This is a genomic window from Brachyspira alvinipulli ATCC 51933 (assembly GCF_000518245.1).
Classification (GTDB): domain Bacteria; phylum Spirochaetota; class Brachyspiria; order Brachyspirales; family Brachyspiraceae; genus Brachyspira; species Brachyspira alvinipulli.
On record NZ_KI912403.1, the window covers coordinates 1 to 57671 of the forward strand.

At 27.2% G+C, this 57671-nt stretch carries 37 protein-coding genes (1 of these 37 running past the window's edge); 22 read left to right on the top strand and 15 right to left on the bottom strand.

Translation table 11 applies throughout. The features are described 5' to 3' along the window. Positions 1 to 13969, bottom strand: a 13969-nt coding sequence (locus T324_RS0107560) for a SpiroCoCo family coiled-coil protein (protein ID WP_038375134.1), incomplete at its 3' end; no start/stop codon positions are given. A gap of 382 nt (positions 13970 to 14351) precedes the next feature. Here T324_RS0107560 and T324_RS0107565 point away from each other — a divergent pair. The 7 genes from T324_RS0107565 (at position 14352) to T324_RS0107595 (ending at position 21230) form a co-directional block, all read left to right on the top strand. Then, positions 14352 to 15413, top strand: coding sequence for a radical SAM/SPASM domain-containing protein (locus T324_RS0107565; protein WP_245580681.1), 1062 nt, complete (start codon positions 14352 to 14354; stop codon positions 15411 to 15413). 75 nt (positions 15414 to 15488) lie between these two features. Continuing rightward, positions 15489 to 16910 (top strand): sulfatase family protein, encoded by a 1422-nt coding sequence (locus T324_RS0107570; protein WP_028329686.1) that lies wholly within the window; start codon positions 15489 to 15491, stop codon positions 16908 to 16910. 41 nt (positions 16911 to 16951) lie between these two features. Then, positions 16952 to 17992 (top strand): ABC transporter substrate-binding protein, encoded by a 1041-nt coding sequence (locus T324_RS0107575; protein ID WP_028329687.1) that lies wholly within the window; start codon positions 16952 to 16954, stop codon positions 17990 to 17992. Between the two features lie 41 nt (positions 17993 to 18033). Continuing rightward, positions 18034 to 18864, top strand: coding sequence for an ABC transporter permease (locus T324_RS0107580; protein WP_028329688.1), 831 nt, complete (start codon positions 18034 to 18036; stop codon positions 18862 to 18864). 14 nt (positions 18865 to 18878) lie between these two features. Further along, positions 18879 to 19679 (top strand): ABC transporter permease, encoded by an 801-nt coding sequence (locus T324_RS0107585; RefSeq protein ID WP_028329689.1) that lies wholly within the window; start codon positions 18879 to 18881, stop codon positions 19677 to 19679. Positions 19680 to 19700: 21 nt separating this feature from the next. Next, positions 19701 to 20459, top strand: coding sequence for an ABC transporter ATP-binding protein (locus T324_RS0107590; RefSeq protein WP_028329690.1), 759 nt, complete (start codon positions 19701 to 19703; stop codon positions 20457 to 20459). An 18-nt stretch (positions 20460 to 20477) separates the two neighbouring features. Next, positions 20478 to 21230: an ABC transporter ATP-binding protein gene (locus T324_RS0107595; protein ID WP_028329691.1), complete on the top strand. Its 753-nt coding sequence runs from the start codon at positions 20478 to 20480 to the stop codon at positions 21228 to 21230. A gap of 63 nt (positions 21231 to 21293) precedes the next feature. Here the strand turns inward: T324_RS0107595 and T324_RS0107600 are convergent, their stop codons facing one another. Continuing rightward, positions 21294 to 22328 carry a LacI family DNA-binding transcriptional regulator gene (locus tag T324_RS0107600; protein ID WP_028329692.1) on the bottom strand — a complete coding sequence of 345 codons (1035 nt, stop codon included), beginning with the start codon at positions 22326 to 22328 and terminating at the stop codon, positions 21294 to 21296. A gap of 142 nt (positions 22329 to 22470) precedes the next feature. Here T324_RS0107600 and T324_RS0107605 point away from each other — a divergent pair, with 142 nt between their 5' ends. After that, positions 22471 to 23976: a type I restriction-modification system subunit M gene (locus T324_RS0107605; RefSeq protein ID WP_028329693.1), complete on the top strand. Its 1506-nt coding sequence runs from the start codon at positions 22471 to 22473 to the stop codon at positions 23974 to 23976. A 172-nt stretch (positions 23977 to 24148) separates the two neighbouring features. On the opposite strand, the gene T324_RS0107610 is transcribed toward T324_RS0107605, so the two are convergent. The 6 genes from T324_RS0107610 to T324_RS0107630 all read right to left on the bottom strand — a co-directional run bounded on the left by T324_RS0107610 (position 24149) and on the right by T324_RS0107630 (position 30781). Further along, positions 24149 to 24679 carry a hypothetical protein gene (locus tag T324_RS0107610; RefSeq protein ID WP_028329694.1) on the bottom strand — a complete coding sequence of 177 codons (531 nt, stop codon included), beginning with the start codon at positions 24677 to 24679 and terminating at the stop codon, positions 24149 to 24151. Positions 24680 to 25412: 733 nt separating this feature from the next. Next, the gene (locus T324_RS0107615; protein ID WP_028329695.1) at positions 25413 to 28490 is read right to left on the bottom strand and encodes a type I restriction endonuclease subunit R; all 3078 of its coding nucleotides are present in this window, start codon (positions 28488 to 28490) and stop codon (positions 25413 to 25415) included. A gap of 89 nt (positions 28491 to 28579) precedes the next feature. Next, on the bottom strand, positions 28580 to 29836 hold the full coding sequence (locus T324_RS0107620; protein WP_028329696.1) for a restriction endonuclease subunit S: 1257 nt from the start codon (positions 29834 to 29836) through the stop codon (positions 28580 to 28582). Then, entirely contained in the window at positions 29836 to 29967 is a 132-nt protein-coding gene (locus T324_RS18765; protein ID WP_281171803.1) for a hypothetical protein, read from the bottom strand. The genes T324_RS0107620 and T324_RS18765 overlap by 1 nt, the downstream gene beginning before the upstream one ends. Beyond that, positions 29957 to 30085 (bottom strand): nucleotidyltransferase domain-containing protein, encoded by a 129-nt coding sequence (locus T324_RS18465; protein ID WP_245580661.1) that lies wholly within the window; start codon positions 30083 to 30085, stop codon positions 29957 to 29959. The genes T324_RS18765 and T324_RS18465 overlap by 11 nt, the downstream gene beginning before the upstream one ends. Beyond that, positions 30086 to 30781, bottom strand: a complete 696-nt coding sequence (locus T324_RS0107630) for a YggS family pyridoxal phosphate-dependent enzyme (protein ID WP_028329697.1) — start codon at positions 30779 to 30781, stop codon at positions 30086 to 30088. It abuts the gene before it with no gap. A 174-nt stretch (positions 30782 to 30955) separates the two neighbouring features. On the opposite strand from T324_RS0107630, the gene T324_RS0107635 reads away from it, so the two are divergent. The 3 genes from T324_RS0107635 (at position 30956) to T324_RS0107645 (ending at position 34408) form a co-directional block, all read left to right on the top strand. After that, positions 30956 to 31426 (top strand): YaaR family protein, encoded by a 471-nt coding sequence (locus T324_RS0107635; RefSeq protein ID WP_028329698.1) that lies wholly within the window; start codon positions 30956 to 30958, stop codon positions 31424 to 31426. After that, positions 31423 to 32112, top strand: a complete 690-nt coding sequence (tsaB, locus tag T324_RS0107640) for a tRNA (adenosine(37)-N6)-threonylcarbamoyltransferase complex dimerization subunit type 1 TsaB (protein ID WP_028329699.1) — start codon at positions 31423 to 31425, stop codon at positions 32110 to 32112. The genes T324_RS0107635 and tsaB overlap by 4 nt, the downstream gene beginning before the upstream one ends. A gap of 166 nt (positions 32113 to 32278) precedes the next feature. Continuing rightward, entirely contained in the window at positions 32279 to 34408 is a 2130-nt protein-coding gene (locus T324_RS0107645; protein WP_028329700.1) for a methyl-accepting chemotaxis protein, read from the top strand. A gap of 57 nt (positions 34409 to 34465) precedes the next feature. On the opposite strand, the gene mnmH is transcribed toward T324_RS0107645, so the two are convergent. Beyond that, on the bottom strand, positions 34466 to 35500 hold the full coding sequence (mnmH, locus tag T324_RS0107650) for a tRNA 2-selenouridine(34) synthase MnmH (protein ID WP_028329701.1): 1035 nt from the start codon (positions 35498 to 35500) through the stop codon (positions 34466 to 34468). Positions 35501 to 35583: 83 nt separating this feature from the next. After that, on the bottom strand, positions 35584 to 36201 hold the full coding sequence (locus T324_RS0107655; protein ID WP_028329702.1) for a hypothetical protein: 618 nt from the start codon (positions 36199 to 36201) through the stop codon (positions 35584 to 35586). Between the two features lie 199 nt (positions 36202 to 36400). On the opposite strand from T324_RS0107655, the gene T324_RS0107660 reads away from it, so the two are divergent. Continuing rightward, the gene (locus tag T324_RS0107660) at positions 36401 to 37381 is read left to right on the top strand and encodes a PSP1 domain-containing protein (RefSeq protein WP_028329703.1); all 981 of its coding nucleotides are present in this window, start codon (positions 36401 to 36403) and stop codon (positions 37379 to 37381) included. A 28-nt stretch (positions 37382 to 37409) separates the two neighbouring features. Further along, positions 37410 to 38408 carry a tryptophan--tRNA ligase gene (gene trpS, locus T324_RS0107665; protein WP_028329704.1) on the top strand — a complete coding sequence of 333 codons (999 nt, stop codon included), beginning with the start codon at positions 37410 to 37412 and terminating at the stop codon, positions 38406 to 38408. A 48-nt stretch (positions 38409 to 38456) separates the two neighbouring features. Here the strand turns inward: trpS and dnaE are convergent, their stop codons facing one another. Then, positions 38457 to 42149, bottom strand: coding sequence for a DNA polymerase III subunit alpha (gene dnaE / locus T324_RS0107670; RefSeq protein WP_028329705.1), 3693 nt, complete (start codon positions 42147 to 42149; stop codon positions 38457 to 38459). A gap of 328 nt (positions 42150 to 42477) precedes the next feature. On the opposite strand from dnaE, the gene T324_RS0107675 reads away from it, so the two are divergent. The 6 genes from T324_RS0107675 to T324_RS18470 all read left to right on the top strand — a co-directional run bounded on the left by T324_RS0107675 (position 42478) and on the right by T324_RS18470 (position 49345). Continuing rightward, positions 42478 to 42978, top strand: coding sequence for a chemotaxis protein CheX (locus tag T324_RS0107675; protein ID WP_028329706.1), 501 nt, complete (start codon positions 42478 to 42480; stop codon positions 42976 to 42978). 8 nt (positions 42979 to 42986) lie between these two features. Next, entirely contained in the window at positions 42987 to 43676 is a 690-nt protein-coding gene (locus T324_RS0107680) for a peptidoglycan recognition protein family protein (RefSeq protein WP_028329707.1), read from the top strand. A gap of 21 nt (positions 43677 to 43697) precedes the next feature. Next, a complete protein-coding gene (locus tag T324_RS0107685; protein WP_028329708.1) occupies positions 43698 to 45089 on the top strand; it encodes a hemolysin family protein in 1392 nt (463 codons plus the stop codon). 34 nt (positions 45090 to 45123) lie between these two features. Then, positions 45124 to 46293 carry a CapA family protein gene (locus T324_RS0107690; RefSeq protein ID WP_028329709.1) on the top strand — a complete coding sequence of 390 codons (1170 nt, stop codon included), beginning with the start codon at positions 45124 to 45126 and terminating at the stop codon, positions 46291 to 46293. A gap of 68 nt (positions 46294 to 46361) precedes the next feature. Further along, the gene (locus tag T324_RS0107695) at positions 46362 to 48902 is read left to right on the top strand and encodes a helicase C-terminal domain-containing protein (RefSeq protein WP_028329710.1); all 2541 of its coding nucleotides are present in this window, start codon (positions 46362 to 46364) and stop codon (positions 48900 to 48902) included. A 275-nt stretch (positions 48903 to 49177) separates the two neighbouring features. Beyond that, on the top strand, positions 49178 to 49345 hold the full coding sequence (locus tag T324_RS18470) for a hypothetical protein (protein ID WP_245580663.1): 168 nt from the start codon (positions 49178 to 49180) through the stop codon (positions 49343 to 49345). Positions 49346 to 49567: 222 nt separating this feature from the next. Here the strand turns inward: T324_RS18470 and T324_RS0107715 are convergent, their stop codons facing one another. Both T324_RS0107715 and T324_RS0107720 read right to left on the bottom strand, forming a co-directional pair. Beyond that, positions 49568 to 51619, bottom strand: coding sequence for a ligand-binding sensor domain-containing protein (locus T324_RS0107715; protein ID WP_028329711.1), 2052 nt, complete (start codon positions 51617 to 51619; stop codon positions 49568 to 49570). Further along, complete coding sequence (locus tag T324_RS0107720; protein WP_028329712.1) at positions 51606 to 53351, bottom strand: SpoIVB peptidase S55 domain-containing protein; 1746 nt, start codon at positions 53349 to 53351, stop codon at positions 51606 to 51608. Before T324_RS0107720 ends, T324_RS0107715 begins: the two co-directional genes overlap by 14 nt. 225 nt (positions 53352 to 53576) lie before the next feature. Between T324_RS0107720 and T324_RS0107725 the strand changes: the two genes are divergently transcribed. The 3 genes from T324_RS0107725 to T324_RS0107735 are packed head-to-tail and all read left to right on the top strand — an operon-like array spanning position 53577 to position 56044. Beyond that, a complete protein-coding gene (locus tag T324_RS0107725) occupies positions 53577 to 54257 on the top strand; it encodes a bifunctional nuclease family protein (protein WP_028329713.1) in 681 nt (226 codons plus the stop codon). Positions 54258 to 54289: 32 nt separating this feature from the next. Next, entirely contained in the window at positions 54290 to 55462 is a 1173-nt protein-coding gene (locus T324_RS0107730) for a tetratricopeptide repeat protein (protein WP_028329714.1), read from the top strand. Between the two features lie 27 nt (positions 55463 to 55489). Then, positions 55490 to 56044 carry a hypothetical protein gene (locus T324_RS0107735; RefSeq protein WP_028329715.1) on the top strand — a complete coding sequence of 185 codons (555 nt, stop codon included), beginning with the start codon at positions 55490 to 55492 and terminating at the stop codon, positions 56042 to 56044. A 4-nt stretch (positions 56045 to 56048) separates the two neighbouring features. Here T324_RS0107735 and T324_RS0107740 read toward each other — a convergent pair whose 3' ends face one another. After that, complete coding sequence (locus tag T324_RS0107740) at positions 56049 to 56951, bottom strand: carbohydrate kinase family protein (protein WP_028329716.1); 903 nt, start codon at positions 56949 to 56951, stop codon at positions 56049 to 56051. A gap of 22 nt (positions 56952 to 56973) precedes the next feature. Beyond that, positions 56974 to 57671: the 3' end of a penicillin-binding protein gene (locus tag T324_RS0107745; protein WP_028329717.1), read on the bottom strand. Its footprint extends 1201 nt past the window's final position; 698 of the gene's 1899 nt are visible here — the last part of the coding sequence; its start codon lies off the right edge, out of view — the gene reads right to left on this strand; the stop codon is at positions 56974 to 56976.

Consider the following 57671-nt stretch of genomic DNA (forward strand, 5'->3'; position numbering starts at 1 on the left):
CATCTATATAGTTTTTCTCATTAGATAAATGTTTCTGCTCTGATTCTTCTCTTGCTTTTTCTATCTCTTCCTGTACTAATTTTGAATAATCTGTCAAAGAATTCAATGAATTATTATAAACTTCACTAATCAATGAAGAGTAATGTTCATAACCTGACTTTATATCATTTATTAGTTTTTCTGAATCTTCAAACAATTTGCTGTTTTCACCCAATCTATAGCTTTCTATATTTTTTATCTCTTCATTGTATCTTGCTACTGCATCATTTAGCATATTGTGAAGATTATCTAAATTGGAAGTGATATCATTAGTAAGTCTAGAATCTACAGATGACAATTTATTTTCTATATCATAGATTTTACTGTCTATTTTCTCATAGATAGAGTTTTCTTTCTCTTCTATTTTAGAAAGTATATCTGACAATATCTCTTCTTTCTTGTCCTCTGATGTTTCTAAATAGCTATTGATACTATTTTTTGCTTCTTCCAACTGAGATAATAACTCATTGATATGACCATCTTTCCAGCTAGATATATCATCACTCATAGATTCTATCTTAGCATTTAAATCGTTAAGATAATTTTCAAATTTTATCTCTGTTTCTTTTTGAACTTCTTCTAATTCATTTCTCATCTCAGCAGCATATAGACTTCTGATTTTAGAACTATCTGACCAAGTATCTTCAAAATATTCCATACGTCTTTCTAATCTATCTTTGAACTCTGAATTATATGTTTTGAAGTTATTGAATAGTTCTTCCAATTTATTTACTTCTTCTGTAAATAAAGTTTCAATACTGTCATTTCTGCCTAATACATTAGATAAATTTTCTCTCATAGAAGATAATTTATTTTCAAGCTCTTCTTTATCTTTCAATATAATATCTTCTAACTCTGAAACCTTATCCATAGAATCACTTATATTGCTTCTAATATCATTTAGATCAAGGCTCAAAATACCTATATTGTACTCTAAATCTTTTCCTATAGAATCTTTTAATCTGTTTTCTATCTCCTCAAATTTATATGAATCATCCATAACATCTTTTAATTCATTCAACCTATTCTCTAAATCTTCTAATTTAGAAAAATCATTCTTCAATGAATTGAAAGAATCTTCTAATGCTTGTTTTTCCAATACTAATTGAGATACTGTATCATCTTCTTTTAAGCTATTTAATTCTGCTTTTAAATTATCTATTTTCTCTAATAATGATAATTTATCATCAGACATTAAATCTTTCAAATAATTAATATCACTTTCTGAAGTATTTACTCTATCAAATAAATCATTGAAAGCTTTTTCTATCTTTTCTTTCTCTTCTTCAAATAAGTCTGATATATCATAAGTATTTGATGTTAATACTTCTTCTTTGAAATTATCAAAGTCTGCTTTTAATTCATCTACTTTTGAAGCAAGTGCATCTTTATCTGACTCTGCTAATTCATCTCTATCCAATATAGAATTTTTTAGCATATCTAATGATTCTTCAAAATTTGCATTTAATTCTTTATACTTATCCTTGATATCTGAAACTTCTGAAGTAATATTATATATTTCATTATCTATCTTAGAATTGATAGAACTTAAATGCATTTCTAATTCTGATATATATTCTTTATAATCAAATAATCTTTTTGATGCTTCCTCTTCTAATTGAGAAACTACAGAATTTATTCTGTTATCTGCTTCTTCATTGAATTTAGATATAGCATTACTCAAGTTATCGTTCAATGTATTAAATGATTCTTTTATCATATCATCTAATTGAGATTTACTATCATTTAAAATATTAATTTTATCTGCTATTTTCTCATCCAATTTATTAGAATACTCTTTTAAATACTCATCTATATAGTTTTTCTCATTAGATAAATACTTCTGCTCTGATTCTTCTCTTGCTTTAAATATTTCTGATTTTATCTTATTGGCATAATCAGATAAGGAAGATAATGAATCTTTATATGCTGAATTAATTAATTTTGAATAATAATCGTAGCCTGATTGTATATCTTCTAATAATTTACTGCCTTCTTCTGTTCTATGATGCTCTATATTCTTTATCTCTTCATCGTATTTAGATACAGCTTTATTAATTAAATTGCGTACTTCTTCTAAGCCTTTAGCCATATCATCTGATACTTTAGAATCTACATCAGACAATCTATTTTCCATATCTTCTATTTTAGAATCCATTTTCTCATAGATAGAATTCTCTTTCTCTTCTATCTTAGAAAGTATATCTGATAATATCTCTTCTTTCTTGCCTTCTGAGGTTTCTAAATAGTCATTGATACTATTTTTAGCTTCTTCCAATTGTGACAATAACTCATTTATATGACCATCTTTCCAGCTGGATATATCATCATTCATTAACATTATCTTATTATTCAAGTCTTCAAGATAATTTTCAAATTTTATCTCTGTTTCTTTTTGAATCTCATCCAACTCATTTCTCATCTCAGCAGCATATAAACTTCTGATTTTAGAGCTGTCAGACCAAGTATCTTCAAAATAATCCATGCGTCTTTCTAATCTGTCTCTGAACTTAGAATTATCTGTTTTGAAGTTATTGAATAGCTCTTCTAATTTATTTACTTCTTCTGTAAATAAAGTTTCAATACTGTCATTCTTACCTAAGACATTAGATAAATTTTCTCTTATAGAAGATAATTTATTTTCTAACTCTTCTTTTTCTTTAAGTATGCTCTCCTCTAATTCTGAAGATCTATTAATAGCTTCTTTTATAGAATTAATATCGCTATTTAATAATTCAACATTATTCATACTATCCTTTAATTCATTTAAACTATTCTCTAAATCTTCTAATTTAGAAAAATCATTTCTTAATGAATTGAAAGAATCTTCTAATGCTTGTTTTTCCAATACTAACTGAGATACTGTATCATCTTCTCTTAAACTATCTAATTCTGATTTTAAATTATCTATCTTATCTAATAAGACAAATTTATCCTCAGATATTAAATCTTTCAAATAATTTACATCACTTTCTGAAGCATTTACTCTATCAAATAAATCATTGAATGTTTTTTCTATCTTTTCTTTTTCTTCTTCAAATAAGTCTGATATATCATAAGTATTTGATGTTAATACTTCTTCTTTGAAATTATCAAAATCTGTTTTTAATTCATCTATTTTTGAAGATAATAATTCTTTATCAGATGACTGAATAGTTAATAATTCATCTCTATCTAATATAGAATTTTTTAGCATGTCTAATGTATCTTCAAAGTCAGAACTTAATTCTTTATATTTATTCTTAATATCTGAAACTTCTGAAGTAACATTATATATCTCATTATCTATCTTAGAATTAATAGAGCTTAAATGAGTCTCTAACTCAGACATATATTCTTTATAATTAAATAATCTGTTTGATGCTTCAACCTCCAATCTAAAAACTGTCTCATTTATTCTCATATCAGCTTCTTTATTGAACTTAGCTATAGCATTATTCAAATTGATATTTAATGTATTAAATGATTCTTTAACCATATCATCAAGCTGTGCTTTGCTATCATTTAATATATTAACTTTATCTGCTATTTTCTCATCCAATTTATCAGAATATTCTTTCAAATACTCATCTATATAATTCTTCTCATTAGATAAATGTTTTTGTTCTGATTCTTCTCTAGCTTTTTCTATCTCTGCTTTTATTCTATTAGTATACTCAAATAAAGAAGACAATGAATCTTTATATGTAGAATTAATCAAATTAGAATAATAATCATAGCCTGATTTGATATCATCTAATAATTTGGAATGTTCTTCTGCTCTATGATGTTCCATATTTTTTATTTCTTCATCATATTTAGATACAGCCTTATTTATTATAGCATGTACAACTTCCAAATTTTTAGACATACTATCTGATATTTTAGAATCTGCAGCAGACAATCTGTTTTCCATATCTTTTATTTTATAATCTATTTTCTCATAGATAGAATTTTCTTTCTCTTCTATCTTAGAAAGTATATCTGATAATATCTCTTCTTTTTTGCCTTCTGATGTTTCTAAATAGCTATTGATACTATTTTTTGCTTCTTCAAACTGAGATAATAACTCATTAATATGTCCGTCTTTCCAGCTAGATATATCATCATTCATTGACATTATCTTGTTATTCAAATCTTCAAGATAATCTGCAAATTTTGTCTCTGTTTCTGATTTGATATTATCTAACTCTTCTCTTAAATCTGAAGCGTATAAACTTCTTAATTTCTCACTGTCTGACCAAGTATCTTCAAAATAATCCATGCGTTTTTCTAATCTATGTCTAAACTCAAAATGATCTTTTTTGAAGTTATTGAATAAGTCATTAATATTTTGTACTTCTTCCTTAAATAGACTTTCTAAACTATCATTTTTACCTAATACATGATATAGATTTTCTTTTATAGAAGATAATCTATTTTCTAACTCTTCTTTTTCTTTGAGTATGCTGTCTTCTAATTCTGAAGATCTATTAATAGCTTCTTTGATAGAATTAATATCACTATTTAATAATTCTACATTTTTATCTATATCATCTTTTACTTTACCTTCAAACTTATCAGATAATATATCAACATAGTTCATACTATTTTTTAATTCATTCAAACTATTCTCTAAATCTTCTAATTTAGAAAAATCATTCTTCAATGAATTAAAAGAATCTTCTAATGCTTGTCTCTCTAATACTAACTGAGAAACTGTATCATCTTCTTTTAAATTATCTACTTCTTCACTCAAGTTTTCTATTTTTTCTAATAATGATAATTTATCTTCTGACATTAAATCTTTCAAATAATTTACATCATTTTCTGAATTATTCACCATATCTAATATCTCTTCAAAATCAGAAGTCAATTCTTTATATTTATTTCTTATATCTGACATTTCTGAATCTAATTTTGAATTTATGTTATATATCTCATTATCTATCTTAGAATTGATAGAACTTAAATGCATTTCTAATTCTGCTATATATTCTTTATAATCAAACAATCTTTTTGATGCTTCTTGTTCAAATTGAGAAACTACAGAATTTATCTTATTATTTGATTCCTCATCAAATTTTAATATAGCATTATTCAAAGATTCATTTAATGTATTGAATGAATCTTTTATCATATCATCAAGCTGAGTTTTAGTATCATCTAGTATAGTTATTCTCTCAGCTATTTTCTCATCCAATTTATTAGAATATTCTTTCAAATATTCATCTATATAATTCTTCTCATTAGCTACATGTTTTTGTTCTGATTCTTCTCTAGCTTTTTCTATCTCTGCCTTTATCCTATTAGTATACTCAGATAAAGAAGACAATGAATCTTTATATGTAGAATTAATTAATTTAGAATAATAATCATAACCTGATTGTATATCTTCTAATAATTTATTGCCTTCTTCCGCTCTATGATGTTCTATATTCTTTATCTCTTCATCATATTTAGATACAGCTTTATTAATTAAATCACGTACTTCTTCTAAGCCTCTAGCCATATCATCTGAAACTTTAGAATCTACATCAGATAATCTATTTTCCATGTCCTCTATTTTAGAATCTATTTTTTCATAGATAGAATTCTCTTTCTCTTCTATCTTGGAAAGTATATCTGATAATATCTCTTCTTTCTTATCTTCTGATGATTCTAAATAGCTGTTTATACTATTTTTTGCTTCTTCTAACTGTGATAATAACTCATTAATATGACCATCTTTCCAGCTAGATATATCATCATTCATAAGTATGATTTTATTATTCAAATTTTCAAGATAATCTGCAAACTTTAATTCTGTTTCTTTTTGAATTTCTTCTAATTCATTTCTCATCTCAGCAGCATATATATCTCTAATTTTAGAACTGTCTGACCAAGTATCTTCAAAATAATCTATACGTTTTTCTAATCTATCTTTAAACTCTGCATTATCTGTTTTGAAATTATTGAATAGTTCTTCTAATTTATTCACTTCTTCTGTAAATAAATTTTCCATACTCTCATTTTGACCTAATACATTAGATAGATTTTCTTTTATAGAAGATAGTTTATTTTCAAGCTCTTCTTTTTCTTTTAATATGCTCTCTTCTAATTCTAATGATTTAGTTATAGTATTTCTAATAGAATTAATATCATTATTCAATGATTCAATATTATAATTGATATTTTTTTCTATATCTTCTTTTAAACTATTCTCCAAGCCTTCTAATTTAGCAAAGTCATTCTTTAATGAATTTAAAGAATCTTCCAATGCCTGTTTCTCTAATACCAATTTGGAAACTGTATCATCTTCTTTTAAATTATCAACTTCGGCTCTTAATCCATCAATTTTTTCCAATAATGATAATTTATCATCAGACATTAAATCTTTCAAATAATTAATATCGCTTTCAGAAGTATTTACTCTATCTAATAAATCATTGAAAGTTCTATCAATTTTTTCTTTCTCTTCTTCAAATAGGGCAGGTATGTCCTCTTTAGCAGCAACTAATATTTCTTCTTTGAAGTTTTCAAAGTCATTTTTTAACTCATCTATTTTTGAAGCTAGTAACTCTTTTTCTGAAGTTTGAAGTTCTATTAACTCATCTCTGTCTAATATAGAACTTTTTACCACATCTAAAGCATCTTCAAAATCTATAGTTAAGTTTTTATATTTATTCTTAATATCTGACATTTCTGAGTCTAATTTTGAATTTAGACTATATATTTCATTATCTATTTTAGAATTAATAGAATTAAGATGAGTTTCTAACTCAGACATATATTCTTTATAATCGAATAATTTATCTGATGCTTCCATTTCTAATCTTGAAACAGCTTCATTTATTCTAGTATCTGCACTTTCATTAAATTTAGCTATAGCATCATTTAAATTATCATTTAATGTATTGAATGAATCTTTTATCATGTCATCAAGCTGAGTTTTAGTATCATTTAAGATATTAATTCTCTCAGACATTTTTTCATCCAATTTATTAGAATATTCTTTCAAATACTCATCTATATAATTTTTCTCATTAGCTACATGTTTTTGCTCTGATTCTTCTCTAGCTTTTTCTATCTCTTCTTTGATTCTATTAGTATAATCTGATAAAGAAGACAATGAATCTTTATATGTAGAATTAATTAAATTAGAGTAATAATCATAACCTGATTGTATATCTTCTAATAATTTGCTGCCTTCTTCTGTTCTAATATGTTCTATATTTTTTATCTCTTCATCATATTTAGATACAGCTTTATTTATTATATCATGTACTTCTTCTAAGCCTCTAGCTATATCATCTGATACTTTAGAATCTACATCAGACAATCTATTTTCCATATCTTCTATCTTAGAATCTATATTCTCATAAATAGAGTTCTCTTTTTCTTCTATTTTAGAAAGTATATCTGATAATATTTCTTCTTTCTTATCTTCTGATGATTCTAAATAGTTATTGATACTATTTTTAGCTTCTTCCAACTGAGATAATAATTCATTAATATGACCATCTTTCCAGCTAGATATATCTGTATTAATATTTTCTAGTTCTGCTTTGAAATCAGATATCTGTTCTTCTTTCCAATTAGATAGATCACTGCTTATAGATTCCACTTTATTATTGAAATCATTGAAATAATTATCTAATTTTACTTCTGTTTCAGACTTGATGCTGTCTAATTCTTCTCTTAAATCTGAGGCGTATAATGCTCTAATTCTGTCGCTGTCAGACCATATATCCTCAAAATAATCCATACGTTTTTCTAATCTATTTCTAAACTCTATATTATCTGTTCTAAAATCACCAAAAAGTTCATTTATCTTTTTAACTTCTTCTTTGAAGAGTCCTTCCATATTTTCATTGCTGCCTAATACATTAGATAAATTTTCTCTTATAGAAGATAATTTATTTTCTAACTCTTCTTTTTCTCTAAGTATATTATTTTCCAATTCTGATGATTTATCTATAGAATCTCTTATATTGCTCTTAATACCGTCAATATCTTCTGTTATTACGGAATATTTGTTTTCAAATTTATCATATAATTTTTTAACATCTTCTTCAACATTATCTTTTAATTGATAAACAGTATCCTCTAACTCACCTAATTTAGAAAAATCAGCTTTTATATTATTGAAAGAATCTTCTAATGACTGCTTTTCAAATACTAATTGAGCTATAGTATTATCTTTTACAGAGCTTATTTCTGATTTTAAATCATCTATCTTTTCCAAGATGATAGATTTATTTTCAGATATTATATCTTTAACTTCATCTATATCATTTTCAGAACTGTTTACTCTCTCTAAAATATTGTTGCTAAATTCTTCAAATGATTTCTCTATTTTTTCTTTTTCTTTTTCAAATAGGGCAGGAATCTCCTCTTCATTTGATTTCAACAATTCATCTCTAAAAGAAGCAAACTCTGTTTTTAATGAATCCATCTGTTCTGATAATAATTCTTTCTCAGAATTCTGCAGCTCAATTAATTCATCTCTTTCAAGTAAAGAACCTTTTATCATATCTAATGCTTCATCAAAATCTGTACTTAAATTTTTATATTGAGTCTTAACACCAGATATTTCAGTATCTAATTTAGAAGAAATATTATAAAGCTCATTATCTATTTTAACACTTATAGCTCTTAATTGATCCTCTAATTCAGCCATATATTTCTGTTCATTGAATAATCTAGCAGCAGCTTCTCTCTCTAATCTTTCAATAGCAGAATTTACTCTATTATTAGCATCTTCATTAAATCTATTAACTGCCTCATTCAAATTAGAATTCAATACATTAAATGATTCTTTTATCATATCATCCAATTGAACTTTGCTTTCACTTAATATATTTAATTTATCATTAACCTGCTCTTCAAGTTTAGAAGAATAATCTTTTAAATACTCATCTATATAATTTTTCTCATTAGCCACATGTTTGCTTTCTGATTCTTCTCTAGCTCTCTCTATCTCACTTTTTATATTCTCAAGATGAGTTTCTAATTCAGCAACAGCATCTTCATAGATCTTATCTATCATCAATGAATATTCTTCATAATCTTCACGTATGCTGTTTCCTAAATCTTCAATATCAGAGATAAGCTCTTCAGCTTCATTTGCTCTATGATGTTCTATTCTCTTTATTTCTTCATTATACTTTTCTACAGATTCATTTATTCTGTTATGTATATCTTCTAAACTATTTCCTATAGCATTATTCAATTTTTCATCTATAGTAGAAAGTTTATTTTCTGCCTCTAATATCCTTTCATCTATACGTGAATAAATTTCATTTTCTTTATGCTCTATAGTGTTTAGCATATCAATAAGGAATTGATTCTTTTTACCTTCTGAACCATCTATAAAGCTTTCTATACCTTTTTTAGCTTCATCTAATTGGGCAAGCAAGTCATTTAAATTACATTTTTTCCAATCATATATTTCCTGTTCTATTTGATCCATTTGTTTTTTCAACTGTGCTATATGATTGTCAAATTTAACATCAGCTTCTTTTCTTATATTTTCAACTTCTTCTCTAATATCTGCCGCATATATACTTTTTATTCTAGTATTATCAGACCACATATCTTCAAAATAAGATATACGTTTTTCAAGTCTGTCTTTAAACTCCTCATTGTTGGAAGCTAAATTATTAAATATAGAATCCAATCTATCTTTTTCATTGTCTAACATATCTTTAATTTCATTCTTGCTTAATAAGTTAGACATATTATTTTTAAGATTATCTATAGCAGAATCTATAGTATTTCTTTCTCTTGTTATTCTATCTTCGATAATAGAAGTTTTATTTATTGAATCTAATAAATTTTCTCTTACAGTATCAAAATTTCTATTAAGAGTTTCTAAATCTCTGTATATACTGTCAGAATCTTTTTCTATTTTTTCCTCTAAATTTTCTTTTAATCCTTTTAATTTTTCAGACAAATCTTTAACATCATCTTTTAAACCAGAATCTATACCTTCCATTCTGTTTTTAAGATTAATAAAGTCATTCTCCAAATCTATAATTTTTCCGAAATCTTCTTTCAATATATTTAAAGAATTTTCTAATACTGCTTTCTCTTCAGATAAAACTTCAACTGTATTGTCATCTTTTATAGCATCAACATCGCTTCTTAAAAGTTCTACCTGAGATATTAAATGATTTCTCTCTTCAGACAAAATATCTTTGATATAGTGTATATCACTTTCACTATCTGCAAGTCTCATAAGAAGATTCTTACTAAACTCATCAAACATATTCTCTATTTTTTCTTTCTCTTCATCAAAAAGAGCAGGTATTTCAATTTCATTTGTTCTCAATACCTGATCTTTAAACAATTCAAATTCTTCTTTTAAATCATCTATTTGATTCTTTAGTAATTCCTTCTCACTGTTTTGAAGCTCTATCAATTCTTCTCTATCAATTATAGACGATTTGATATCATCTATTATATCATTAAATTCTTTCTTATCATCTAATATTCTTGATTTTAGATCTTCTATTTCATTAGATAATATTTCTTTAACAGTATCTATTACATCAGCAATATCTTTTACATGCTCTAATCTGTCATTATGTTCATCCAATATAGCAAGTACATTTTCATTATTAGAAATTAATTTATCTGCTTGATCTCTCAATTTATCATCAACATTATCTTTCAATGATATAAACTCATTTCTTAAATCTTCTAATGTTAATCCTACACTATCTCTAACTTCCAATGCAGCATCGGATATAACTTTTTCAGCATGCTCTTTTATATTCTCTATAGACTTTAAAGCTTTCTCTTCACTATCTCTTCTAATGTTAGCTAGGATATAAGAAAATCCCTTATATAAAGTATTAAATGAGTCATTCAAATTTGCATTTAAATTATTAACTTCCTCATCTATTTTAGAAGATGTCTTGCTTAAATATTCATCTATATAATTAGATTCGTTATTAAGATGCTTAGCTTCAGATTCTTCTCTTGCAGCTTCAATCTCATTTTTTAATTCTTCAGCATAGTTATTTAAAGAAGATTTCTCATTATTATAAAGCTCTTCGAGCATATTAGTATACTGTTCATAATCTCTTCTTATTCCAGCACCAATATTTTCAATATCTTCTATTATGCTTTTATTCTCTTCAAGTCTGTAAGTTTCTATATCCTTTATTTCTTCTTTATATCTGTCTATAGCACCGTCAATTAATGATCTGAGTTCATTTAATTTCTTGAAAGTATCTTCTTCTACATTAGCAAATATATTTTCGCATTTTTTGTCAAGAGATTTCTTTTTCTCTTCTATATAAGAATCAATAACTCCTGTTTTTTCATCAATAACTGACTGCATATTATTAGCATTATCAATGATTTGACTTATTCTTTCACCTAAATTCTCTATACGCATTTTATATTCATCAGTCATTAAAGAAGCATGATGTTTTAATTCTTCATAATCATCTTTTAAATCATTAGAATATTTTTCAAGCATAGCATGATATTCAGAACTTATAGCATTTAAATCTGCTCTTCTTTCATCAAGAACGCTGTCTATTCTTTTTCCTAAAGAATTATATTTATCTTCAATATCAGACATTAATTCTTTTTCTTTATCTTCTGCATTTTCATAAACTTTATTTATAGTACGTTCAAAAGCATCTTTTCCACTTTCAACTCTATGCATGATATCTTCTATTTCATCTTTTATTCTGTTCATGCTGTCTCTTTTTTCATTTAAAAGAATGTCAAAAGAGTCTGTAGCTTGACGAAGCTCATTATGAAGCATATCAACTACTTCATTTTTATTTTTATCATTGATTTTTATATTTTCATCTATAACATCATCTATTTTATTTTTAAACTCACCTAAAGAGTTTTCCATATTATTTAGCATTGCTTCATGTCTTTTTTCACTTTCATCAACCTGATTAAGTACTGAATCAATGCTGTCTGTTATAGCTTTCATTTTTGTTTGTTCATAATTATCTAAAACGTCTTTTAGATGTTTTTTCAAACTGTCTATATAAGCTTCACTATATTCTGATAATTCTTTTTTAATGTCATCTATTTTATCTTCAGCATCTTTCATTCCAGTATCTAATCTTTCGTTAGCTCTGCTTACTAAACCATTTATCTCAGTAGATGATTTCTCTAATATTTCTAAACGTTTTTCTATATTTTCTTTTATATTAGTTTCCGTTTCTTTGCTCAAAGTATCTATATCAGAAGAAGCTCTGTCATACTGTTCTTTCAAACTTGACAATTTCTCATCCATAGCACCTAAATCATGGGCTGTATTTTTTATATAATTATCTATATTCTCTTCTAACTCAGTTTTTATAGTGCTGAATAAAGTATCAAGTTCTCTAACTTTATCATTAGCCTGAGTTTCTAAATCTTTATATAAATATTCTTTCTGCAAGCTTAAAGAATCTAATATTTCTTCCTGTTTGTTATTAAGTATAGATATTATTTCAGAAGTTTGATAATGAGTTTCATCTATTTTGTCTTTTAATAGATTAGTTTCCATTTCAACATCATTTCTAAGCTCATTGATTTCGGCTATTAAAGAACTTCTGGCATTATCTATAGAATATTCCATATCATCCTGAGCTCTTGCTAATATATCATCTTTTAATTTGTTGATATCATTAACTATATCATCAAATCTGCTTTCTGCTTTAAGCATAGTTTCTTCGCTCATACCATCTATAGATATGATTAAATCATTAAGCTCTTTTGTTTTATTTCTATAGAGAGTTATAACACCATCATCTTCATTTTCAAGTATATTTCTTATATGATTTGAGAAATTCTCAACTTCTGCTATAAATCTGCTGTTTATATCATCTTTTAATGATGTAAATTCATTTTCTAATTGATGTGCTTTTTGAGCATAATCCTGACTTATATAATCAGCCTTATCTTTTATATCATCTATAGACTTTTCCAAAGAATGTGCTTTCTGCTCTATAGAGTCTAAGAACTCCTCTCTATCCTGAGTTATTTTTTCAAGACCTTCTTTTAGAGTAGAGTATAGCATTTCTTTTGTTTTTTCCATCTCATCTTTGAACTCTAATACACTTGATTCTGTTATAGAGTTCAATCTGTCATGTATAGTATCTCTCAAATTATTTAATTCTGCTTCTAATCCGTCTTTAGATTGACTTAGAGTCTCATAACGGTTTTCTATATCTTTAGATTTAACATCTATTTCATCTGCAAATGATGAATATTTATTAATAAGCTCATCTCTTCCTTTCTCAAATAGTTCTGCCAACTGTTCTATATTATGACGTGCTGTTCTTTCAGCAAGCTGAGTAAGCTGATTTGTAAATAATTCCTCTTTTTTAGCAACATGCTGCTTAAATTCTTCAGTAAGAGCAGAAATTTTTTCTTTTTCCTGCTCAGCCATAGTGCTGTAATGGGCATCGCGTGCCAAGAGATTGGTAGTAAGGGCATCAAATCTCTTATAAAGCTCACTTTCAAACTCATTTAACTTAGAATTATAAGATTCTATAAGTTTATCTTGTATAGAACCAACATTTTTTTCTAATTCTGTCATCTTAGCTTTAACATCAGATATTCTTTTATATGTTTTTTCTATAGTATTACGCTCTTTTAAAACAGTATCTACTTTATTAAGTATCTCAAGATATGCTTCTTCAAGAGAATCCACCTGTTCCTGATACTGTGAAACTGCAGCTTTATAATCTTTGTAAGATTCTATTCTTTTGTTTAGTTTAGCTAGATCTTCTTCCATAGATTTGCTTATAAATCCGGCTTTTTTAACGGCTATTTCCAAATCTATGGCATTATCTCTAACTTCAGATATTTTTTCTTCAACTATTCCCTCAATAGCGGCTTTTTCTTCAGCAAATAAATCGTTCAAATCGTTTCCATAAGGATTTTTTTTCTTATCTATTATTCTAGTAATTCCGACAATAGCAGTAGGTACAACGAATATTAGTACAAGATATAGGATAGACATAAAAACTCCGTGAATATAGTATATTAACATAATTCTATATTATGTTAATGTATATGTCAATAGTACCGCTATGCTTAAATTTCTATACATAGTATTTTTTTAACAAAAATACGGAATTTTTCTTCATTATCATAATATTTTCTTATGTAAACTTAAATTTTTTTCTGTATTTAGAGTTATTTTAAGAATGAATTTTACTAATCATTAATAACTAAAACTTGACAATAGAAAAATTTGATATAGTATATTACAAATAATAATTTTTAAATCTTAAAAATACTAATAAACCTATATAATTATATAATTATATAATTATATAATATCCTAATAAAAAATGAATAAATTATTTATTTTAATAAAACCTTCTTCCTCGTTATGCAACATGAACTGCAAATATTGCTTTTATAAAGATATAGCCAATATAAGACATACAAAAAACTATGGATTTATGCAAGAAAACACCATGAAAAACATTATAGATAAATCCTTTAATACCATAACAAAAAATGGATATATACATTTTGCTTTTCAGGGAGGGGAACCTACACTTATAGGTTTAGAATATTTTTATAGTTTTATTAATTACATTAAACAAAAAAATACTAAAAATATAAATATATCATATTCTATACAAACAAATGGGGATTTAATAAATGATGAATGGGCTAAATTATTTGTAAACAATAACTTTTTAGTAGGTCTTTCCTTTGACTTATTAGAAAAAATACATAATAAATTAAGAATAAAAAACAATTTACCTACTTATGATATTGTACTCAATGCAAAAGAAATATTAGACAAATATAATGTTGAATACAATATATTAACAGTATTAAGCAAAGAATTATCACATTATCCTAAAGAAATATATAATGAAATAAAAAATAAAAATATAGAATATATACAATTTATACCATGTATAGGTGAATTAGAAAATAATATTAATATAATAGAAGAATACAGTATAAAACCGCGTGAATTTGCATATTTCTATAACTCTATATTTAAAATGTGGGAAAAAGATATTTTGAATGGGCGTTATTTAAGTATATCATTTTTTGATAATATCTCAGAATTATTAGCTGGTTACCACCCAACCACATGCGGAATAGATGGAATATGCCATAACCATTTAGTTATTGAGAGTAATGGAAATATATACCCTTGCGATTTTTACTGTATAGATAAATACTATTCTGGAAATATTAATACAGATGATTTAATTGATGTAATTAATAATCAAAATAGAATCAATTTCACAAATGATCTAAAAAAAATAAATACCAAATGTACATCATGTAAATTTTATAAATTATGTAACTCTGGCTGCAAAAGAATGTATAATAACATATATATAGAAGACAATTTTTGCGGAATGGAAAATTTTCTAAAAAATAATATAAACTCAATAATAAAAATCTTAAAATTAAAAAATATTCTATAAAAAATTGACAATGCATTATTTATTTACTATACTATATAAGTAAATGTTACAGTACACGCAAAGAGATTGAAAAAGATGAATAATAATCCAAATATAATATTAATAACAGCCGATCAAATGAGAGCCGATTCTATAGGATATATTAATGAAGAATTAGAAACACCAGTATTAGATGAATTAGCAGAAAATGGAACAATATTTAATAATTCTTTTTGTACAAGTCCAGTATGCACACCATCAAGAGCATCCATATTTACAGGTAGATATCCTATGAATACAGGAGCTTGGAATATAGGTACAGAATTAAATGAAGATGAAATAACATTAGCAGATTATTTAAAAAAAGAAAATTACTTTAATATAGCTGTTGGTAAAATGCATTTCAGACCTCAGCTAAAAAATCTAAATTGGGAATTTGAAGATGTGCCAAAGAGAGATAGGGTAAGAGAAAGAGATAAAACATATTATGGTTTTGATATAACACATATAACAGAAGATGATAAACAAGGTGAATATTTAGATTTCGCTAATAGTCATGGATGTAATTTAGAAACAGGTAAAGGAATTGATGGGATAAACCCTATACCGGAGGAATTACATCAAACCTATTGGACAGCACAGAAAGCTATTGATGAGATAGATAATTTTAATTTTGATAAACCATTATTTATGTGGGTAAGTTTTGTTGATCCTCATCATCCATTCGATCCTATAAAAAAGTATTATGATATTTATAAAGATATTAATCCTAAAGAGCTTAATAGTAAATTAAAGTTAGATGATAAAAGGCCGGAGCATTTAACCAAACAAGGTGAAAGAGGTTATTGGCCAGGTGGTGGAGAAAAGCATCCTTTTACTGAAGAAGAAATAAAAGAAATTAAAAGATTATATTATGGAATGATCAGTTTTATAGATGCTCAAATAGGTCGAATTATAGATAAACTAAAAGAAAAAAATGAATTTGAAAATACTATAATAGTTTTTACAAGTGATCATGGAGAATATTTAGGGGATTATGGATTACTAAAAAAAGGGCCTTTTATGTACGACTGTTTGATAAAAGTACCTCTATTATTTTATGGAAAAGGCATAATAAAAAATAACAGTAATGAAATAATAGAAAATGTAGATATAGTTCCAACACTATTAGATATATTAGGAAAAGAAATTCCTTATGGTATACAAGGACATAGCATTAAAAATATTTTAACAGGAAAAGATAAAGATAAAAGTTATAAAAAAGGTGCTATCATTACTTATGATGCTCATGATAGAGGTATATTTATAAAAACATACAGAACTAAACAATACAAACTTTCAATATTTTTAGATGAAGAATATGGAGAGTTTTATGATTTGGAAAAAGATCCTAAAGAGGAAAATAATCTATTCTTTAATAAAGAATATGATGAAATAAAGAATAAATTATTATTAGAGATGTGTCATAAAATGATAGAATGCAGTGACCCTTTAAATAAAAGATATGCTAGTTGGTAATTTTTCATTAATTTATACATTATAATTTAAAGGAGATAAAAATGACAAAAACATTAAAACTCATTACTACATTGGTTGCGATTGCAAGCTTATTTCTATTAGCTTCTTGTTCTAACAAAGAAGCTTCATCTTCTGGAGATGCAAAAACATTAAAAGTAGCTGTAATGCCTTTTTTAAACTCTGTACCTATTGAGTACATGATTAATAACAAACTAGATGAAAAATATGGTTTTAAAATTGAAACTGTATATTTTCCATCAGGCGGTCCTATGAATGAGGCATTAGGTGCTGGTTTATGGGAAGTTGGTACTTTAAGTGCTGCTTCTGTATATTCCTTGGCTAATTATAATGCTCATGTTGTTGCTGATATAGGACACTCTGAAGGAGGTATAGAAGTATTAGTTAATCCTGATTCTGATATATTGACAGTTAAAGGTGTTAATAAAGATTTTCCGGAAGTTTACGGAGATGCTGCTACTTTAAAAGGAAAAACTATTGCTGTACCTACTGGAACAATATCTCATTTAAATGTTATACATTGGCTTAAAGCTATAAATGTTGATCCTAATACAGTTAACATAGTTCATATGGAATTCCCTCAGGCATATCAAGCTTTAAAAGCTAAAAAAATAGATGCTGCTGCTTTGAATCCACCAACTTCTTTTTCTGCTGAAGCTGATGGAATGAAAATAGTTTCAAGTTTAACTACTTTAAACATACCTCAGTTTGATTCAATAATAGTATCTGATGAAGCATTTAACAATAAAAAAGATACTATTGTTTTATATATAAAAGCATTCTTAGAAGCATGTGATGCTTTACAAGCTGATACAAATATGGCAGCACAAGAATTGTTAAATTGGTATACTAAAAATGGATCTACTTCTACTTTAGAAGCATGTCAATCTGAAGTGGCTAATCGTCCTTTTGTTACTACAGAAGAAATTAAAAACATAAAAACAGGTGATTCTGTAAGAGTAACTGCTGACTTCTTTGCAAGTCAATCTCTTATTACAGATGATAAATTACCTATTGTAGATAAAAATGTAGATACAGAATTATTAAGCAAAGCTTTAAATTAAAACATGAAACTTGAATTAATTAATATATAATAGGACTATTTATGGAAGAGAATATAATTAATACATCATTAAAAGAAAAAGAAAAACTCGTCATAGCAAAGAAAAAAAGAGAAAGAAATAAATTTTTTATTATATCCGTTATATCTGTTATATTATTTCTTATAATATGGCAGTTAATAACAGATGTATTCAAATTATTTCCATCATATTCTCTTCCAAGTCCTTTTACAGTTTTTAAATCTTTTATCTATAAACTTACTAATAAAGCACCTGATAACGGTACATTGTTTCAACATATATTAGCATCTTTACAGGTAGCGTTAACAGGTTATTTTTTAGGTGCTGCCATCGGAATACCGCTTGGAATATGTATGGCTTGGTTCAAAAAATTCAATTTAGTTGCAACTCCATTATTTGACCTTATAAGACCAATACCAACTATAGCATGGATACCTATGATGATATTATGGTTTGGAATAGGATTAGGAGCAAAATCAGCAATAGTATTTATGTCAGCATTTGTTCCTTGTGTAATTAATACTTATAGCGGAATAAAAGCAACAACTCAAGTACATTTATGGGTAGCTCAAACTTTCGGTGCATCAAGAAAACAAATGCTTAAAGAAGTTGCTATACCTACAGCTTTGCCTTATATATTTACAGGACTTAGAGTATCTTTAGGAGCTTCTTGGACTTCTTTATGTGCTGCTGAAATGCTTGCTGCAAGCAGAGGTTTAGGATTTATGATACAGTTAAATAGACAGTTAGCAAGAGCTGATTTAATAATAGTAGGTATGCTTACAATAGGGGCTGTTGGAGCTATTTTATCTGTAGGATTGGGCTATTTAGAAAAAAAATATGTTAAGAGATAACTAAGAGGTAATTTATGAAAAACAAAGAAGGAAAAAGAGTTAAATTATCTGATTTTGAAAAACCTATTTGGGCAGTTATATCTATAATAGGATTCTTAATTGTATGGCAATTATTAACAACTTATACTCCTATAAAAATAACTACACCTAAACCATTAGAAGTATTCAAGTTTTTAGTATGGAGCTTGACTCATAATATAGGTCAGCAAACTATATTAGGACATATAGTAATAAGTATATTTAGAGTATTAACTGGATTTGCCATAGGTGCTGTAACAGGTATCATATTAGGAATATCTATGGGGGTTAATAAATATGCAAGAGCAATAATAAGACCATTCTTTGAAGTGTTTAGACAAATTCCTCCTATAGCTTGGATACCTATGGCTATACTTTGGTTTGGAATAGGTGAAGTACCTAAAATATTTATCATATTTATTGGTACTTTTGTTAATGTTACTTTGAATGCTTATGCAGGAAGTTCTCAGGTTAATCCTACTTTGATAGGTGCTGCTAAAATGCTTGGTTCTAATGAAAAAGATATATTTTTGCATGTTATACTTCCGGCTTCTGTACCTCAAATATTTAATGGTATGCAGGTAGGATTTTCAGTAAGCTGGATGGGAGTATTAGCAGCAGAAATGGTTAGTTCTTTTGCTGGTGTAGGTTGGGTTATAATAAGAGGTTCTGATACTGCAAATATACCTCAAGTTTTAGCTGGTATGATAGCTATAGGTATAGTTGGTTTATTATTATCTTCTTTAATGAGATATATAGAAAAAAGATTAACTATTTGGAATTCTACTGGTATATAATAATTAATTTGAGGCGTTAATATGGAAAATAAAACTATTATAAAAATGAATCATGTTAATAAAGTGTTTTTCAGTGAGCATGGATATAAAGAAGTCATAAAAGATATAAGTCTTGAAGTGAAGGAAAATGAATTTGTAGTATTATTTGGACCTGGTCAATGCGGAAAGACAACATTAATCAATCTAATAGCAGGACTTGAAACAACAGAAAATTCTGATATAGAAGTTAATGGGAAAAAAGTAACAGCACCGCATCCAGAAAGAGGTGTTGTATATCAAACTACTGCTTTATTTCCTTTTTTAACTGTTATGGAAAATGTAGAATTCGGCCCTAGAGCAAGGGGAATATCAAAAAAAGAGAGAAGAGAAAAAGCAAAATATTATATAGATTTAGTAGGACTTAACGGATTTGAAAATAGTTATCCGAATCAATTATCTGGAGGTATGCGTCAGAGGGTAGGTATAGCTAGGGCATATTGTAATGAACCTGTTGTTATGCTGCTTGATGAGCCTTTCGGACATTTAGATGCACAAACTAGATATATGATGGAAGAAGAAATTGAAAAAATTTGGCAAAAAGAAAAAAGAACTGTTGTATTTGTTACTAATAATATTGAAGAAGCAGTATATTTGGGAGATAGAATAATACTTCTCACAAATTGTCCTACAGTTGTAAAAAAAGAATATATTATAGATTTACCTAGACCTAGAAAATTAACAGATCCTAATTTCCTTAAAATTAGAAATGAAATAAATGATAATATGGATATAACTTTATAACATAAAAAGGATATATTTATGACAAATGATACTAGAGAAGTTAAAGTAAAAGTTCAAAGATTAACAAAAAAATTTGGTGATTTATTGGTTTTAAATGATATATCATTTAATGTTATGAAAAGTGAGTTTTTATGCATAGTAGGACCTACTGGCTGCGGTAAAACTACATTTTTAAATAGCCTTACAAAGTTATACAAACCAACTTATGGAGCTATACAGATAGACGGTGAACATGTTGATTTAAAAAAACATGATATAGCTTATATATTTCAAGAATATTCTACTATGCCTTGGCTTAAAGTAGAGGAAAATGTTAAGTTCGGATTGAAAATAAAAAAACTTCCTCAGGATATTATTGAAGAGAGGGCTGATAGAGTAATAAAAATGGTAGGGCTTGAAAAGTTTAGAAACTTTTATCCAAGTGAGCTTTCTGCTAGTATGCTTCAAAGGGTTGTTATAGCTAGGGCATTTGCAGTGGAGCCTGAATTGCTTTTAATGGATGAGCCTTACGGGCAATTAGATGTTTCTTTGAGATTCAAATTAGAAGATGAGCTTTTAAACATATGGAAAACTTTGGGTACTACAATTATATTTATTACTCATAATATAGAAGAAGCTGTTTATTTAGGTGAAAGAGTTTTAGTATTGACTAATAAGCCAACTTCTATAAAAAAAGAAATACATATAGATTTAGAACATCCTAGAAACATAGCTGATCCTAAATTTGTTGAATATAGAGAAGAAATAACAGAACTTATAAAATGGTGGTAAATCATTAATTAAAATTTTAAGCTGTTATTATATTTAAAATTATAAATATAGAGTAGGGTAGAGTTACAATAAATTTTCTCTAAATATCACTTGTGTTTCTATATAAGTGTATCTTTTATCTGGTATAGTTTTTGTAAGCAAGTATTCAAATAAAACTTTTATTGCTCTGTATCCTTGCTCTTGAGGATTTTGCGTTATTGAAGCTATTATACCTCTATCTAAAAGACCTTCTTTTACAACATCTGAAAAGTCATAAGTAATGATTTTTATTTTATTGTATAGTCCTAATTCTTTAATAGCATTTATAACATATTTACTAGTTTCTGCACCCGGACATATAACAACATCAGTATCCATATGTTTTAATAAATTGTTTTTACTTTTATCAAAATTAAGATTATTATCTTTTTCCATTTCTATTATTGATTGTACATTTACATTTTTATAATCAGAATTAAGTCTGCTTACTAAACTGTCAACACGTTTTTTATTTCCAAGCATTTTATTGAAATTATTTGAAAAAACTAATAAATTAATATTATTTCCATTTGATATAATATTCAAAAGTGAAGCCGCTATTTCTCCAGCCAAATCATAATTGCATCCTACATAAGCTATACAGTCTTTACTATCAACGAAAGAATTTAAAAGTACTATTGGAAAATTATTATTATAAAGTTCAGATATTTTATTTTTTACTCTTTCGTCATTTATAGCAACTATAGCCATAGCGTTAGCACCTTCATTAATAGCTTCTTCAATAAGTTCTAATTGATTATCAGCATCAAAGTCTTTACATCTCTTTATAATAATAGACATTCCAAATTCTTCGATTTCTTTTCCTGCTATTTCTATACCTTTTATAACATCTTCAAAAAATAAATTGTTATAAGTATTAAGAACAGCTGCTATTTTAAATTTCTTTTTTCTAATGGCTAACGACTTGGCTATTTTATCAGGTTTATAATTTAATGATTTAGCAATATCAAGTATTTTCTGTTCTACATCAGGATCAATACGACCTCTGTTATTTAAGGCTCTGTCAACTGTTCCTATTGATACACCTGCTAATTTTGCTATTTCTCTTATGGTAGCCATATCAAATCCTTTTTATTCTATAAAAAACATAATATAAACTTTTATTCTATATGTCAAACATTTTATTAAAAAAATCGGTATTGTAAGTATAATATTTTTATAGTATATTATATATTATTAACAAAAGATACGGGGTTATAAAATGAATTCTTCAGAAAATGATAATGATATAAAAAAAGAACTATGGGCTGCTTCTGATAAGTTAAGAGGCAATATAGACGCTTCAGAATATAAGCATGTAATACTTGGACTTGTATTTTTAAAATATATCTCTGATAAATTCAAGCTAAGATATGATGAACTTGTGCAGGAAGGTATGGATATGCAGGATGATATAGATGCCTATAGAGCGGATAATATATTTTATCTGCCTGAAGAGTCAAGATTTGATTATATATCATCGCAGGCACGTTCTGATGAAATAGGTGCTATTATAGATAATGCAATGCAGAAAATAGAAGAAAATAATATAAAATTAAAAGGCATACTTCCTAAAAATTACAGCCGCCCGGAACTTGATAAAAGAAGACTAGGGGAGATAATAGATTTATTTTCTAATATAAAAATAGCTAATAAAAATAAAAAAGATATATTAGGAAATGTGTACGAATATTTTTTATCGCAATTTGCAACTGCCGAAGGAAAGAGAGGAGGAGAGTTCTATACGCCATCCCCAATAGTTAAACTTTTAGTTGAAATATTAGAACCGTATAAAGGAAGAATATATGATCCTTGTTGCGGAAGCGGAGGAATGTTTGTACAAAGTGCAAAGTTTTTGGAGGCACATTCTCAAAGTGTAAATAATATATCAGTATACGGACAGGAAAGTAACCCTACAACTTGGAAACTCTGTAACATGAATATAGCAATACATGGAATAGACGGCAATTTGGGAGATAAAAATGCGGATACTTTTTTTGAAGATTTGCATAACAAATTGAAAGCAGATTATATATTAGCAAATCCTCCTTTTAATATGTCAGATTGGGGAGCAGATGCCTTAAAAGATGATTATCGTTGGAAATGGGGGATTCCTCCTAATGGAAATGCCAATTACGGGTGGCTTTCTCATATAGCATCAAAATTATCAGAAAACGGTAAAGCTGGTGTGGTATTAGCAAACGGATCTCTTTCTACTCAAACATCAGGCGAGGGTTTAATAAGAGAGAATATGATAAAAGATGATTTGATAGAATGTATAATATCTCTTCCTACTCAATTATTTATATCTACTCAAATACCTGTTTCATTATGGTTTTTGAATAAGGATAAAAAGCAGAAAGGACATATACTTTTTATAGATGCAAGAAATTATGGAAGAATGGAGAGCAGGGTTCAAAGGGTATTAGATAACGAAGATATAGAAGCAATAGCAAAAACGGTTCATAGCTGGCAGGAAGGCAAAGGCTATAAAGATATAAAAGGATACTGCAAAAGTGCATCTTTGGAAGAAATAGCAAAAGAAGATTATATACTTACAACAGGACGTTATGTAGGACTTGAAGAGGAAGATAATAAAGAAGAAGATTTTGATTTCAAAATGAAAGTTTTAACGGAAGAATTGGGCGAATGTTTTAAAGAAAGCAGGAAATTGGAAAAGATAATAAAGGATAATTTAGAGGAAATAGGCTATAGTATCCCAAAATAACATTTATTATTATGTATTAAATATATGAAGCAATATAACCACAATAAAATTAGGTTATGTTGTATATAAATCGTAATATATAATAAGCATATTTTAAAGCTAGAAAAGAACTTCTATTTTTTATATATTATGCCTAAAAGCACTAAAGTAGATTAGCCTTAAATAAACAATATTATTGGAAACGTCTTGGTCTTTCTATTGTTATTAAATAATTCCAAACATAATAAAATACAGTATCTTTTGTTGTGAAATTTTCTACAGCTTCATCTTTCTTTAATTTTATCATAGCATTAGAGAAAGCCTCATCTTTTTGTAATTCTTCTATCTTTAATGATAATTCATCTGTATGGGCTTTTACTTTAGACATAAGATCTATAGGGAGATTTCTTTCATAATCTTTGCTTGTTAAAGTTTCAAGAGCATATTCTATTCTGTCCTGTGTGATTCTTGCTGATATTTCTTGTTCTCTTTGTGCTTCTGTATTAAGTATATTATCAGTCCATGTATTAAATTCATTAATCCATTCTTTATACATATTGCCGTATTTATCGGATTCTAATGTATAATCATTTTTTACATCATCCGGAAGTATATTCAAGAAATTTCTGTATCTTTTTTCCATAGCGTATATTGAACCGCCGTCATTCTGACATGATATTATTATTATTGTTAAACTTAATATTAAAAGTATTATTTTTTTCATTAATGCATATCCGTAATTTTTTTATTTATTAATGCTAGATTATACTATAATATATAAAAAAGTTCAATTATTGCTAATTATAAATAATAACTTTTAAGGCTTAAAAATGGAAAATCATAGAAACCCTTTAGTATATATTGGTATAATGTTAGTAACATTTTTTATTATTGGTTTTATTGTTTATGCTATAATTAAGTTTTAAAAAATAATATGCATTAGTTAACATAATATACATTATCGGAACATGTATTTATTGTTTTTCTAGGATATTTTTTATTAAGTATACGATTTTCTAAGTTTTTTAATCAGTTTTACTATATAGCCCGTTATCAAATATTACTAATAAAATATATCAACCATTACTGCTATACATACCAAAAATCCAAGTTTATGCTGCAAATCTAAAATATATATCTGACTCAAAAACTTTATTAACTTTTATCTGTTCAAAAACTTTTTTAGAATTTTCTAATTTTAATTTTTTATCTGTAACATATACATATATTTTTAGCCCGTATACTTATATGTATAATATATAAGCCTTATAATACATTATATAAGAATCAACATCAAATCATATAATTTATATAATAATTCTGGTAATATATGTATAGACATTATATTATATATTCATAAGATATATTGCTTTTAATTTCTAAGTATTCTTTATTATTTTTGTATACATATATGTATATGATTAGTTATTCAATTTTACCCATAATACTATACCTTATTAGCTATACTTTAATATATCGTAATTCTCTGCTTGTTTTAATATATTATCCAATGCCTCATTCTCAATATCTTTAGGATATTTATGCGATTTCAAAAATCTTTTTATATCCATTTTCATTTTGGATCTTGTGGATTCTTTATTCTGCCAGTCAATTTCTTCTGAATTCTTTTTTACTATTAAAAACAATTCTTTAGCCATAGTTTTAATTTCTTCTTTGTTATAATCAGAATTTATAGGACTGCACATAGCATCATAAATAGCTTTCTCTTCATTAGTCATTCCTAAACTATCAGCCTCTTTACTCATATTGTCTAAATCATCAGAAAGATTTAAAAGCTCATCTATTACTTCAATATTATCTATAGCATTATTATTATATTTATCCATTATCTTTTTTATTCTATCAGAAAATATATTGGATTGTATTATGTTTACTTTTAAAAAGGCTTTTATTTTATCATCCAATAATTTTTTTAATACTTCCAATGCTATATTTTTATACTTCATATTGGCAACAGACTCTAAATACTTTTTATCAAACAATGAAAGCTCTTTAGAATCATCCATGCCGGCAAATATATTGAGAACGCCTTCACTTTGTATGCTTTCCTGAAGAATCTTATTTATTCTTTGATTGATTTCTCTTAATGACAATTTCTGATGACTTTGCATTTTAGTTATTATTACTTTTACAGCTTCATATAATGCAGTTTCAACCGATTCCTTTCTATCAATAATACTTCTGCATAATGCTTCTGCTTTTTTCAATACAGCCGCCCTATTCAAAAAGTCATTCTTTTTTTCCTCTTCAAAAGAAAATACATAATCAGCTAATTTAGTTATAAGCTCTAATCTTTCTTTACTTGAACAAGTATAAAAATTGGAATAATCAATATCTTTAAAAATGTTTCTAATATAATCAATAACTTCATTAAATTTATTCAATGCAGTTTCTGCTATATCCATATTGCCGTAATTTTCTTTATCTCTTGCCGTATAATCTTTCATTGCTTTTTTAAGATTATCAGCTATTCCTATATAATCAACTATAAGCCCTGCATCTTTATCCTTACAAACCCTATTAACCCTAGAAATTGTCTGCATAAGATCATGTCCGGCTATAGGCTTGTACATATACATTGTGTCAAGTTCAGGAACATCAAAACCAGTAAGCCACATACTCACAACTACAGCTATTTTAAAGTTTGAAGTTTTATCTTTAAATTCTTTTGCTAAAGTCTCCCTATGAGATTTATTTCCGAGCATTTTCCCCCACTCTACAGGATCTTTATTTGATGTTGTCATTACAGGCTTTATCATACCTTCCCATTCAGGTTTAAGTTCTAATATCTTCTTATATATTTTTATTCCTATAGGACGCGAATATGCAACTATAAATGCCTTTCCTATAAGTACATTTTTTCTTTTTTCATAATGCTGTATTATATCTTTGCATAAAGCATCTATTGCAGCATCAGAACCAAGCAAAGCATCCATTTTTGAAAGTTCTTTTTTTGATTTTTCTATAGCCTCTTCAGCGGCTTCATTATTTTCAAGCATTTTTTGATATTCTTCATCAGCTTTCTTCAACTGCTCTTCATCAAGTTTTAAATAGTTTACCCTACCCTCATAATATATAGGAACTGTAACCTCATCTTCAACCGATTGTGTTATATCATAAGTATCAATATAATCTCCAAATACATCTTTTGTGTTTCTGTCTTCTGATTCTATAGGAGTGCCTGTAAAACCTATTTTTATAGCATTTGGAAAAGCATCATTAATATATTTGGACATATTATATTTAATTTGTCCGTCTTTTATTTTAGCCTTTTCAAGATCATGAGAGCGATGTGCCTCATCTACCATTAATACAATATTGCTTCTTTCTGATAATGCCTCATCATAATTCTCAAATTTTTGAAGAGTTGTAAATATTATACCTCCTGCATTAATATCTTTTAATTTTTCAATTAATTCTTTTCTTGAATCTATTTGTTCAGGAGTCTGTTTTAAATATGTATCCATTGAACTTGAAAATGTTGTAAATAATTGATTGTCCAAATCCGTTCTGTCTGTTATTATAACTATTGTAGGATTATCTAAATTCTGAGATATTACTTTTGCCGCCATTAACATAGTAAAAGACTTACCGGAACCGGTAGTATGCCAAACAATACCTGCTTTCTTTGATTTATTCTTATATGCTTCTTTAATTTTCTTTAATGCTTTATTAACAGCAAAAAACTGATGATATGCTGCCAATATTTTAACTGCTTTCATATCTTCTTTTTTTCCGCTTTGAACATAAAATATAAAATAATGCAGAATATTTAAAAATCTTTCTTTTTGAAGCATACCGTTAATTAATGTTTTATATTGTTTATTCAAATCAGCATTTTTCTCTATAACATCAATATCTTCGCTTTCTCTTTTCCAAGGAATGAATCTGCTTTTATCAGCCGTTATAGTACCCACTTCTGCCCTAACCCCGTCTGTAATAACGCAAAAAGAATTATAATAAAAAAGATTAGGAATACCGTTTTCCATATAGTTTTTTATTTGATCATAAGCCTCATCTATAGTTTCATCGTCTTTAACAGGATTTTTAAACTCCATAACTACAACAGGAAGTCCATTAAAATAAATTATCACATCTGGTCTTCTATTATCAATATCCGTGATTGCAAGCTGATTAACAACCCAAAAATAATTATTATTTATATTACTATAATCAGCAATTTTTATATAAGCAGATTTATTTTCATTATCAAAATAATTAACTTCAATTCCGAATAAAAAATATTTTTGAAAGGTTTTATTTTTATCTATATAATGAATTTCAGAAAGATTTGTAATTAATCTTATAGCCTCATCAATAGCTTTATCATGGGCATCAGGATTAATTTTTTTAAGAGCTTTATATAATATTTCGGTGATAACAACATTTCTTGTGCTGTTCATAGAAGGATAATCTTTTCTGATATCCGCCCCATAATAATATTCATATCCGAGATTTTGAATCATATCAATAACAATACTTTCAAAATCACTTTCATGCATATATTTTTCCATAAATAAAACTCCTATACTGTATGCTATATAGTGTATATTTATTTTGTATAAAGTCAAATAATTATTGCATTTTGTATAAAATATAGTTCCTATTTTATGCGAATTTCCCCGCTCATAAGTTTAGGCAGAATACTATCCCGAATAGAAGCAAGTTTCTGGTTTTCTATTTGATTTAATTTAATAGTATCAAATATAGACTTTACACTATTATTAAATTTAATTAAAAGAGAAATTTTAGGAATAATTATATTAATTTTTTCAAATAATGATTTATTTAGATTTAAAGTTGTAGTTCCTCCAGACGCATAATTAATAATAATATTAGATATATTTTTCATATAAAAATAAACCCAATAAGAACTTATATTGTCTTTTGGTATTATAGAATTAATCTGTTGATTAGTCTGTGATTTTTCAGAAGTTAAAGAAACAAGCCCAACAGTTGCTATACAACTAACACAAATACTATTTTCAGGTATAATTTTAGTAAATTGAGTATTTACTCCTTTATCAGATAAATATCTTTCTGTTTTTATTATATAAGTATTATTATGCATATCTGGTATAGTTATAAAAGGCATATAATTACCATAATTTTTCTCATCTTTAGTAGGAGGAGTTTTTCCACATATAACTTCTTTAGATATATCTTTAATAATTCCTATCTGCCAACCCTCTGGTATCTCCCCTAGTTCGCTTTTTATCATCTTGCCGCCGCTGTCTTTATAAGGTTTTCCTTTGGCATTTGGAAAATTAAAATTAATAAACCATTCCTTAAAAATAGTTTGTGCCGTTTCCTCTAATATTTTATTCATATGGTTATTAATCTCTATTTTATCATCAAGCGATGAGAGTATAGAAGCTATTTTCTTTTGTTCTTCTAATGGCGGAAGTTTTATTTTTATATCTGATAAATCACTTGGCTTTATAGACGGATATGTTGATACACTTTGCTCTGCTATCATTTGTAAATAATTTATTATATCATCTTGTGTTATATTGTAATATATAAAATAGTTATCTGCCACATCTTTTTTCACTTTTATTGTAATAAATCCTGTAGATACTATTATATTATCAATATATTTTTTAATAATACCATAATGTCTTTGAATTGGTCTAACTGTTGAATAAATAATATCTCCTATATCAACTTTTCTTTTTGCTCTGCTTGGTATATTAGATATATCTATTTTTTGTATGTTATCTATTATTCCTTTAGTAATATTTCCAGTGTCTAAATAATTTATATAATCATAATCATCAGATTTTTTTAAAATATCTGAATTAATGTATGATATATCCCCTAGCCTAACTTCCTGCCAATCATCTTTTACTTTTTTCATTATAAAAAACTCCTGCTGTAAATTATTTCGCTGCATGAGTCTATTATTTGCTTAAACTCTTCGCTTATATTATTATAATCTATAATATCTACTCTATAAGTTAAATTACTCTCTTCAAAATCATATTTCAAATTCTCTAGTCATTTTTCTATTTAAATCAATAGCCAAATCAAAATCAGAAAATTTTCTGTTAGTACATTTATATCTTGAACCAAAAGCATAAACTTTTATTATAAAACCTTTTAACATTTAAGAATTACCTAAAAAGCTGCTGCCTATTCTAACCATATTTGAACCATGCTTTATTGCAAGTTCATAATCTGAAGACATACCCATAGAAAGAATGGATAAAGGATTTTTATATTTTAAATTTATTTCTTCATATATTATGTTAAGTTTTTCAAATTCCTTCTCTATAACTAAAGAATCTTCACTATCCATTGCTATTCCCATAAGACCTTTTACACATATATTATCCATTCTAATTATATTTTCGTATATATTATGATAATTGCTTATATCAAATCCGCCTTTCTGTTCCTCATCGCTTATATTAAACTGAAGAAGTATATCCTGTATCTTATTATTTTTTTGTGCTTCTTTGCTTATATATTGGGCTATTTCAATAGAATCTACACTTTGTATCAAATCTGCATATTTAACTATGTATTTTACTTTATTGCTCTGTATGCGTCCTATAAAATGCCATTTAACATTGTCTTTAATCTCTGCAATCTCCCCTGCCCTATCCCTCAAGCTCTGTGCTTTACTCTCAGCTAGCGGAAGATCTATATTTAATGACAGAAATTCCTTTATAGTGTCCAATGATGAATATTTGCTTACTGCAGCAATACTAATATCATAGCTTATACTATATTTTTGTTTTATTCTTTCAATATTTTCAATTATTGAGTTATATCTTGATAAAATTTCTTCTCTTTTCATAAAAAAATTATAAATCTTTTTAGTTTTTTTTCAATAATCTTCAATTTAATCCATTATTTTAATTAAAAAAATAAAATAATAAAGCAAAATAGCAAAAATACGATTTATAGTATATTGATATTTTATATGATTCATGTTAAGTTAACATAATTAAGTATTTTATGGAGAAATGTAATGAGAGTTCAAGAAAGAATGAATAGAGAGATGAATTTAAACAATATTTTGATGGCTTCGCCTGAGGCATCAATGAAAGTATCAGTAGCTTCATCTCCATTCGCTGCAATGTTGGAAGAGGATAAAGAAATAAGGAAATACTCATACGAATTAGATGAATTAAAAAGACAAATTTACGATGCTGGGAATATTTTAGACAGAAGTGCAAACATAAAAGATTTTCAGAGATTTAGAGATTTAATAAGAGCATTAACAGATAAACTAATAAAAGACGCTTACAGAGTAAGAGAAGTTTCTGTATTCAATAGAAGCAGATCTATGTACAGCAGCCGCCAGTACAAAGTTGTTGCAAAGATTAACGAAGAACTTGACTCTCTTTATGCTTTAATTATGAAAGAACAAAAGAATCATATAGCAATAGCAAATAAAGTTATGAGACTTAAAGGTTTAGTACTAGATTTAATGTCATGAATATATTAGCATTCGATACAGTATCAAGCAGTTTCTCAATAGCTCTTCAAAAAGACGATAATACTATTTCAGAACTTAATAAGCAAAATATAAAAAATCATAATGAAGAAATACTGCCTGCTTTACAGTCTTTCCTTAAAGAAAATAATGTTTCATTGGATGATATAACTTATATAGCATTGGGAATGGGACCAGGCTCTTTTACAGCCTTAAGAATAGCATTTGCCACTATAAAAACTATATGCTATGCTAAAAACATACCAATAATAGGCATTCAAAGTTTAGATGCTTTGTATGAGAATATAAAAGATTATGACGGAATAAAAGCAGCTATGATAGATGCCAGAAAAGGAAGCGTATATGCTAATATATATAACGGCTGTAATAAATTAAAAGAAAATATGGATCTAACGTATCAGGAATTCATAGATATAATTAATTCAATAGAAAATACAAATAAAAATATAGTATTATGCGGCGACGGATTTTCTAATAATAGAGATTTCTTTACTGAAAATCTAAAAAACTACAATATCCAGCCTTTAGATGAAAATTATAATATAATAAGAGCATATAATATAATACTTCTCTCCAAATATAAATTTCAAAACAATCAATTTGACGATATACATTCTTTATTGCCTCTTTACGTAAGAAAAAGCGAAGCTGAAAATAAAAAAAATTAGATTTTTTTTATAAAAGAATAGATTTAATTAAAAAATAAATGTTAAATATACGATAAATTATACAATATGTAAAAAATATATCTTGACTTCGTAAAAAATATTGTTATTATATATAAGAATTATAAAATAATATTTTTTCATGTAAATAAATTGTTGGAGTTTGACAGTGAGAAAATTGCAATCCCTAAAGGTAAAAATACCGTTCTTCGTAATGCTTCTCGTTACGGTTATGACAATTATTTTAGTTACTCTATTAATTAATATAGGTTCTCAGGGTATAAGAAGTTCTGCTATATTTGGATTTGAAACAACTACAAAAGTATATTCCAGAATGATAAATGTATGGTTAGAACAGTCAATATACACATCTGAAGCTATCAGCAGAGGATATCCTCAGCTGATAACATTTATTCAAGATAAAACACCAGAAAGTAAGCTTGCTCTTGAAACGAGTTTAAAAGGTATTGTATCAAATAATAACAATATAGAAGGTATAGTTGTTCTAGATAGTAATGGAGATGTCGTAGCTGACAGTTTAGATGATAAAATAGTTAATTCTCCAAATACAAGAAATTTTAGCGGTACAGAGTTATGGCAAAAAGTTATGTTAGGTCAGTCAGCTGTACACTATACTGCAGATCCTTCTCCTGCAGATAACAATAAATATGTAGTTAAAATTTTCTCTCCTGTAAAAAATTCCAATGGTACAATAATAGGTGCTATATCAACCATGATTGATTGGTTAGGTTTCATAGATAAAGAATTAAACTTAGTTAAATTTGGGAATACAGGTCATCCATTCATTGTAGATAAAGAAAGATGGGTTATAGCCGATCCTGTTCCTTCACATGTTAGAAGTGAAGTTTTAAGAAATGCTGATTATATTAAATATGCTGTTGAACATGAGTCTGGATATCATGAATTCAAATCTCCTTTCAATGGTAAAGATTCAATAGCAACTTTCTATAAAGAGCCTGTATCTGGATGGTCTGTTGTTATGAGTATAGAAGCGGATGAATTATTTTCGCATATAATAGCAATGAAAAGATATGCTATAATTGGTACAATAGCCATACTTGTATTAGCATCAATATTTATAACTTTCTACATAAGCAAAATAACAAGAATTTTACATTTATTAGCTGTTGACCTAACTAAATTATCTACAGGTGATTTAACAATATCTGCTCCTCCTGGATTTGAAAAAAGAAAAGATGAATGGGGTGAAATTGCTATTGCTATAAATGAAATAACAGAACAATTAAATGAAAAAGTAAGAATTGTATATGATGGTGCCTATACAGTAAAAGCATCAGCTAATGAAGTGGCACAAGGTAACATAGATTTATCAAATAGAACTGAAAATCAAGCTTCAGGACTTGAAGAAACCGCTTCTTCTATGGAAGAAATTGCTTCTACAATTAAGTCTTCTGCTGAGCATACATTAGAAGGCAACAATATGATGATTAATTCTAAAAATGCAATTGAAGAAGCAGGAAGAATTATAGAAGAGAGTACGCAAAATATAGAAGCTGTATATGAATCAAGCTCAAAAATTAGTGCCATTACTAAAATAATTGAAGATATAGCATTCCAAACTAACATACTTGCTCTTAATGCGGCAGTTGAAGCAGCACGTGCAGGAGAACAAGGAAGAGGTTTTGCTGTTGTTGCTTCTGAAGTTAGAAACTTAGCTCAAACAACTCAAACATCAGTAAAAGATATTACTAGTTTAGTAGCTGATTCAGAAGAAAAAATAGCCGCTGCTACTGAAACTGCAAGAGAATCTAAAGAAATATTCCAAAATTTAAGAGCTCAAATAGAAGAAACTGCTAAAATTATGCAGGATTTAAGTTCTACTGCTATGGAACAGCAAGCTGGAGTTGATCAAGTTAATATAGCTATTACACAAATGGATATGACTACTCAGCAAAATGCTGCTTTAGTAGAAGAGGCTACAGCTGCTTCTGAAGCATTATTCTCTCAAGCTGAAGAATTACTAAGAGCTATGGAATTTTTCAAATTAAGAGGAACCAACTATAAGAAAAATATAGCAAAAGTTGAAAAAAATAAAAAAGGTACAGTAACTCCTACTACAGACAAAAAAGCTGTTCAGGAAAGCAAACCTGCTCCTGTAAAAAAACCAGAATTAAAAAGTCCTTTGAAAAAGAATAATGAAGAAAAGCATACTAGTGTTCCTGTTAGTACAGCTCCTGTAAAAACTGTAAAAGATAGCGAATTTGGAAATACATTTGATACTTCTAAAGATACTTCTGATGGTTTTGAATCATTTTAATCTTCAGTTAAGATAAATAAAAAAGCAAAGGAGTTTTTATCCTTTGCTTTTTTTATATTAAATACCAACTTTTTCTAATATTAAATTAACAATATTGTCAAAATTTTGATTATCACATTTTATTGTAACTAGTTTATCATCCTGTATGCTAAGCTTATAAGCCTTATCATAATAATAAAGCATATTTAATACACATTCATATATATGTCCATTACTAAGCAAATCTAAAGACTCTTTTAATTTCTCACCGCCTAAACGGTTTTTTATTTTAATAATAGATTCTTTTAAATCATCAACACTATATTTACCATATGTATTAACTATATATTCAGCCCTAAACTCTTTAGGTATATCCAAATATATTATTTTTTCACTATCTCTCATCCTATCAAATAGCTGTCTTGGTATAGCTCTTTTACCTATAAGTAAACTTTCATCCTCAAACCATAATATAGAATCAATACTATACTTTAATAATTCAGCTGATAAATTATTTTCAAATTGTTCCTGACTAGGCTGTTCTCCCTCATTTATCCACCCGAATGCTGAACCTTTATGTTTGGCTATTTTTTCTAAATCTATAACATTATGTCCATATTCTTTTAATTTATTTAATATTAATGTTTTACCGCTGCCGGTTTCTCCTGTAAGCAAATATATTCTATAGTTCCTATTAAAAGAATCTAGCACATGATGCCTATACTTTTTATATCCTCCGTCCAAAACATAAACATCATAACCATAACTGGAGCAAAGCCAAGCTACTGACTCGCTTCTCATTCCTCCTCTAAAACAATGCATAAGAATTTTATTAGTATTATTATAGTCTTTTGTTATATTATCAATAGATTTTAATATATCTGTCATTCTTAATGATACATACTCAAGCCCTTTCAATACAGCTTCTTTTCTTCCAATTTGCTTATATATAGTTCCTACATCTTTTCTCTCTTCATCATTGAACAAATAGACATTATAAGAATTTGGTATATGGGCATGTTCATATTCTATGGGAGAACGAACATCTATAATAGGCAGATTTTCTTCTTCCATTAATTTAAAAAATTCATCTATATTAATACGCTTAACCATTTATACTCCATATATAAAATAGATTAATATATAATATAAATAAAACTAAAAATGTAAATAGATTTATTTATAAACATTCAAAATTAAAATAATCTTCCAATTACTTCAATATCATCCAAATCAATTTCATGTTCTGTAGGTATAGGATAAGATTCCCAATCAGCACTTACAGAAGGCACCCAATCCTTCCCTCTTCCATATCCATTTTTTCTCATCCAATGGTGTAATCTATCCTTATAATCTGATGAGTAATTTTCTGCTATATATAAAATATCATCTTTTACCATTAATCCTATAGATAAATAAATACTCCTATCTGGAAAATTCTTACTAATATAATATGAAAGTTCTGAATATAATCTGTCATAAACATTTTTTTTTACGGTATCCTCATATAAATTAAATGTAGGCAAACTTTCAACTATATAACTTTTTAATGTTGTATTTTTATAATAAAATGCCTGATTTTTTTCTTTCATAAGAAATAAACTATATTTTATAGGAGCTTTATATCCATATACAGTTAAAGTCATATCAGCATTATTATTAAATCTATATATATTTTGATAAGCATCATATGATATTTTATTTTTGACCATATCTTTCCAATATTGTGCATTATCTGTTTTTAAATAAATTTCTGGTGCACTTAAACATGATAACATCATAAAAAATAATGGAAACAAAAAAGACAACTTCATAAATAACTACACATAATTTTTCAACATATATAATATACTCTATATATAATATTAATCAATATATTTTTATTAATTTATAATATAAAATCATACTATATAAAAAAATAATACTTGCAATAATATCAACTTAAAAATAAAATATAATACCATTAAATTATATTAATTAATTCTTAAAATATAACAAGTTTGGAGTGTATTAATGATAAAAAACATAGCCCATGTTAAATTTAGGGGTTCTAATATAGGGAAATTTGAACATTTGCATTTAGAAAATGTAAAGGTAAAAGATACATGTGTAATAGAAACGGATGAAGGTATAGAAATAGGATACATATTAAATTTTGAAGATATAGATATAGATTCATTAAATGCTGAAGAAAATCAAAATAATGATTCTAATGATAATAATGAAATATCAGAACAAAATGATGATATTGATGACAGCAGTAATGAAGAAATATCCGACGAATTACAGGATATTGTAGAAGAAGAACCTAATATAAAAACGAAAAATAATAAAAATAAAATTTTCAATATACTTAGAATAGCTAATGAAAAAGATTTAGAACAGCATAGAATAAATACAGAAGACGCTGCAGAAGCCTTTAAAATATGTAAAGAGAAAGTTAATAATCATAATCTAGATTTAAAATTGATAAGTTCTTATTATTTTTTAGACAGAGCTAAACTTTTATTTGAATTTATCGCAGAAGAGAGAATAGATTTTAGAGAGTTAGTAAAAGATTTGGCAGCACATTTTAAAACAAGAATAGAACTTCGCCAAATAGGTGTAAGAGACGAGGCAAGATCTATTGGCGGATGCGGAATATGCGGAAGAGAATTATGCTGTAAAGTAATAAAAGGTAAATTTGAAACTATCACTATAAAAATGGCAAAAGAACAAGGTATGCTTTTAAACACAATGAAAATATCAGGTCAATGTGGAAGGCTTATGTGCTGTTTAGGACATGAATATAAAGCATACTGTGCCCTAAAAAAAGATTTACCTAAGGTTGGTACTAAGTTAGTATTTAATAGCGTTCCAGCGGTAATAAAAGAAGTAAATCCATTAAATAAAAAATTATTAATAGAAACAGAAGATAAAAGACTTATATATATTAATGTAAGCGATTTAAGAACAGAAGAAGGTTTCTTAGTTGCCAACATAAAAGCAGAATAAAATATAAAAAATTAAATGGAGTTATAATATGTCAAAAAAAGTTATGTTAAGCGGAATACAGCCTACTGGTTCGCTTCATATTGGTAATTATTTAGGGGCTTTGAAAAATTGGGCAGATATACTTGATGATTATTATGGATTTTTTTGTATAGTTGACTATCATGCTATTACTGTTGAATATGATGTTAAAGAAATGCAAAAAAGAATAATGGATGCTGCTGTTGAATATTTAGCATGTGGTCTTGATCCTAAAAAATGTTCCATATTTGTACAATCTGATGTTAGAGCACATACAGAACTTGCTTGGATATTTAATTCCATAATACCAGTAGCCGAATTGGAAAGAATGACTCAGTATAAAGATAAATCAAGAAAGAATGTTGAAAATATTAATGCTGCACTTCTCACCTACCCTTCATTAATGGCTGCTGATATTTTGCTTTACCATCCTGATATAGTTCCGGTTGGAGAAGATCAAGAACAGCATGTAGAATTAACAAGGATGATAGTAAGAAAATTTAATAATAGATACGGAGAATATTTTAAAGAACCAGATACATATCATGGCAAAGTATTAAGAATATTGGGATTAGATGGTCAAAACAAAATGAGTAAATCTCTAAATAATCATATAGCTTTACGTTTGACAGCAGAAGAAACAGAGAAATTAATTTTACAAAAAGCAATGACAGATACAAACAGAAAACTTAAAACTGATGCTGGTAATCCTGATATTTGCAATGTTTATAATTATCATAAAATTTTCTCTTCTGAAGATGAACAAAAAGAAATTTCTGATGGATGCAAAAATGCTGCTATCGGATGTGTACAATGTAAAAAAATGCTAGTTAAAAATATTAATAATGAACTTGCTCCTATAAGAGAGAACATAAATAAATTATCTAATGACAAAGATTATGTTTATGATGTACTTAAAGAAGGTGCTAAAAATGCTTCCGAAGTTGCTGAAAAAACATTATATGAAGTCAGAGATTTAATGGGTTTAGTTGATAATAAAAGAAAATAATTAATAAAAAAGACTGTTAATTTTTATTAGCAGTCTTTTTTATAATTTTTATGCGTACTCAATTTCTATTAATGATCTTAAAGCATTTTTTGTTTCATTTAAAAATCTTTGATTAGGATCAACTTTATAATCCTCACCTATTTTAAAAATTTCTGTACCGCTTTCTGATTTTAATTTTAAAAATATTGTATATTCTCCAGGATTGCTTGATATAGCATTTTGTAAACACAATAAATCCATATCATCAAATATATTCTTATGAACATGAAGAGATAATTGTTTTTTACCAGTATTTGAATGCTTAATTATTATATTGTTATTATTATTAGCAAAAGAATCACTTGAAACAATATTATCAGAACGTTTTATATCAGAATCTTTATTAGAATTTTTAAATGGAGTGTCATTTCTATTTGACTGAACTTGAATATTCTCTGATATAGCATCTCTTTTTATATTATCTCTCTTAACTTCTTTAAGTTTGATATTTTTGTCATTCAAATAAGAATCTAATAATTTTATATCAACTACATTATTGTATATTTTATCTGAGAATCTATTTTTATCTCTACGTCCTTTTATCAATATTCCTGTCTGTTCTTCAAGCATATCTTTGTATTTCTCTATCTGACTATTAGCTGTAATATAAAATACATACTCAGTAAATAAATCCATAACTTTTAATGTAATCATAGGAGTATTTTTCTTAGTAGTTGTTTCTAGTGAAGACATAACAACACAAGGAAGTAAAAACTCATCTTTATCTTTAAGATTATCAATATCCAAAGTATTATGAAAATATTTATAATCAATTTTAGTAATGTATCTTGCAAACGGATGATATCTTAATGAAAAGCCTAAAACTTCTTTTTCATTTTCCATTAAAATATTAGAAGTATATTCTACTTGTTTTTCTATTACCAAAGAAGCACTTCCACTGTCATCTTCAGACATAGAATCAAATAACATAGTCTGACCGGATAAAGTTTCCTTTTGATAATTAGAAGCATGAGCAAGTATAGCATCAAGTGAAGAAAGCAATGCACTTTCAGTATGTCCGAATTCAGAGAAAGCACCACATTTGATAAGAGTTTCATAAACTTTTCTATTAACTAAATGAACATCAACACGTTTTACAAAATCTTCTAAATTCTTGAATTGTCCGTTTTTCTCTCTTTCTTCCTGAATAGCTAAAGCAGCATGAAGGCCTACACCTTTAACAGCATGTAAAGCATAAACTATTTTACCATCTTTTTGAGAGAATAAAGCATCACTTTCAAAAACGCTTGCTGTAACTATATCTATATTTTTTTGCTTAACTTCATTAAGATATAAAGATATTTTGTCAGTATCAGCTATAACAGTATTAAGTAAAGCCACATAATATTCCATTGGATAATGTGCTTTAATATAAGCTTCTTGATAAGCAATTAAAGCATAGCAAACTGAGTGAGATTTATTGAAACCATATTCAGCAAAACCTTTCATTGTATCAAATAAATAAGTCAATAATTCCTTATCATAACCTCTTTCAAGTCCGCCGTTAATGAATTTTTCTTCCATAGAGTTCATTTTCTCTACAATTTTTTTACCCATAGCCTTTCTTAAATCATCAGCTTCTGCAGCAGTAAATCCGCCTATAACACGGCTTATAGCCATAATCTGTTCTTGATATATCAAAACTCCCTGACTCTCTTTAAGTATAGGCTCTAAATCAGGGTGCTTATATACTATTTCTTTTCTTTTATTTTTTCTGTCGGCATAGTCTTTATCCATTCCAGAGTTTAAAGGACCAGGACGATACAATGCTACGCTTGATACTAAGTCATCAAAACCTGTAGGCTGAATATTTATAAGCATTTGACGCATACCTGGACTTTCAAACTGGAAAACCCCTCCTGTATCTGCTTTTCTAAATATATCATAAACAGCTTCATCATCTAAAGGTATTTTATCTATATCTATTTCAATACCATATCTATCTTTTATATCTTTTATAGCATCTTTTATAAGTCTTAAGTTTTTAATACCCAAAAAGTCCATTTTTATAAGACCAGCACTTTCAACATAAGTCATTTCATATTGACAAGCTCTAGTACCTGTCTTAGAATCCTGATAAACTGGCGCTAAATCAGCTATAGGATGAGAAGATATAATAACACCAGCAGCATGAAGACCAACATTCCTAACCAAACCGTCAAGTCTTGTAGATATTTCATACATATTTTTTAATTCTCTATTACCTTCTATTTCTTTAACTAAAGCAGCACAATCAGGATGATCATATATATCTACAACTCTCTTTACATCATCTGGTATACTTTTAGCAAGTCTGTCAGCAGTGGCTAAATCTATACCCATAACACGGCAAACATCTCTTATAACAGAACGGCCTCCTAAAGCTCCAAAAGTAGCTATTTGAGAAACATTATCTTTACCGTATTTGTTTTTTACATAATCTATTATAACTTCTCGCTTATCATCTTGGAAGTCAACATCAATATCTGGCATGCTTTTTCTTTCTGGATTTAAAAATCTTTCAAAAAGCAAATTATAATCAAGAGGATTAACTTTAGTAATTCCTGTAGCAAATGCAACTATTGAACCAGCAGCACTTCCCCTTCCAGGTCCTACAGCAACATCATGATTTCTAGCATAATTAATGAAATCCTGAACTACAAGAAAATATCCTTCAAATCCCATCTTAGCTATAACGCCTAATTCCATCTCTAGCCTTTCCATAGCTTCTTTAGGAATATTATTATTATAATATTTATTCAAACCATCCATACACATATTTCTTAATGCTGTAGTTTCAGTTTCACCATTAGGAAGCTCATAATTAGGCATATAATAGGTTTTAGTCATTATATTTAAATCTTTGCATTGTTCTGCTATCTTTACAGTATTTTCAAATGCTTTAGGAAGTTTAGCAAATGATTTCATCATCTCTTCTTCTGTCTTTAGGTGGAATTCATTGCTTGGGAATTTGTATCTTCTTGGAGAATCCAAAGTGGCTTTAGTCTGTATAGCTAAAAGTATCTCATGTGCTTTTGCATCTTCTTTGGATACATAATGCACATCATTAGTAACTACAAGTTCTATATTTTCTTTTTTAGCAACTTTGTATAAATCACTATTTAATTGTTTCTCTTCTGCTATGCCATGATCCTGAAGCTCTATATAAAAATCCTCTCCAAATATAGATTTATAATACTGTGCTAATTTTAAAGCTTGATTATAATCTTTTTTTCTTAAGGCTATAGGAATTTCTCCTCCCATACAAGCAGAAAGACAAATTAAACCTTTATTATATTTTTCTATTAATTCATGATCTATTCTAGGTCTGTAATAAAATCCTTCAGTATATCCGAAAGTTACTAATTTACATAAGTTATCATACCCTTCTTTATCTTTAGCAAGAAGAATAAGATGCATAGCACTTTTTTCTTCAGAGTTTTCAATCTTTTTATCAAATCTAGTTTTAGGGGCAACATATACTTCGCAGCCTATGATAGGTATAATACCCTTATCTTTAGCTTCAGAAAAAAATTCCATAGCTCCAAACATATTGCCATGATCTGTTATTGCAATACCAGGCATTTCTAATTCTACTGCTCTGTCTATTAAGCCAGGTATAAGTCTTTTTTTCTTGTCTTTTTTTGAATAAAGAGACTTAATACGGGCAGCTCCATCAAGTATAGAATATTGTGTATGTACATGCAAATGAACAAATGACATATTAAACCCCTATTAACTTATTTTATTCTATATCATTTAAGTTAAATATCAAGTTAAATTCATAAAAAATATATAAATAGTTTTTATATTTTCACTATAAATATTTACGGTATTTATATATTAAAATTAATACAGCATTATTAATTTTATAACAGCATAACTAATATTTAAAAACAATTTATATTAAATTATATGATATCAAAATTTGACAATTTTAAGTTTATTATTATATTTATAATAAATAGAATATAAAATTTTTATATTATTGAAATTATAATTAACTATGTTATAATTAATTATAATTCAATATAAAAAAGAGGAATACAAAATGGCTACAACTCCAATAAAATTCATGGACGTTAGATTTATAAATCCGTTCATCGTATCTTTAGTATCTATATTTAAGGAAATGGCTGGTCTTACAATGGAAAAGGGTACTCTTGTAAAGGGACAGGGTCGTAAATTATTTTCCGGATATGGTGTTGCTATAGGAATTGTTGGAGATGTTAATGGGCAGGTACTATATGAATTCCCAGAAAATTTTTCTCAGCTTTTAACCGAAACTCTTACAGAGAAGAAAAGAGGAGAATATGACTCTGAAGATGATTTTGAAGAAATGATGAGAAGTGTTATAAATGAAATGGGAAATACAATAAGCGGTCTTGCAATTACTAAATTAGCTGAAGAAGGCATAAGTTGTGATATAACTCCTCCTATACTATATTTTGGTAAAGAAATTCAAATAATACCAAAAAATCTGCAAACTATAATTATACCATTCCAATCTTCACTTGGTTTTGTTAGTGTTAATATTGCTATGGATGCATAATGCGTTAAATGCTTAAAAATACTGTTATTTTATTACCAATAATAATATCTTTATTATCATGCAGTTATACAGCTAAAGGCGGTATATTGCAAACTAATATAATAGCTACAAATCAGGTAACTAATAATATAAGTATAAATGATAAATATAAAATAACACCTAATTCATTAAGATTAAATTTAATGTCTAAATATTCTATGGAACATTATGGAGAACCACTTATATATTTAGATAATCCTAAAATAATAGTTGTTCATTCAACAGAAACCCCAAATCTTGCTATAACTGTTAACATATTCAAAAATGATATTTTAACTGGAAGACCAGATATTGAATCTGGAGGAGAAGTGAATGTTGGTACGCACTTTTTAGTAGATACTGATGGAACTATATATGCCAATACTCCAACTGAATATATAGCAAGACATACTGTAGGACTTAATTATACTGCTATAAGCATTGAAAATATAGGATATGCGGATAAATTAACTAAAGAACAATTAGATTCTAATGTAAAACTAATAAAATATCTAAAAAATAAATATAAAAGTATACAATACATTATAGCTCATTATGAATATAAAGATAAAGAATCTGAGCATTATTATCTATACAAAGAATTAAATACTAAATACACAAGTATAATAAAAACAGATCCTGGAAAAAAATTTATGGAGGAATTAAGAAAAAGACTATAAAAATATAAGGTTTAATAAAATATGGAAATTATATTAGTTTATTTATTTGAAATATTAACTATAATTATTCTTATAATGTTATCAGCATTATTTTCTGGAAGCGAAACAGCATATACTTCTATTGATGATGTTACTCTAATGCGTTTAGTTAGAGAGAAAAAAATAAAAGAAGAAGATACAAAATATTGGGAAAAATCAAGTTCAATGATACCCAGCCTCTTGGTAGGAAACAATATTGTTAACATTACAGCTAGCTCAATGATAACGGTATTTGCTATAAGGCTAGCTGCCGCTTTACCTAATATATCTGAAAGTGTAATGGTTACTATATCTACAGCTACAATAACCATATTGATTATTATATTTGGAGAAATACTTCCTAAAGTGTTAATGAGAGTTAATGCAGAAAAAATGATGCCTTACCTTTTATACTTTATGAAATTCTGTTATTTTATTTTCACACCTATAACTTTTTTAATGGATAAAATTACAACTTTTATAATGAATTATTTTGTACCTAAAAAATTAAGAAACACTGAAAAAAGAAGCGCATTATCAAGTATGGATGATATAACAACTATCATACATCTAGGACATAAAGAAGGAATTATAAAAGAATCAACTCATGAACTTCTTACTGGCGTAATTGATTTTAGAAATAAAACTGTAGAAGAAATTATGACACCGCGTGTTGATATGGTTTGTATAGAAGCAGAAACTGATGTAAATGAAATAATAAAATTAACTGTAGAAACTGGATTATCAAGATTTCCTGTTTATGAAGAAACAGTTGACCATATAATTGGAATATTTCATACAAGGGCTTTGTTTAAAGAATATGTTAAAGGGGCTGGTAAATTAAACAAAATAAAAAAGAAAGCTATTGATTACATAATGCTTCCTTATTTTGTACCTGAAACTAGAACTATAAGTAGTTTATTCAATGATATGCAGAAAAAGAAACTTCAAATGGTTATTACTATTGATGAATATGGCGGAACTGCAGGACTTGTTACTATGGAAGATATAATAGAAGAAATAATGGGCGATATTGAAGATGAAAGTGATAAAAAAGAGGAAGAATTAGTAAAAATTAAAGGTAAAAGAATAATAATAAACGGAACAGCTCCAATAGAAGAAATTAATAAATTACTTAAATTAGAATTAGAGCATGAGGAATATCAAACTATAGCAGGATATGTTATTGATATGTTGGATCATATACCTGAGACCAATGAACGTTTTATATTAAAAGGATATAGAGGAAGGATAATGAAAGTAGAAGACAGAAGGATAATAGAAATGGAATTTACGCCTCTAAAATATACAAGAACAAATGATAATAATGATAATACAGAAATGCTTAATATTCATGATATAGAAAAAAATGATTTAGAAATTTCAAATGAATAAGATAATTAAAATAAAAAATACAATGGATAACTATATGATAAAAATAACAATTATTACTATAATAATGGCATTATTAATTTCATGTTCTGAAAAGAAAGAAACAGAAGAACAAATAAAAGAGCCTCCTAAAAGCATTAAATTAGTTTTTACAGGAGATATAATGACTCACCCTACTATTGTTAATGCTTTTCATAGTAATGATGTATTAATAGATTTAAAAGATTATTTTCAAGGAGATATTGTATTTGCAAATTTAGAATTTGTAGTTAATACAAATAAACCTCCTATGCCTTATCCGGAATTTAACGGATCATTGGAATATCTGCAGTATTTCTTTAAATATTTTAATACTTTTTCAATAGCAAATAATCATGCTTATGATCAAGGGGCACAAGCTGAGGCAGAAACTGTAGCAGAACTTCATAGAAACAATAAATTAACTTTAGGAGGATCTACTAATTCTCCAAGCATAGCACCTATTATAACAAATATTAATAATGTACCTCTTTTTATATCAGCATATACAATGCTTGATAATGGATTAAGTCATAAAACAAATAGAAACGGACATTTTTATTTTATGAACTTCTTTCCAAAACAGGAAGATTTAATATCAAAAGTTAAATCAGATTTAGCACTTGCTACGAATAATGAAATCAAAATTATATCATTACATTTCGGACTAGAATATACAACAGCACCTGAAAAAGCAACAATAGAAACAGCAAGAGCATTAATAGAAAACGGAGTTGACATAATAGTAGGACATCATCCTCATGTTCCTAGACCTGCTGAAGTTTATGAGGGTACTAATCATAGCGGAATAATAATATATTCTCTTGGAAATTTTATAGCAAATCATAAAGCAAAATATCCTCATCTTGATATAGGTACTATTGTTTCTCTGAACATTAATGAAAATAAAGAAATTAGTTTCTCTTATATTCCAACATATTATGCATTTTTTAGAAAGAAAGGATTTGAATTTATAATGAAGCCTATAAAAGAAGATCCTAATATTAATATGCCTTCTTTATCAAGCAATTATGTTTATAGTCCTTATGATACTAATGCAATAAAAAAAGGTTATGAGCTTATACAAAAATTTTATTCGCCTCTTACAAATGAGAAAGTAAAAACTATGTTTGCTGATAATATAACTAATACTAATATTGTTTCTAATAATAGTTTGGCTCATAATTAATTTATGAAAAGTAATTAGTTAAAAATTATTGACAAAGATTTCAATATATACTATATTATTATACCAATATGAATAATAATAATACTAGAGAATTAGACAGTGTATTTTCCATAGATGCAATTAATTATATGAGAAAGGCAATAGTAGATGCTTATGGAAATGAAGTATATTTTGGTATAAATTTTAATGCTTATGGTATATTGGATTATATAGAGGTAATGGCTAGAGGTAATAAAGATTCTGTGCCTGCTATAATATCATTGTCATTAGAATTTGATGCTGTTATTCATAATCATCCTTCTGGACAGCTTACACCTTCAAGAGCAGATTTGGCAATAGCAAGTGAATTAGGAAATAATGCTGGTGTTGGTTTTTATATAGTTAATAATGATGTTGATGAATATTATGAAGTTGTAAAGCCTATAAAATCAGAAAATGTCAAAACTATAGATGTTCCAGATGCTCTATATATGTTTACTGAAAATGGTACTTTAAGTCAGCTCCTAAAAAAATACGAATATAGACAAGAACAAACAGAACTAGTTGAAGCTACTATTGAAGCATTTAATAACAATAAACATTTAATATCTGAAGCTGGTACAGGTATAGGCAAATCTTTTGCATATCTAGTACCTGCCTTACTATGGCTTAAAGAAAATAAAACTAGAATCGTTATATCTACAAATACAATAAATCTGCAGGAACAAATTATTTCAAAAGATATACCTTCTATTATAGGAGGGATTGCTCCAAGCGTAAAATATGCTTTAGTAAAAGGCAGAAATAATTATGTATGCATCAAAAAAGTTAAAGAAGCCTTGAATGATGTTAATATGCTTGATATGGGAGAGCAGCTTAATTTTTTTGAGGACATTGATAATTGGCTTAATATAACTAAAGATGGATCCATAACTGATTTAGGATACAAACCTAAAGGTGAATTATGGGAAATGGTTTGCTGTGATACAGATACTTGTACTCATAGAAAATGTGAGTATTTAGAAGACTGTTATTTTTATAAAATGCGTAAGCAGTTAAATGCCGCACAGTTATTGATAGTTAATCATCATATACTTTGTGCTGATTTATCTCTTTATGCAGAAACAGCGGGAAGATATAGCCTTCTTCCAAGATATACAAAAGTTTTAATTGATGAGGCGCATAATTTTGAAAACTCGGCATCAAGTTATTTCGGAGATGAAGGAAGTAAAAACGGAATATTAAAAGCACTTTTCTATATTTCAAGAATGAAAAAAAATAAAAGACTTGGTGTTATAGAAAGTATTAATAATATGCTTAATGAAAAGAGAACATCAATTGAAAAACATGAATATGATGAAATAATAAATTTAATAAATCAGGCACATGATTTGACTTCAAGAGTGAGAAATGTAGTTGATGAGAGATCAAAAGAATTCATAAACTACTGCCATAAAAATATTCAAACTAAAGAAGGATTAGGTTATAAATTTAGAATAAGTCCGGAACTTGTCCTAACTGCTCATTGGCAAAATGAAGGATTAAAAGCTCTTAGAGAAATTGTACTTTCAATGACTTCTCTTGTTAATATATGCGATAAATTATATAAAAAGTTTTTTGATATTGCTATAGAAAAAGATTTTGATTATGAAGAAATTGCTCAAATGTCAAATGCTTATTTAGAGAGACTAAAAAGACAATTAGTATCATTAAACTCAACAATAGATTATAAAAAAGATGAATATATAAGATGGGTAGAAACAAGGCTCACTAAAAAAGGAAATCTTATTCTTAATTGGCATTTAACACCTGTAACGGTATCAAAAAATTTAAATGACTTTTTATATTCAAGATTTGATACAGTGGCAATGTACTCTGCTACTTTAACTGTTTCAAAGAGTTTTAATTTCTTTTCTAATAGATTAGGTTTTGATTATATAGAAAAAAATAAAAAAATAGAAATATATTTAGAATCTCCATTCAATTATGAAGATAATGCAAGACTATATATTGCAACCGATATGCCGGATGTTTCTGCTGATACATTTAATGATTTCACTTCAAAAGTATTGCTTCATGTATGCGATATAACAGGAGGAAGAGCCTTCATACTATTTACTTCTTTCTCATCTCTTATGAGCGTATATGAAAGCACGGCAGAAAAATTAAAAACTAAAAATATAAATGCATTGGCACAAACTGCTTCTATACATAGACATACCTTACTTGATATGTTTAAATCATCTTCAAATAATGTACTTTACGGAGTAGATTCATTTTGGGAAGGAGTTGATGTTGCAGGAAAGAATTTAGAAGTTGTTATAATACCTAAATTGCCTTTTGCTGTACCGACTGATCCTATAAGCGAGGGAAGATACAGATACATAGAAGAAAACGGAGGCAACGCCTTCTTAGATTATGCTCTGCCTTTTGCTGTAATAAAGTTTAAGCAAGGATTCGGACGTTTAATAAGAAGCAAAGATGATAGAGGCGTCGTATTTGTTCTTGACAAAAGATTGTATACTAAAACTTATGGTACTCAATTTATACAATCTCTTCCTAATGCTAAAATTTTAAGAGGAAGTATGAGAGAAATTTTTAATGATATGAATAATTTTTTTGATTATTAAAAATATGAATGAAGAAATTTATTACAGAAAATATAATGAAAATGATTTTACAGAATTGGAAATATTACTATAAAATCTTTTGAATTCGATAAAATGCTTTCTTATAGAAATCCAAAATTGATAGCAGAATTAAATTTATTAACTTTTCTTAATTGTGCAAGTTTTATTAAAATAGCTGAAATAAATAAAAAACCTGTAGGATTTCTAATTGGAAAATATTAGTATCAAATACAGATAATTATTACGATGATAGAATAAAAAAACTAAAAAGAAAAATGATTCTTAATATAGAAGGATGTTTTTCTCTGCTAATATATAATATAATAAAAATAATAAATAAAAATCTTTTAAAAAATACAAATAAAAATTATCAAGCAGAATTATCATTTTTTGCTGTAGATAAAAATTATCATGGATTTGGTATAGGAAGATGTCTTTTTTAAATTTTAATGATTATCTAAAAAAAAATAATATTTTAAATTTTTATCTTTAATACTGATACTTATTGCAATTATAAATTTTATGAATATTTCAATATGAATAAAAAGGCTGAAAAAAGATATCAATTAACTTTATAAAAAGAATCAATTTAGAATTTTATTTATATAATAAAAAAATTAAGAGACAGCAAATATAAACTATTTACTGTCTCTTCACTCTTAAAATTATATCAAGAAAGAATAGTACTTAGTATTTCCTTCTGTATCCATAACCTCAATAGTAACAGATCCAGCATCAGCATCTTCTATATTTACAGTAAAAGTTTCATTCATAGAATCAAGCATTCCGTCATCTGGAACTATATATGCCCACTCTCCTGTTATAGTTGAATATCTAACTGTTTTTATGAAAGAAAGCTTATCTTCTATTCTAAAAGTAAGTTTTCTGTTTGCTCCGTCTCCTGATACATTAAAATCAAATATTTCAGGAGGATCATTATCATATTTAACATTAAATACTTCTAAACTTTTTGTTTTTATAGAACCTACAGGATTATCATATTTATCGCTTGCTGTTATCTTAAAATCATAAATACCGGAAGGCATTAAATATGAATCAAATTTATAATATGATGTTTCTAAATTGCTAGCTAATTTTCTATAATTCTTTTCACCTTTTAATCTATATTCTAAATCGTATACTAATTTATCACCATTAGGATCAGAACCTTTCCAATATATCATAGATTCATTTTCTTCTAATTGAGGACTTTTAGCTGTTTCAGCAGAATCATTTTGCTGACGGTAGCGTGTAGTAAGTCCTCCATTTAAAACTTCTGGGGCTAAATTATTTTCAACATAAGTAAAATCTACAGAATTCAATATAGGAGTAATCTCTGTATCTGATGTTTCCATTGTAACTTTAAATTGCATGAATCTTCCATTTGGAACATCAACTTTTCCATTAGCAGCAACAGCAACAAAATCACTCCAAGTATCATCAACGCGTGCAACATTACCAGTTCTAACTTCAATTGATATATTAGCTCCGTCAGGAATATTTCCCATAGCATTTAGACTTCCTAATTTGCTTAAAAGTTTTAAATCTAATGTATCACTTGTAAAACTTCCCTTTTGAGGATATTGATGACTTACTTTATATATTTCCCCAGTCTTTGATATAGCAAAATAAAGTCCGTCATCAGCAACAGCAAAAGTTGAAAGTATTTTATTTTTTAAACCGCCTATATATGATAATAATCCGTCATCTCCATTTATTTTATATACATCTGCAGTATCTCCTGTTACAAAATATACATTATTATTATTATCACTGCTCATAGCAAATATAAGCATTTGATTCAAAAAGAATAATCTCTGAACTGTTCCATTAGCATCAGCTTTATATAACGAATTTCTAAATTCTTTTTCACTTTCATCAGGTCTTTTATCACTATCAATAATAGAAGGAAGAAGCAAATAAGCAGGTTCTCTTGTAGCAGTACCAAAATATAAATTACCTGTATTATCCATAGTTATAGCATAAACTTCATTTTCTGCTGTATCATGAATAACACTGTATGAAGGACTTTCAAAATTAGTAGCCAAATCAATGCATAATACAAGACCTCTTCCTGCTGTACCTACATAAAGCTTATTATTTTTATTGTCAAAATATAATGACATAGCATGCTGTTCATCTGTTTTTAATATTTCTTCTACATTTCCATCAGGAGAAACTTTTAATACTCTAGCATTATTACCGCCTGCAGCAAGGAATAAATTTCCATTATTATCAAATTTCATATCCCATACATAAGTATCATATAAATTTTCAACCCAAAGTTCATTACCCTCACTATCATATTTCCTTATTTTAGCATAAGGACCAGTTGCAGCATAAATATTTCCCTCTTTATCAGAAATAACTGCTGTAAATGCACTTTCATTAGTAGCAGTCAAAAAATGTGTAAAATTAGTTTCACCAGCATTTCTTTTATATAATTCAGCACCATTTCCGCTTATAGCAGCAATCATACTCCCATCATCAGAAGGATAAATTTTCCATATATCTTTTCCAGCAATAGCGCCATTCTGTTCTATAATTGGGGCTAAAGTCAAAGCACCTTGTTCTGTAAGCATTATGCCATCATAAATACCATTATCATAAAATCCCCTTCTGCTGCTTGAAAATGTTCTTGTGACAACACCAAAAACAGCATTGGAAGATAATATTAATATAAATTGTAATATAAAAACAATCTTAACGATTCTCATATTTTTTAGCCCCTTCAATTATTATATCTATTTTCATTAAACCAAGTATAGAATACGGCATTTGATAATCTCCATCAACTGCAGTTATAACAGCTGCTTTATCAGATGTGGCATTCTTTGCCATAACGCCGTATTTTGACGGAGGAAGTGTAGGATATAAATCTTTTCCTATCTGCACTCCTCTTGATGATGAGTAAAGCCATACTTTGATATTGCTGTCACTATAAGACTTACCATAAATACGCATAACATCATCTAAACTTCTAATTTCATATTTATTAGGCATGAATAATTGTTCAGCATAATTATAAATATATTCATTAGCAGCATAAATACTATATTTATCTGTTTTTAAATTAACAGGAAGTTTAACAGGTATATCTATATATTTTTTCTCTTGTCCGTAAGGAGTAAGTCCTACCCTCAAATGTATAGTTTCACCAGCTACTGCTTTAGGTTCTACCAATGTTATATCATTTAAGAATGCATATTCAAGATTATTTCTTTTTATAGATAATTTAACAGATTTAATTCCAACTCTATTAAAAGTATTATATATAAAGAAATCAACAGGCGCTATCAATTGTTTTATAGCAGATTTGAATGCATCAGTAGAAGAATAAGCCAATATTCTATCATTTACTTTATAAGGTTCACTAAAATAATCAGTTTCTATCTCATAACTTATACTAAATACACCCTCTTCATCTCCTCCTGCTGTAGAACTGATGGCACTATATATTGCCATTGAAAGTATATCAGAAAAATATGTAGGATCATTCAATACCCTAAAATTATAATCTCTTGTTAAAAACGTCTGATCTTCTATCTCTAATTTAACAGGAACCATAGTATTTTCAGGAACTTCACCATAAACTCCAGAAACCCCGAAAACACCGTCATAAACTGTATATCCTAAATAATTAGAATAAGCAGCACCTAATTTGAATGAAGAATCTACAGAAGCAACTATATGATTAATATATGCTCTTGATACAGGAGCTCTTAATCTTCCTTTAGACCACATTGAATGGCCAAAAAGCAAGAATTTCTCATCATCTGTATGGGAAACAGTACCAATTCCTGCCATAGAAACGTCACCATCAGCTAATACTATAGCTACAGAATCACCGAATAAAAATTTCATAGACTGATTAGTATCTGAAACAGAACCTCCTGCCTGCATAGGAACAAATCCACCTTTTTTGAAAATACTGGAATACTCATTAAAAGCTTTTCCGCTTATTCCAGAAAATATTAATGGTGTTTGAAGCGAATTATTATCTGTAAAAGCTACAGCCGGAAGTTTAGCATTTGTATCATCATATAATTTGTACATTTCTTCTATTGGAGTAACACCAGCTATAGGATCTTTAGCATAATTCCATCCAAAAGCTAATGCTCCTGCTATTTTTCCGTCAAAATATATAGGAGATCCGCTCATACCTGCTACTGTTCCAGAATGTTCTAAATTTAGTCCCTCACATCTTATAAGTATAGCATCACTGTTATGCCATCTCTTTCTTAGAACAGATAAAACCTTTACTTTAAATGGTTCTACATTAGTTCCATGTATAACAGTATATCCAACCCCTTCCATTCCCTCATAAATTTCACTCATAGGTATAACTTCAGGGTTCTCCGGAGGATATGGAGGCAAATCTTCTGTCTGTGAAAATAAATTCAAAGTTAATAATAATAGTGTAATAATTAAAAATATTTTTTTTCTCATAGTTCCATATTATAAAAATATTATATTTTTTTCAAGTAATTATAATTAATAATTAAACTATATTAAAAGAAAATTAGTAAAATATTAACATATAATTTACTTATTATCGGAAAAATAATCATAAATAAAATGTGATTAATTATTTATAAAAAATTACCTTGACAAATAATATATATATATTAATATTATATAGGTATATAATAGGTTTATAAAGAGGTTTATAAAGTGGTTGAAGCAAAGATACTTAATTTAGCAATTACAGATAAAGGTTTTGCTGTTATTTTAAAACCAATTAAATCAGAAAAAGTAGTTCCTATATCAATAGCATATTTAGAAGCACAGTCTATAATGTCAAGTCTTATAGGTTATAAAATAGAAAGACCTCTTACTCATGATATTGTAAACAGCATTTTTCAAAATTGTAATATTAGATTAATTAATGTTATAATCGATAATGTACATATAGATACATTTTTCTCAAAATTGGTTATAGAATATAATGGAAAAAATATTTTCATAGACTCAAGACCATCTGATGCTATAGCACTATCATTAAAATCAAAAGCACCAATATTTATAGAAGAGCATGTTATAGAAAAAGCAGGTATAATACTAGAAAATAATGATGGATTAATGAAAGTAAAAGATAGTATACCTTTCACATATCAAAGATTTGATAGAGAAGATATTAAAGAAAATAGTGAAGAAACTTTCATTTTACAAAATGATAAAACTATAAATGAAGATAACATGGAAAATAATGACAATGTAGATACATCAGCAGTAAAAGAAAATAATAAAAAAAATAAAGAAGAACTACAAAAATTACTAGATCAAGCTGTCAAAGAAGAAAGATACGAAGATGCTGCTAAATATAGAGATGAACTTGATAATTTAATTGATTAATTTTTAAATTACTATAACACTTTAGAGGTTATATGAAACACTATATAAAAATTGCTTTTATTATTATAATAACAATATCTCATTTAATATATGCTAAACCATCTGATAAAATAAGATTTAGTGCTAATGAACTTACAAAATTAGAATATGATTTCTTCACAAAAATAGATAATGGAGAAACTAATGATTTAGAACTTCATTATGATGGTTTTATAATAGCTTCCGGTATTACAGATGAAGAAGAATTTAAATTTTATAGAAACAAATTAAATGATATAAGGGATTTAGCAAAAAGTGAGCTGACTCAATATGTTAAAGAAGGCGCATATGAATTTGGAAAAAGACTGCTTAACTGGATGTATACTAGCGGAGTATTAAAAAAATATTTTGAAACATCTACCCTATTCCAAGATTTAATATATAAAGGAGAATATAATTGTCTAACTTCCAGTATATTATATTCTTTACTATATAGAGAATTTGGATTTGAAGTTGAGGGAATACTTACTTCAAGCCATGCCTTTTGCTCAGTATATACAGAAAGAGGTAAAATAGATGTAGAAACCACAATATCAAAAGGGTTTAATCCAGGTCAGAAAGAAATAAGAAATACTGGAAACTCTACAATAGTTACATTTGTGCCTCAGGGAAATTATAGAAACAGAAATGAAGTTGATATATTTACACTTATAGCCACATTATATCCTAATTCAATTTCATTAAAGAAAATAGAAAAAGATTTAGAAAAACAGCTTGTAATGGCCAAAAAGGCATATTATTTATCTCCAAATACTCAAATGTACAATAATAATTTGGTAAATGCTTATAACAGACTTGCATTAGATTATATCAAAAAAAATAATTATGAAGAAGCATATAAAACATTAGAAGAGGCATTAGCTTTTAATCCTTCAAGTGCTATGACAAAAAACAATAGAATACACTATTATAATACCATTGGCACTTCATATTTAAATAAAAGAGATTATCCTAGTGCAATAAAAACATATAAAATTGGCATATCTGATATAGGAGATGGTGCTGACGTTTTAAAAAGAAATTTAAAAGTATCATATTATAACTATGCTGTTACAGAATATAATGAAAGAAGATATAATAATGCTAATACTATCTCTGAAGAAGCATTAAAATTATTTCCAAATGATAGAGATTTTATAAGATTATTGTCATCTATACCAAAATAATAAAAAAATAATTCCGAATAATATTATATGAAAAATATATTTATTTTATTATTTATAACTATATTAAGCAGTTTAGCTTTTTCTCAGGATAACTTTGATTATAATTTAGATATTAAATTCAGAGTAATAGAAAAGTTTGATAAAATTACATCTTCTGATAATAAAGAATATATTTTCTATATAGATGCCAGCTATATTTTTACTGATGATGGAAAAAACATTTACAGCAACAATGTATACAATATACAGAAAACATTAAATGATTTAGAAAAACAAGAAATAAATGCTAGAAGTCAAGAAGAAAAAAACTCATTAAATCAAAATATTAGGATATATAAAGGACTATTGGCTTATAATACACCTCCAAAAAAATTTATAAGCCTATTAATAAACAGACAAATACATCAATATATATCAAAATACCATTCAAGTTATATAGATAAAATGATGCAAAATAACCTTCAAGAATTTTACAATAATATAAGAAATACTATCATAACAAATGAGAACTATACAGGAATTTTCACTGCTATAAAATTCCTAACGCCAGAAAGATTTAAATATTATACAGGAAGAACTTAAATAATCATAATCCAAATTTAGCCTTAACTGCATTGATATCATATTTAGCAGTTCCACCTTTTACTTGAACCATTTCTTCTGAAACACTTGAAGCAAATTTTAAAATATTATTTATATCAAGATTTTTCAATACAGCATAACTTAAAGCTGCACAAAAAGAATCCCCGGCACCAACTGTATCAACAACATTAACTTTATTAGAAGGATTAAATATGTATTCATTGTTATAAAATACAGATGCCCCATCCTTACCAAGTGTAAGGAATATATAATCTATATTGAAATCATTATTAATCGCTTTCAATAAAGTTTCATTATCATTTTTTAAATAAGGGAAAAATATATCTTTTATGACAGCAAGCTCATCATCATTAATTTTCAATATATTTATAAACTCTAAAGCTTCTTTTATTTTATCTTTAGTATAATAATTTTTTCTAAATGTTACATCACATACTTTATATTTTGCTTTTATATTTTTAAATATTTGTTTTAGAGTATCGTATGATTTTTGATTTCTTTGTGAAAGTATATTAAAATAGAACATATCATAATTTTCTTTCAAAGCATTATCTATATCCATGCTGTATTCTATATTATCCCAAGCAGCATTTTCATGTATGATATAATCCGGAACTTTATTTTCATTAAGAAAAACAGTAGCTTTTCCCGTTTCATAATTATTCAATATCTGTATTAAAGAAGAATCTATATTTTCATTATTTATAAATTTAAGCGCATCTTTAGAATAATCATCATTGCCTAAAGCTGTTATAAACTTTAATTTATCATTATTCTCCATAAGTCTTGATAATTGAAGACTGTAATTAAACGGCGCTCCTCCAATAACTGCTACATTATCATATACATCATATAAAAGCTCTCCAAAACTAAGTATGTTGCTCATAATAAACTCCATAAAATTAAATTTATTCTTTAATAGGTGCCTTTAACAATAATCTTATTATAGAATTATTTGTAACTGTACTGCCGTAAGGAGGAGAGAAATCTGAAACATAACCTTCACCTTGTATTGCTATTTTAGCATTATTATTTGAAACAATATATGATATACTATTTAATGCATCTCTTAAAGAAAGCCCTGATATATTAGGCATAACATTGTTTGTAATTCCATAATTATTTGAAGGCGGTACCAATGAAAGAAACTCATTAGTATTTATAGTATATATTTCACCATCAACCAATCCTAAATAAGGTATAATCTGATTGGCAATTTTAGCAAAAAGCGGAGCTGCTACCCTACCCGCTGCCTGAGTACCTGTACCTTGAGGATCGTCCAATAATACAAGTATCGATATTTTAGGGTCTTCAAGAGGAAAACCGCCTATAAATATAGACTGATAATATTTCTCCGGCTTATCCATAACATTATCTCTATAAACTTCTGTTATTGCTGTACCTGTTTTACCAACAACATCTATATTAAGCAAATTAGCCCTGTATCCGGTAGAACCTGATTCAACACCTTTTCTAAGTAATACTCTTGCTATTTGAGAATATTGTTCATCTATTATTCTAACTTTTTTTAAATTATTAGTTGCGCTTACTCTTTCAATACCATTATCAAAGTAGGCAACAACATGCATAGGAACTTTCCACCCGC

Coding starts and splice junctions, on each gene's coding strand:
- T324_RS0107580 (WP_028329688.1), top strand. CDS start 18,034: ATGGAAGAGAATATAATTAATACATCATTAAAAGAAAAAGAAAAACTC.
- T324_RS0107615 (WP_028329695.1), bottom strand. CDS start 28,490: ATGGAAAAATATATGCATGAAAGTGATTTTGAAAGTATTGTTATTGAT.
- mnmH (WP_028329701.1), bottom strand. CDS start 35,500: ATGGTTAAGCGTATTAATATAGATGAATTTTTTAAATTAATGGAAGAA.
- T324_RS0107565 (WP_245580681.1), top strand. CDS start 14,352: ATGAACTGCAAATATTGCTTTTATAAAGATATAGCCAATATAAGACAT.
- trpS (WP_028329704.1), top strand. CDS start 37,410: ATGTCAAAAAAAGTTATGTTAAGCGGAATACAGCCTACTGGTTCGCTT.
- T324_RS0107730 (WP_028329714.1), top strand. CDS start 54,290: ATGAAACACTATATAAAAATTGCTTTTATTATTATAATAACAATATCT.
- T324_RS0107735 (WP_028329715.1), top strand. CDS start 55,490: ATGAAAAATATATTTATTTTATTATTTATAACTATATTAAGCAGTTTA.
- T324_RS18465 (WP_245580661.1), bottom strand. CDS start 30,085: ATGTTAAAAGGTTTTATAATAAAAGTTTATGCTTTTGGTTCAAGATAT.
- T324_RS0107600 (WP_028329692.1), bottom strand. CDS start 22,328: ATGGCTACCATAAGAGAAATAGCAAAATTAGCAGGTGTATCAATAGGA.
- T324_RS0107570 (WP_028329686.1), top strand. CDS start 15,489: ATGAATAATAATCCAAATATAATATTAATAACAGCCGATCAAATGAGA.
- T324_RS0107605 (WP_028329693.1), top strand. CDS start 22,471: ATGAATTCTTCAGAAAATGATAATGATATAAAAAAAGAACTATGGGCT.
- T324_RS0107660 (WP_028329703.1), top strand. CDS start 36,401: ATGATAAAAAACATAGCCCATGTTAAATTTAGGGGTTCTAATATAGGG.
- T324_RS0107595 (WP_028329691.1), top strand. CDS start 20,478: ATGACAAATGATACTAGAGAAGTTAAAGTAAAAGTTCAAAGATTAACA.
- T324_RS0107675 (WP_028329706.1), top strand. CDS start 42,478: ATGGCTACAACTCCAATAAAATTCATGGACGTTAGATTTATAAATCCG.
- tsaB (WP_028329699.1), top strand. CDS start 31,423: ATGAATATATTAGCATTCGATACAGTATCAAGCAGTTTCTCAATAGCT.
- T324_RS0107630 (WP_028329697.1), bottom strand. CDS start 30,781: ATGAAAAGAGAAGAAATTTTATCAAGATATAACTCAATAATTGAAAAT.
- T324_RS0107715 (WP_028329711.1), bottom strand. CDS start 51,619: ATGAGAATCGTTAAGATTGTTTTTATATTACAATTTATATTAATATTA.
- T324_RS0107610 (WP_028329694.1), bottom strand. CDS start 24,679: ATGAAAAAAATAATACTTTTAATATTAAGTTTAACAATAATAATAATA.
- T324_RS0107590 (WP_028329690.1), top strand. CDS start 19,701: ATGGAAAATAAAACTATTATAAAAATGAATCATGTTAATAAAGTGTTT.
- T324_RS0107685 (WP_028329708.1), top strand. CDS start 43,698: ATGGAAATTATATTAGTTTATTTATTTGAAATATTAACTATAATTATT.
- T324_RS0107720 (WP_028329712.1), bottom strand. CDS start 53,351: ATGAGAAAAAAAATATTTTTAATTATTACACTATTATTATTAACTTTG.
- T324_RS0107655 (WP_028329702.1), bottom strand. CDS start 36,201: ATGAAGTTGTCTTTTTTGTTTCCATTATTTTTTATGATGTTATCATGT.
- dnaE (WP_028329705.1), bottom strand. CDS start 42,149: ATGTCATTTGTTCATTTGCATGTACATACACAATATTCTATACTTGAT.
- T324_RS0107680 (WP_028329707.1), top strand. CDS start 42,987: ATGCTTAAAAATACTGTTATTTTATTACCAATAATAATATCTTTATTA.
- T324_RS18470 (WP_245580663.1), top strand. CDS start 49,178: ATGATTCTTAATATAGAAGGATGTTTTTCTCTGCTAATATATAATATA.
- T324_RS0107585 (WP_028329689.1), top strand. CDS start 18,879: ATGAAAAACAAAGAAGGAAAAAGAGTTAAATTATCTGATTTTGAAAAA.
- T324_RS0107740 (WP_028329716.1), bottom strand. CDS start 56,951: ATGAGCAACATACTTAGTTTTGGAGAGCTTTTATATGATGTATATGAT.
- T324_RS0107695 (WP_028329710.1), top strand. CDS start 46,362: ATGAATAATAATAATACTAGAGAATTAGACAGTGTATTTTCCATAGAT.
- T324_RS0107635 (WP_028329698.1), top strand. CDS start 30,956: ATGAGAGTTCAAGAAAGAATGAATAGAGAGATGAATTTAAACAATATT.
- T324_RS0107620 (WP_028329696.1), bottom strand. CDS start 29,836: ATGAAAAAAGTAAAAGATGATTGGCAGGAAGTTAGGCTAGGGGATATA.
- T324_RS0107575 (WP_028329687.1), top strand. CDS start 16,952: ATGACAAAAACATTAAAACTCATTACTACATTGGTTGCGATTGCAAGC.
- T324_RS0107690 (WP_028329709.1), top strand. CDS start 45,124: ATGATAAAAATAACAATTATTACTATAATAATGGCATTATTAATTTCA.